The sequence below is a fragment of the Cryobacterium sp. TMT1-3 genome (assembly GCF_004402315.1).
GTDB lineage: Bacteria > Actinomycetota > Actinomycetes > Actinomycetales > Microbacteriaceae > Cryobacterium > Cryobacterium luteum.
The window spans coordinates 1-55,295 of sequence record NZ_SOFW01000007.1 but is presented as its reverse complement, the minus strand read 5'-3'; the positions used below and the strand labels follow the sequence as shown (position 1 = coordinate 55,295).

55 protein-coding genes and 2 tRNA genes (1 of these 57 running past the window's edge) are annotated in these 55,295 nt (G+C 64.7%); 31 read left to right on the top strand and 26 right to left on the bottom strand.

Annotation, left to right across the window (positions count from 1 at the left end; genetic code table 11):
- Nucleotides 1–45, top strand: the 3' portion of a protein-coding gene (locus E3O25_RS03215) for a pyrimidine reductase family protein (RefSeq protein ID WP_134360438.1). The gene continues 678 nt to the left of window position 1, outside the view; only the last 45 of its 723 coding nucleotides appear in the window; its start codon lies off the left edge, out of view; the stop codon is at nt 43–45.
- A gap of 149 nt (nt 46–194) precedes the next feature.
- Here the strand turns inward: E3O25_RS03215 and E3O25_RS03210 are convergent, their stop codons facing one another.
- The 3 genes from E3O25_RS03210 to E3O25_RS03200 all read right to left on the bottom strand — a co-directional run bounded on the left by E3O25_RS03210 (nt 195) and on the right by E3O25_RS03200 (nt 4,261).
- Entirely contained in the window at nt 195–1,850 is a 1,656-nt protein-coding gene (locus E3O25_RS03210; protein WP_134360437.1) for a DNA repair helicase XPB, read from the bottom strand.
- Nucleotides 1,851–2,078: 228 nt separating this feature from the next.
- Nucleotides 2,079–3,941, bottom strand: coding sequence for a helicase-associated domain-containing protein (locus E3O25_RS03205; protein ID WP_241984072.1), 1,863 nt, complete (start codon nt 3,939–3,941; stop codon nt 2,079–2,081).
- Nucleotides 3,942–3,970: 29 nt separating this feature from the next.
- Complete coding sequence (locus E3O25_RS03200) at nt 3,971–4,261, bottom strand: hypothetical protein (protein ID WP_134360436.1); 291 nt, start codon at nt 4,259–4,261, stop codon at nt 3,971–3,973.
- Between the two features lie 93 nt (nt 4,262–4,354).
- Here E3O25_RS03200 and E3O25_RS03195 point away from each other — a divergent pair, with 93 nt between their 5' ends.
- Together E3O25_RS03195 and E3O25_RS03190 are read left to right on the top strand one after the other, a co-directional pair.
- Entirely contained in the window at nt 4,355–4,735 is a 381-nt protein-coding gene (locus E3O25_RS03195) for a cold-shock protein (protein WP_092112494.1), read from the top strand.
- Nucleotides 4,728–5,429, top strand: coding sequence for a DUF3027 domain-containing protein (locus E3O25_RS03190; protein WP_092112496.1), 702 nt, complete (start codon nt 4,728–4,730; stop codon nt 5,427–5,429). Before E3O25_RS03195 ends, E3O25_RS03190 begins: the two co-directional genes overlap by 8 nt.
- Here the strand turns inward: E3O25_RS03190 and E3O25_RS03185 are convergent.
- Together E3O25_RS03185 and serC are read right to left on the bottom strand one after the other, a co-directional pair.
- Complete coding sequence (locus E3O25_RS03185; RefSeq protein ID WP_092112498.1) at nt 5,322–5,576, bottom strand: DUF2530 domain-containing protein; 255 nt, start codon at nt 5,574–5,576, stop codon at nt 5,322–5,324. The genes E3O25_RS03190 and E3O25_RS03185 overlap by 108 nt on opposite strands.
- A gap of 18 nt (nt 5,577–5,594) precedes the next feature.
- Nucleotides 5,595–6,713 carry a phosphoserine transaminase gene (gene serC / locus E3O25_RS03180; protein WP_092112500.1) on the bottom strand — a complete coding sequence of 373 codons (1,119 nt, stop codon included), beginning with the start codon at nt 6,711–6,713 and terminating at the stop codon, nt 5,595–5,597.
- Between the two features lie 131 nt (nt 6,714–6,844).
- Here serC and E3O25_RS03175 point away from each other — a divergent pair, with 131 nt between their 5' ends.
- From E3O25_RS03175 to E3O25_RS03155, 5 genes are all read left to right on the top strand, one after another.
- Entirely contained in the window at nt 6,845–7,564 is a 720-nt protein-coding gene (locus E3O25_RS03175) for a metal-dependent transcriptional regulator (RefSeq protein ID WP_092112502.1), read from the top strand.
- 334 nt (nt 7,565–7,898) lie between these two features.
- Nucleotides 7,899–8,651: a C40 family peptidase gene (locus E3O25_RS03170; RefSeq protein ID WP_241984071.1), complete on the top strand. Its 753-nt coding sequence runs from the start codon at nt 7,899–7,901 to the stop codon at nt 8,649–8,651.
- Nucleotides 8,652–8,996: 345 nt separating this feature from the next.
- Entirely contained in the window at nt 8,997–9,494 is a 498-nt protein-coding gene (locus E3O25_RS03165) for an HNH endonuclease (protein WP_092112504.1), read from the top strand.
- A 132-nt stretch (nt 9,495–9,626) separates the two neighbouring features.
- On the top strand, nt 9,627–10,043 hold the full coding sequence (locus E3O25_RS03160; protein ID WP_134360435.1) for a VOC family protein: 417 nt from the start codon (nt 9,627–9,629) through the stop codon (nt 10,041–10,043).
- A 40-nt stretch (nt 10,044–10,083) separates the two neighbouring features.
- Nucleotides 10,084–10,158, top strand: a tRNA-Arg gene (locus E3O25_RS03155).
- A 227-nt stretch (nt 10,159–10,385) separates the two neighbouring features.
- Here E3O25_RS03155 and E3O25_RS03150 read toward each other — a convergent pair.
- Nucleotides 10,386–11,483, bottom strand: coding sequence for a site-specific integrase (locus E3O25_RS03150; protein WP_092112507.1), 1,098 nt, complete (start codon nt 11,481–11,483; stop codon nt 10,386–10,388).
- Between the two features lie 1,170 nt (nt 11,484–12,653).
- Here E3O25_RS03150 and E3O25_RS03145 point away from each other — a divergent pair.
- Together E3O25_RS03145 and E3O25_RS03140 are read left to right on the top strand one after the other, a co-directional pair.
- Complete coding sequence (locus E3O25_RS03145; protein ID WP_134360434.1) at nt 12,654–13,352, top strand: hypothetical protein; 699 nt, start codon at nt 12,654–12,656, stop codon at nt 13,350–13,352.
- Nucleotides 13,353–13,972: 620 nt separating this feature from the next.
- The gene (locus E3O25_RS03140; RefSeq protein WP_134360433.1) at nt 13,973–14,476 is read left to right on the top strand and encodes a flavodoxin family protein; all 504 of its coding nucleotides are present in this window, start codon (nt 13,973–13,975) and stop codon (nt 14,474–14,476) included.
- An 8-nt stretch (nt 14,477–14,484) separates the two neighbouring features.
- Here E3O25_RS03140 and E3O25_RS03135 read toward each other — a convergent pair whose 3' ends face one another.
- Together E3O25_RS03135 and E3O25_RS03130 are read right to left on the bottom strand one after the other, a co-directional pair.
- The gene (locus tag E3O25_RS03135) at nt 14,485–15,351 is read right to left on the bottom strand and encodes a hypothetical protein (protein ID WP_134360432.1); all 867 of its coding nucleotides are present in this window, start codon (nt 15,349–15,351) and stop codon (nt 14,485–14,487) included.
- A 144-nt stretch (nt 15,352–15,495) separates the two neighbouring features.
- Complete coding sequence (locus E3O25_RS03130; RefSeq protein ID WP_134360431.1) at nt 15,496–15,744, bottom strand: hypothetical protein; 249 nt, start codon at nt 15,742–15,744, stop codon at nt 15,496–15,498.
- An 809-nt stretch (nt 15,745–16,553) separates the two neighbouring features.
- Here E3O25_RS03130 and E3O25_RS03125 point away from each other — a divergent pair.
- The 4 genes from E3O25_RS03125 to E3O25_RS03110 all read left to right on the top strand — a co-directional run bounded on the left by E3O25_RS03125 (nt 16,554) and on the right by E3O25_RS03110 (nt 21,167).
- Nucleotides 16,554–17,732, top strand: a complete 1,179-nt coding sequence (locus E3O25_RS03125) for an MFS transporter (protein WP_051973715.1) — start codon at nt 16,554–16,556, stop codon at nt 17,730–17,732.
- A gap of 623 nt (nt 17,733–18,355) precedes the next feature.
- Complete coding sequence (locus tag E3O25_RS03120) at nt 18,356–19,066, top strand: hypothetical protein (protein WP_198410940.1); 711 nt, start codon at nt 18,356–18,358, stop codon at nt 19,064–19,066.
- Entirely contained in the window at nt 19,063–20,280 is a 1,218-nt protein-coding gene (locus E3O25_RS03115) for an HAD hydrolase family protein (protein WP_081882460.1), read from the top strand. The genes E3O25_RS03120 and E3O25_RS03115 overlap by 4 nt, the downstream gene beginning before the upstream one ends.
- Nucleotides 20,280–21,167, top strand: a complete 888-nt coding sequence (locus E3O25_RS03110) for a DUF6024 family protein (RefSeq protein WP_035879775.1) — start codon at nt 20,280–20,282, stop codon at nt 21,165–21,167. The genes E3O25_RS03115 and E3O25_RS03110 overlap by 1 nt, the downstream gene beginning before the upstream one ends.
- 547 nt (nt 21,168–21,714) lie before the next feature.
- On the opposite strand, the gene E3O25_RS03105 is transcribed toward E3O25_RS03110, so the two are convergent.
- Together E3O25_RS03105 and E3O25_RS03100 are read right to left on the bottom strand one after the other, a co-directional pair.
- A complete protein-coding gene (locus tag E3O25_RS03105; RefSeq protein ID WP_035880386.1) occupies nt 21,715–22,182 on the bottom strand; it encodes a GNAT family N-acetyltransferase in 468 nt (155 codons plus the stop codon).
- 193 nt (nt 22,183–22,375) lie between these two features.
- The gene (locus E3O25_RS03100; protein WP_233206048.1) at nt 22,376–22,531 is read right to left on the bottom strand and encodes a PLDc N-terminal domain-containing protein; all 156 of its coding nucleotides are present in this window, start codon (nt 22,529–22,531) and stop codon (nt 22,376–22,378) included.
- Between the two features lie 342 nt (nt 22,532–22,873).
- Between E3O25_RS03100 and E3O25_RS03095 the strand changes: the two genes are divergently transcribed.
- The gene (locus tag E3O25_RS03095) at nt 22,874–23,095 is read left to right on the top strand and encodes a hypothetical protein (RefSeq protein ID WP_134360430.1); all 222 of its coding nucleotides are present in this window, start codon (nt 22,874–22,876) and stop codon (nt 23,093–23,095) included.
- A gap of 89 nt (nt 23,096–23,184) precedes the next feature.
- On the opposite strand, the gene E3O25_RS03090 is transcribed toward E3O25_RS03095, so the two are convergent.
- Nucleotides 23,185–24,180: a DMT family transporter gene (locus tag E3O25_RS03090; RefSeq protein WP_134360429.1), complete on the bottom strand. Its 996-nt coding sequence runs from the start codon at nt 24,178–24,180 to the stop codon at nt 23,185–23,187.
- Here E3O25_RS03090 and E3O25_RS03085 point away from each other — a divergent pair.
- The gene (locus E3O25_RS03085; protein WP_134360428.1) at nt 24,179–25,588 is read left to right on the top strand and encodes a PLP-dependent aminotransferase family protein; all 1,410 of its coding nucleotides are present in this window, start codon (nt 24,179–24,181) and stop codon (nt 25,586–25,588) included. The genes E3O25_RS03090 and E3O25_RS03085 overlap by 2 nt on opposite strands.
- 181 nt (nt 25,589–25,769) lie before the next feature.
- Here E3O25_RS03085 and E3O25_RS03080 read toward each other — a convergent pair whose 3' ends face one another.
- The 3 genes from E3O25_RS03080 to E3O25_RS03070 all read right to left on the bottom strand — a co-directional run bounded on the left by E3O25_RS03080 (nt 25,770) and on the right by E3O25_RS03070 (nt 27,290).
- Nucleotides 25,770–26,363, bottom strand: coding sequence for a TIGR00730 family Rossman fold protein (locus tag E3O25_RS03080; protein WP_134360427.1), 594 nt, complete (start codon nt 26,361–26,363; stop codon nt 25,770–25,772).
- Nucleotides 26,363–26,767: an NUDIX domain-containing protein gene (locus tag E3O25_RS03075; protein WP_092113072.1), complete on the bottom strand. Its 405-nt coding sequence runs from the start codon at nt 26,765–26,767 to the stop codon at nt 26,363–26,365. The genes E3O25_RS03080 and E3O25_RS03075 overlap by 1 nt, the downstream gene beginning before the upstream one ends.
- 145 nt (nt 26,768–26,912) lie before the next feature.
- On the bottom strand, nt 26,913–27,290 hold the full coding sequence (locus E3O25_RS03070) for a helix-turn-helix transcriptional regulator (RefSeq protein ID WP_134360426.1): 378 nt from the start codon (nt 27,288–27,290) through the stop codon (nt 26,913–26,915).
- A gap of 83 nt (nt 27,291–27,373) precedes the next feature.
- Here E3O25_RS03070 and E3O25_RS03065 point away from each other — a divergent pair, with 83 nt between their 5' ends.
- The gene (locus E3O25_RS03065) at nt 27,374–28,606 is read left to right on the top strand and encodes an MFS transporter (protein WP_134360425.1); all 1,233 of its coding nucleotides are present in this window, start codon (nt 27,374–27,376) and stop codon (nt 28,604–28,606) included.
- A gap of 123 nt (nt 28,607–28,729) precedes the next feature.
- On the opposite strand, the gene E3O25_RS03060 is transcribed toward E3O25_RS03065, so the two are convergent.
- The gene (locus tag E3O25_RS03060; RefSeq protein ID WP_134360424.1) at nt 28,730–29,521 is read right to left on the bottom strand and encodes a nucleotidyl transferase AbiEii/AbiGii toxin family protein; all 792 of its coding nucleotides are present in this window, start codon (nt 29,519–29,521) and stop codon (nt 28,730–28,732) included.
- 86 nt (nt 29,522–29,607) lie between these two features.
- The gene (locus E3O25_RS03055) at nt 29,608–30,192 is read right to left on the bottom strand and encodes a type IV toxin-antitoxin system AbiEi family antitoxin domain-containing protein (RefSeq protein WP_134360423.1); all 585 of its coding nucleotides are present in this window, start codon (nt 30,190–30,192) and stop codon (nt 29,608–29,610) included.
- 702 nt (nt 30,193–30,894) lie between these two features.
- On the opposite strand from E3O25_RS03055, the gene E3O25_RS03050 reads away from it, so the two are divergent.
- From E3O25_RS03050 to E3O25_RS03040, 3 genes are all read left to right on the top strand, one after another.
- Nucleotides 30,895–31,269: a hypothetical protein gene (locus E3O25_RS03050; RefSeq protein WP_134360422.1), complete on the top strand. Its 375-nt coding sequence runs from the start codon at nt 30,895–30,897 to the stop codon at nt 31,267–31,269.
- A 182-nt stretch (nt 31,270–31,451) separates the two neighbouring features.
- A complete protein-coding gene (locus E3O25_RS03045; protein ID WP_134360421.1) occupies nt 31,452–35,393 on the top strand; it encodes a Pls/PosA family non-ribosomal peptide synthetase in 3,942 nt (1,313 codons plus the stop codon).
- Nucleotides 35,394–35,411: 18 nt separating this feature from the next.
- Entirely contained in the window at nt 35,412–36,740 is a 1,329-nt protein-coding gene (locus tag E3O25_RS03040; protein WP_092109666.1) for a M1 family metallopeptidase, read from the top strand.
- Between the two features lie 167 nt (nt 36,741–36,907).
- Here the strand turns inward: E3O25_RS03040 and E3O25_RS03035 are convergent, their stop codons facing one another.
- Nucleotides 36,908–37,630, bottom strand: coding sequence for a 4'-phosphopantetheinyl transferase superfamily protein (locus E3O25_RS03035; protein WP_241988478.1), 723 nt, complete (start codon nt 37,628–37,630; stop codon nt 36,908–36,910).
- Nucleotides 37,631–37,694: 64 nt separating this feature from the next.
- On the opposite strand from E3O25_RS03035, the gene E3O25_RS03030 reads away from it, so the two are divergent.
- The 3 genes from E3O25_RS03030 to E3O25_RS03020 all read left to right on the top strand — a co-directional run bounded on the left by E3O25_RS03030 (nt 37,695) and on the right by E3O25_RS03020 (nt 42,788).
- A complete protein-coding gene (locus E3O25_RS03030; protein ID WP_092109672.1) occupies nt 37,695–38,711 on the top strand; it encodes a magnesium and cobalt transport protein CorA in 1,017 nt (338 codons plus the stop codon).
- A gap of 79 nt (nt 38,712–38,790) precedes the next feature.
- The gene (locus tag E3O25_RS03025; protein WP_134360419.1) at nt 38,791–42,576 is read left to right on the top strand and encodes an ATP-binding protein; all 3,786 of its coding nucleotides are present in this window, start codon (nt 38,791–38,793) and stop codon (nt 42,574–42,576) included.
- On the top strand, nt 42,573–42,788 hold the full coding sequence (locus E3O25_RS03020; protein WP_092109675.1) for a hypothetical protein: 216 nt from the start codon (nt 42,573–42,575) through the stop codon (nt 42,786–42,788). Before E3O25_RS03025 ends, E3O25_RS03020 begins: the two co-directional genes overlap by 4 nt.
- 3 nt (nt 42,789–42,791) lie before the next feature.
- On the opposite strand, the gene mscL is transcribed toward E3O25_RS03020, so the two are convergent.
- From mscL to E3O25_RS03005, 3 genes are all read right to left on the bottom strand, one after another.
- Nucleotides 42,792–43,268, bottom strand: coding sequence for a large conductance mechanosensitive channel protein MscL (gene mscL, locus E3O25_RS03015; RefSeq protein ID WP_241983789.1), 477 nt, complete (start codon nt 43,266–43,268; stop codon nt 42,792–42,794).
- Nucleotides 43,269–43,272: 4 nt separating this feature from the next.
- Complete coding sequence (locus tag E3O25_RS03010; protein WP_092109680.1) at nt 43,273–43,617, bottom strand: FmdB family zinc ribbon protein; 345 nt, start codon at nt 43,615–43,617, stop codon at nt 43,273–43,275.
- 107 nt (nt 43,618–43,724) lie between these two features.
- Nucleotides 43,725–44,303 carry a 5-formyltetrahydrofolate cyclo-ligase gene (locus E3O25_RS03005; RefSeq protein WP_134360418.1) on the bottom strand — a complete coding sequence of 193 codons (579 nt, stop codon included), beginning with the start codon at nt 44,301–44,303 and terminating at the stop codon, nt 43,725–43,727.
- 34 nt (nt 44,304–44,337) lie between these two features.
- Between E3O25_RS03005 and galU the strand changes: the two genes are divergently transcribed.
- The 4 genes from galU to E3O25_RS02985 all read left to right on the top strand — a co-directional run bounded on the left by galU (nt 44,338) and on the right by E3O25_RS02985 (nt 47,134).
- Nucleotides 44,338–45,231 carry a UTP--glucose-1-phosphate uridylyltransferase GalU gene (gene galU, locus E3O25_RS03000; protein ID WP_092109686.1) on the top strand — a complete coding sequence of 298 codons (894 nt, stop codon included), beginning with the start codon at nt 44,338–44,340 and terminating at the stop codon, nt 45,229–45,231.
- Between the two features lie 67 nt (nt 45,232–45,298).
- Nucleotides 45,299–45,958: a GNAT family N-acetyltransferase gene (locus tag E3O25_RS02995; RefSeq protein WP_134360417.1), complete on the top strand. Its 660-nt coding sequence runs from the start codon at nt 45,299–45,301 to the stop codon at nt 45,956–45,958.
- Between the two features lie 105 nt (nt 45,959–46,063).
- Entirely contained in the window at nt 46,064–46,996 is a 933-nt protein-coding gene (locus tag E3O25_RS02990; RefSeq protein ID WP_134360416.1) for a hypothetical protein, read from the top strand.
- Between the two features lie 65 nt (nt 46,997–47,061).
- Nucleotides 47,062–47,134 (top strand) — tRNA-Ala (locus E3O25_RS02985).
- Between the two features lie 69 nt (nt 47,135–47,203).
- Here E3O25_RS02985 and E3O25_RS02980 read toward each other — a convergent pair.
- Nucleotides 47,204–48,064, bottom strand: coding sequence for an IclR family transcriptional regulator (locus E3O25_RS02980; RefSeq protein ID WP_134360415.1), 861 nt, complete (start codon nt 48,062–48,064; stop codon nt 47,204–47,206).
- Nucleotides 48,065–48,226: 162 nt separating this feature from the next.
- On the opposite strand from E3O25_RS02980, the gene E3O25_RS02975 reads away from it, so the two are divergent.
- Both E3O25_RS02975 and E3O25_RS02970 read left to right on the top strand, forming a co-directional pair.
- Nucleotides 48,227–48,943 carry a CoA transferase subunit A gene (locus E3O25_RS02975; RefSeq protein WP_092109702.1) on the top strand — a complete coding sequence of 239 codons (717 nt, stop codon included), beginning with the start codon at nt 48,227–48,229 and terminating at the stop codon, nt 48,941–48,943.
- A gap of 11 nt (nt 48,944–48,954) precedes the next feature.
- Nucleotides 48,955–49,605, top strand: coding sequence for a CoA transferase subunit B (locus E3O25_RS02970; protein ID WP_134360414.1), 651 nt, complete (start codon nt 48,955–48,957; stop codon nt 49,603–49,605).
- A gap of 88 nt (nt 49,606–49,693) precedes the next feature.
- Here E3O25_RS02970 and E3O25_RS02965 read toward each other — a convergent pair whose 3' ends face one another.
- Nucleotides 49,694–49,891: a hypothetical protein gene (locus E3O25_RS02965; protein ID WP_134360413.1), complete on the bottom strand. Its 198-nt coding sequence runs from the start codon at nt 49,889–49,891 to the stop codon at nt 49,694–49,696.
- Nucleotides 49,872–50,846: a serine protease gene (locus E3O25_RS02960; protein WP_134360412.1), complete on the bottom strand. Its 975-nt coding sequence runs from the start codon at nt 50,844–50,846 to the stop codon at nt 49,872–49,874. Before E3O25_RS02960 ends, E3O25_RS02965 begins: the two co-directional genes overlap by 20 nt.
- Before the next feature lie 184 nt (nt 50,847–51,030).
- On the opposite strand from E3O25_RS02960, the gene E3O25_RS02955 reads away from it, so the two are divergent.
- Together E3O25_RS02955 and E3O25_RS02950 are read left to right on the top strand one after the other, a co-directional pair.
- Nucleotides 51,031–52,491 (top strand): HAMP domain-containing sensor histidine kinase, encoded by a 1,461-nt coding sequence (locus E3O25_RS02955; protein WP_134360411.1) that lies wholly within the window; start codon nt 51,031–51,033, stop codon nt 52,489–52,491.
- Nucleotides 52,488–53,144 (top strand): response regulator transcription factor, encoded by a 657-nt coding sequence (locus tag E3O25_RS02950; protein WP_134360410.1) that lies wholly within the window; start codon nt 52,488–52,490, stop codon nt 53,142–53,144. Before E3O25_RS02955 ends, E3O25_RS02950 begins: the two co-directional genes overlap by 4 nt.
- 30 nt (nt 53,145–53,174) lie before the next feature.
- Here the strand turns inward: E3O25_RS02950 and E3O25_RS02945 are convergent, their stop codons facing one another.
- From E3O25_RS02945 to E3O25_RS02935, 3 genes are all read right to left on the bottom strand, one after another.
- Nucleotides 53,175–53,645, bottom strand: coding sequence for a hypothetical protein (locus E3O25_RS02945; RefSeq protein WP_134360409.1), 471 nt, complete (start codon nt 53,643–53,645; stop codon nt 53,175–53,177).
- Nucleotides 53,646–53,771: 126 nt separating this feature from the next.
- The gene (locus tag E3O25_RS02940) at nt 53,772–54,152 is read right to left on the bottom strand and encodes a hypothetical protein (RefSeq protein ID WP_092109715.1); all 381 of its coding nucleotides are present in this window, start codon (nt 54,150–54,152) and stop codon (nt 53,772–53,774) included.
- Nucleotides 54,153–54,738: 586 nt separating this feature from the next.
- The gene (locus E3O25_RS02935; RefSeq protein ID WP_174721703.1) at nt 54,739–55,155 is read right to left on the bottom strand and encodes a DUF6855 family protein; all 417 of its coding nucleotides are present in this window, start codon (nt 55,153–55,155) and stop codon (nt 54,739–54,741) included.
- Nucleotides 55,156–55,295 lie beyond the last annotated feature (140 nt).

Below are 55,295 nucleotides of genomic sequence, written 5' to 3'. Positions count from 1 at the left end.
GCCGGCGACATGCTGTTTCTGCGGTACGCCCGCCAAGAATCCTGACGCGGGCTGGCGGCATCCGCTGGGCCCACCTTTCGAAAGTGGGCCCATGATCTAGCGTGGTCCCGCTTTCCGGGCCCGGGCCCGGAAAACACTCGGGCGGCATTCGCTGGGCCGGGTACGGGGCCCGGGCCCCGCACCCGGCGAAGGGGTTAGACGGGCAGGGACTGGGCTTCGAGGCTTTGGGAATCGAGGATCGTGTAGCTGTAGCCCTGTTCGGCGAGAAAGCGCTGGCGGTTCTGGGCGAAGTCCTGGTCGACGGTGTCGCGGGCGACGAGGGTGTAGAAGTTCGCCGACAGGCCGGACTCCTTGGGGCGCAGCAGACGGCCGAGACGCTGGGCCTCTTCCTGGCGGGAGCCGAACGAGCCCGACACCTGGATGGCCACGGTGGCCTCGGGCAGGTCGACGGAGAAGTTCGCGACCTTCGACACGACGAGCACCTTCACCTCGCCCACCCGGAACGCCTGGTACAGCCGTTCGCGTTCATCGATCGGCGTGGCACCGGTGAGCTGCGGCGCGTTCAACACGTCGGCGAGTTCGTCGATCTGGTCGAGGTACTGCCCGATCACGAGGATGCGTTCGCCCTCATGCTTCTTGATCAGCGCCTGCACCACGCCGAGTTTGGCCGGAGCGGTCGCAGCCAGGCGATACCGCTCATCGTCAGCCGCTGCGGCATAGCTGAGCCGCTCGGACTGCGGCAGGTCGATGCGCACCTCGTAGCAGTTGGCGGGGGAGATGAAGCCCTGGGCCTCGATCTCCTTCCACGGGGCGTCGAAGCGCTTCGGACCGATCAGGCTGAACACGTCGCCCTCGCGGCCGTCCTCGCGCACGAGGGTGGCGGTGAGACCGAGGCGGCGGCGGGCCTGCAGCTCGGCAGTGAGCTTGAAAACGGGAGCGGGCAGCAGATGCACCTCGTCGTAGATCACCAGGCCCCAGTCCATAGCGTCGAGCAGTTCGAGGTGAGCGTACTCGCCCTTGCGCTTCGCCGTGAGAATTTGGTAGGTCGCGATGGTGACCGGCTTGACCTCTTTCACCTGACCGGAGTACTCGCCGATCTCCTCCGGCGTCAGTGTCGTGCGCTTGAGCAGCTCGTCGCGCCATTGCCGGGCCGAGACGGTGTTGGTCACCAGAATGAGCGTGTTGGTCTTGGCGGTGGCCATGGCGCCGGCACCGACGAGAGTCTTGCCGGCGCCGCAGGGCAGCACGACCACGCCGCTGCCGCCGTCGAAAAAGCTCGCGACGGCCTTGTTCTGGTAGTCGCGCAGCGCCCAGCCGTCTTCCTTCAGGGCGATCTCGTGCGGAGTGCCGGGTGTGTATCCGGCGAGGTCTTCGGCCGGCCAGCCGAGCTTCACGAGCTCCTGCTTGAGCTGGCCGCGGGCCCACGGCCCGACCAGGTAGGACTCCGGCGATGGATGCCCGATCAGCAGCGGCGCGATGCGCTTGGTTCCCGCTATTTCGGTGAGTACGGCCTGGTCGCTGCTGTGCAGCACGAGGGCGCCCTCGGCATCGCGTTCGATGACGAGTCGGCCGTAGCGACCGACGGTTTCGGTGATGTCGACGCTGACCGTCTGCGGTATGGCGAACTTGGAATACTTCTCGAGCGTCGCGAGCATGTCGGACGCGCCGTGGCCGGCCGCCCGGGCATTCCACAGGCCCAGCCGCGTGATGCGGTAGGTGTGGATATGCTCGGGCGCGCGTTCCAACTCAGCGAAGACAGCGAGATCGTGGCGAGCATCCTCGGCGAGAGGGTGGGCGACTTCGAGCAACACCGTGCGGTCACTTTGCACAATCAGGGGGCCATCAGACATAGCGCCCAATCCTACTCTCGTCAATCACCGGTCCCGTTCAGCCGGTGGCCATCGCGCGCGCATTGTGACTCTCGTCAGCCAGCGGTCCCGTTCAGCCGGTGGCCATCGCGCGCGCATTGATGACTCTCGTCAGCCAGCGGTCCCGTTCAGCCGGTGGCCCCCTCGCGCGCATTCACGGCTCCCGCCCGCACTCTCCGCCCGCACTCTCCGCCCGCACCGGGCAGCGGGTCAGGGTGCCGGGGTGATGCTGAGGATGCTCTTCAATGGCAGGGTGCGCTCGATATCCGCACGCCGGTCCCGAGCCCGAAACCGTCCGTTGCTGACGCTGGCCGGCTCGAGCAGGTAATCCACCACCGCGCCACCGGGCATGGCGATGCTGACCAGAATGGCCTGCTTGGCCTTGATGGCGGTGTCCAGCTGGCGCGCGAGCCAGGCATCCGCTACCGACACGCCACTTTCGGCGCCAAGCCGCAGCTTCTCGACCAGGTTGCGCGCGGTGTCGACTGTTGGAGTGACGACGACCCGGGCGATCTGGTGACGGCGCAGGTGAACGATTTCACCGAGGTCGTCCTCGGCGGCGACCGGATAGCGCGCGTCACTAAGCGCCCAGAACACGGCGTCCCCGGCGAAACGGCTGAGCAGATGCTCGCCATCGCCGGCCCGCACCAGCCCGATGGGCGCGAGCGTCTGGTCGACGGCGATGGTGCCGAGGAGCGCGGCATCGGCCGAGGAGACGTAGCTCAAAAAGACCGTATCGCCGTCGGGAGGGCGGACCGACACATTGGCCCCGCTCGCAAGGCTGCCGACCCGCACCCGACCGTACCGCGAGGCCGACTCGTTGATGAGGTAGTCGACCGGCTGCGGAATTCCGGTGAGCGAGATCGACGCGAGAAAAGCGAGCAGTGTCGCGGCGTTCTCGCCCGCGGCAAGGGCACGATTGACGGATGCCGCGGTGATGCGATAAGTCGTCGCCAGTTCCCGACTTTCCACGTCGGCGAGACCGCGCAGCCGGGCGTCGATCGACGGCGCGAGCGGACCGGGCGCGACGATCGACAGGTCGTGCTGCAGGTAGACGGCACCGACTTCGGCCGGCAGGGCGGTCGCTATGGTGGCGACGGCCGCCTCGAGGTCGCCGCGCAGCACGCTGGCGCCGGCCGTGCTCGTGGTGTCGTGGGCCGTGATGCCGAGCAATTCGGCGTCGCGGGCAAACTCGGTCAGCTGGGACAGCATCCACTCACCGCCGGCGGGGTAGAGCCAAGCGATGAACGCGGCGAGATCGTCGCCCCAGTGCAGCCCGGCCTGCTGCGGCAGAGTGTCGGCCACAATGGGCGGCAGGGCCGTCTGCCACGCGGCGGCCAGCGCAGCCCAGCGCATGGTCGTGCGCTCGAGTAGCCAGGTTTCGCCGGTTTCCGTTTCCATCCAGTACCCGTCGGAGCGGGCCAGCAGATCGGCGCGGGCCGCGAGGTCGACGATGGGGGCGACGAGGTCCAGTTCGACCGACATGACGGCGGCGAGGCGTTTGGTGTCGGGCAGGCCCAGCCCGCCGCGGCTGAGCTGTCTGGCGGGTTCCCGGCTCAGTTCGTTGACCAGTTCGGCGATCGACGACACGACCGCGAAGGCGCGCTCGGCGGCCAACTGGTCGATGAAGGTGATCTCCGTGTCGGGCACGGCGGCCAGGCTCGCCGGGGGGAGCGCGGTCGCGAGGTCGGCGGCACCCGGCAGGCCCTGGGCCGGCCAGGTCGCGAGGTGGGCCGAGACGGCGTCGTACGGGATGCAGCATCCGTCGGTGTGGTCGGCGAGCAGTAGCGCGTGCAGGGCGTCGACCCGCCGGGCCACCTCGGTGGGGGAGATCTCGGCCGACCCCAACTGGGAGAGTCGGCTGGTCACAGCGTTCAGGGACGGAACGGAATTGGTGCTCGTGAGCTGCCCGGCCACGGCCAGGACGGCGAGCGTGGAGCGGTCCAGATGGCTCAGGGCGACCTGCACACTGCTCGGGTCAAGCAACGCCTCGGCGAGGTCGAAGAAGTCGTGGATGCCGCTCGCCGTCACGCCGCGCACCTCGATGACACGCCGCAGCTCGGCGTCGGGCAAGGCCCGAAGTCTTGATGCGAGGCCGAGCATTACTCGCGGTTTCGTCGAGCTTCGCGACTGCGGCGAGCTCCCACAGAAACCATCAGCGCGATGATAAGAACGAACCCGACGGGCAGGCCGTAGAGCGGAAGGATGAAGATCGGCGGCCAGATACCGCGGCTGAACCCGTCGTTGTCGCCCACGCCCATGGCCGTCGCGATGATCACCGCGAGGAAAGCGAGAATCGACAATCCCACCACGCTCGCCACCATGTAAGCGAGAACACGTTCCGTTCGACTAACAGCGAGGCGGCTGACGGGTTCTGGAGTTTGATTGGTCACCCGCTAAGGATACGGGCACGTCGGCGCTGCAACCGAATATGCTGGGTTCACACCATGCGCACTTCTGTGCGCCCAAAACTCAGTGAGGTTCAGATGCCCACCGGCAAGGTCAAGTTCTACGACGAGGAGAAAGGCTTTGGCTTCATCACATCCGATGATGGTCAAGAGGTCTTCCTCCACGCTTCCGCCCTGCCCTCCGGCGTAACCGTCAAGGCCGGCGCGAAGCTCGAATTCGGTATCGCCGACGGCAAACGCGGTGCGCAGGCGCTCTCGGTGCGCGTGATCGAAGCACCGCCGAGCCTGAGCAAGTTCAACCGCAAGCCGGCCGACGACATGGCCATCATCGTGGAAGATCTGGTGAAGCTGCTCGACGGGATCGGCACCAACCTCAAACGCGGTCGCTACCCCGAGTCGAGCCACAGCAAGAAGATCGCGGCGATGCTGCGCAAGGTCGCCGAGGAACTGGATGCCTGACCTGACCGACGCTCAGCCGACGAATGGCCTGACGACCGACGCTCCGGCCGCCAAACCAACCGACGCCACCCTGCTCGCAGCCGTCGACCTGGCCCGCGCAGCGCTGCTGGAGATCACGACCGACGACACGATCGGTGACGTCATCGGCCACATCGACGAGGGCGACCTCGTCGTGTCCTTCCTCTTCGACTGCCTGCTGACCGGCTACCCGGGCTGGCGCTGGACGGTCAGTCTCGCGCGGGTCGATGAGAACTCCGAGCCGAAGGTTCTCGAAACCGAGCTCACGCCCGGCGACGACTCGCTGCTCGCGCCCGAGTGGGTGCCGTGGTCGGATCGACTGCTCGAGGACGACACTGCAACGGATGCCGACGATACCGACTACGACGACGACGCGGATGACGATGAGTCAGACGACGACGCGGATGACGACTCGGACGACGACTCGGACGACGACTCGGATGATGACTCGGGCGATTCCGACGACGACGCTGATGAGGACGACGACGCTGATGACGACGCTGAGTCGGTCGAGGACGACGCGGATGACTCGCTCGACGCCCTCGACGGCATCGACTTTGATGAAGCGCTAGCGGCGGCGGAACTGAACCCAGGCGAGCCCAACGAGGCCGAGTCCGACACCGATGACGGTGCACCACAGCCACCAACCCGCTCCCGGCGCGCTCGCCGCCCCTGACCCTGCCGACCCCGTCCCCTGGGTGAAGAGGGCGGCGCCCAGAGCGACCAGCCAGAGCAGGGTGCCCACGAGCAGCGCCTTGCGGGCATCCGTTCTCGCGGGCAGCGGATCGGGCCTACGTTCGCTGTCTTTCAACCAGAGACGCATGACCCAATCCTGTTCCTGCTAGTTGCCGAGGTGTGCGACGACGTGCTCAATCGAGGCCACGAGCTTCTTGACGTCCTCGGGGTCGATCGCGGTGAAGGTCGCGATGCGAAGCTGGTTGCGACCGAGCTTGCGGTACGGCTCGGTGTCGACGATGCCGTTGGCGCGCAGGGTCTTGCTGATCGCGGAGGCATCGATGGCGTCGTTGAAGTCGATCGTCACGACGACCTGCGAGCGGTGGGTCGGGTCGGCCACAAACGGAGTTGCATAGTCGACGCCGGCCGCCCAATCGTAGAGAACGGATGACGATGCCTGCGTTCGCGCAGACGCCCACTCCAGTCCGCCGCTCTGGTTGATCCAGTCGATCTGGTTCTCCATCAACAGCAGGGTGCTGAGGGCCGGCGTGTTCAGCGTCTGGTTCAGGCGCGAATTGTCGACGGCGTTCTTGAGGCTGAGGAATTCCGGAATGTACCGGCCGCTCGCCGCGATTCGTTCGACCCGCTCGATGGCGGCCGGGGAGAACAGCGCTATCCACAGGCCGCCGTCGGAGGCGAGGTTTTTCTGCGGGGCGAAGTAGTAGACATCTGCTTGGCTCGCGTCGAAATCAATGCCGGCGGCGGCGCTCGTCGCGTCGATGACGGTGAGGGCGCCCGCATCGCCAGCGACCCGGGTGACCGGAGCCATGACGCCGGTCGAGGTCTCATTTTGGGGCCAGGCGTAGACGTCGATGCCGTCCCGCACGACGAAGTCGCTGCGTGATCCGGTGTCGGCCTTGATCACGTCGGGGGCTTCGAGCCACGGGGCGGCGGCGGCCTTGGCGAACTTGCCGCCAAACTCGCCGAAGACCAGGTTCTGGGCGCGCTTTTCGATGAGAGAGAAGGCTGCGGCGTCCCAGAAGGCGGTCGAGCCGCCGTTGCCGAGCACAACTTCGTAGCCGTCCGGGATGCGGAAAAGCTCGCCCAGGCCGGCGCGCACGCGACCGACGAGGTCTTTCACGGGTGCCTGGCGGTGCGAGGTGCCGAGCACTCCGGTGCCGAATCCGAGCAGGTGGTCGAGCTGTTCGCGCCGGATTTTTGATGGGCCGCAGCCGAATCGTCCGTCAAGGGGGAGCAGATCGGTGGGTATTAGTAGGTCGGCCATAGGGCGATTCTAGTTGCCCAGCCGGGGGCGGGTAGGCTTGAGACGCTGTGCGGGCCCGGCCGGGGCCGCCAACAAAGCACCGTTCAGTCATTACCGAACGGTGCGCGCACGAGCCGAATGAAGGGCTGCGGATGAGCGATCTGATCGACACCACCGAAATGTATCTCCGCACGATCCTCGACCTGGAGGAAGAACAGATCGTGCCGCTGCGGGCGCGGATCTCCGAACGCCTGGGGCACTCCGGCCCGACGGTTTCGCAGACCGTTGCACGCATGGAGCGTGACGGCCTCGTCGTCGTTTCCGGAGATCGACACCTGGAACTAACCCCGGCCGGGCGCAGCAAGGCTGTGCATGTGATGCGCAAGCATCGCCTGGCCGAACGACTGCTCAGCGACGTGATCGGCCTCGAGTGGGAGTTCGTGCACGACGAAGCCTGCCGTTGGGAACACGTGATGAGCGAGCAGGTCGAACGTAAAATTTTGGAGATACTCGGACACCCGACGGAATCTCCGTACGGCAACCCGATCCCCGGCCTCGACGAGCTCGGCGATTCGCCGGCGGTCGCGTTCATGGCCGGAGTGATCAACGTGCTCTCGGTGGTGGCGAGTTCGACCGTGCCGGTGACCGCGGTCATCCGTCGTCTCGGTGAACCGGTGCAGTTCGACCCCGAGCTGCTGCTGCAACTCAAGCAGAGCGGGGTCATGCCGGGCGCGACCGGCGTGTTCTCGGCTGCGGGATCCTACGTTCTAGTACAGGTCGAGGGTTTCGGTGCTGGTCTGGAATTGCCGAACGAGGTCGCGAGCCACATTTTTGTCACTACGCCGACCGGCTACATCCCGGTCGCTCGCTGACATCAAGCCCGGTTCGGCGTTCGCTGAATCGCACTAGTCGGCTCGGCCGTTCACCCGGGCCGTTACCAATCCGTTAGAAAAGTGCCCTTTCAGGGTGACAAATGGGCGGGCTTCTTGTAACCTCGGGGATGTCCCACAGACCAGAAACGGTCGAAGGACTCTAGTCAAGACGCCTTCTTGCCCCGTCTCTTGATTTACGATCACACCCGCGATTAGCGAAGTGACGGGACAACGACCTAGTGTTGTCGAGGCGCCGGAGGTTAAAACTTTGGCTGCATTAGGAACGAGAACGTCCAGGCGTCGGCTGAGCCGAACTTCTGATTCCCTCGAAAAAGTGGAATCGTCGGCACACGCCCACCGAGCCCTGCCGCGGGCGGCTCCGAAGAAACGCCGTGGCGGAATCGCCAACATCGTCGTCATGACCCTCGCCACCGGACTGGTGGCCACCATGGCTCTCCCCGCCTATGCGTTCGCTCCTGGTTCGAAGGAAGCAGCATTCAAGGCCAGCGAGTCCACGGAGATGGCCAAGGCCCAGGCGCAGGCCGTTGAAGTTGATGCGCAGGCAGCGACCGTCAGCGTCGCTCGCGAAGGTTTCACCGCCACCACACCCGAAGAGCTTGCCGCCGCCGTTGCCGCAGCCGCTGCGGAAACCCGCCGCGTCGAGGTTGCCGCGCAGATGACCTCCTACGCCGCAAGCTACTCAGGACCGAGCGTGGCCGACTACCTGGCCAACCCGGCCTACCCGAATTTTGATCTCGCATCCGTTTTCAATGTGGCCTCGCAGTATCAGGGCACACCGTATGTCTTTGGCGGTGCCACTCCGGCCGGCTTCGACTGCTCCGGCTTCATCATGTACGTCTACGCGCAGTTCGGTATCAGCCTGCCGCACTCCTCGGTCGGTCAGGGGGCAGCCGGAACCAAGATCGCGATCGAGGACGCCGTGCCCGGCGACCTCGTGATCATGGACGGCCACGACGGCTTCTATGCCGGCAACGGAAACATCCTGCACGCGCCATATACCGGCCAGTCCGTGCGGATCCAACCGATCTGGACCAGCGACTACTACATCGTGCGAATCGGCATCTAATTCATCGCCTCCGGTGAACACTCGGTAACAGCTCGCACAAATGGCGCATACAGGTTTCCCTGATGCGCCATTTGTGGGTTAACCTAGTGCCCTGATGTAGTTGTAGGCCCGTGAGGAGAGCCCATGCATGAGCGACGCACAATCCACACCACGGATGTGCGCGGTCGCGAGTGCTTTCGGCATAGTTGTCGGAGCGAAAAGTGCTGTGTGAGCAGCCAGAAGGCGTTGTCATTGTGACGGCGCCTTTTTTTGTACTCTTTTTCGTTTCGCCATGCTTCTGTTCTGTACGCATCGGATGTAGTTCGAATGGCTGGAAGCCGTCCAGCCTCCTTCGAAAGGGAGAGCATGCGCACACTGGTACTCAACGCGGGGTATGAGCCCCTCGCGGTCGTTTCGTTCAAACGGGCGCTCATTCTGGTGATGAACCAGAAGGCGACGATTGTGCAGTCCGATCAGAACCACCCCGTATTCGCGGCATCGGGCTCGTGGGATCGCCCGAGCGTCATTCTGCTCACCCGGTATGTGCGCATCCCCATGTCGCGCCTCGTACCGGTGAGCCGCCGGGGGGTGCTGCGCCGCGATGAGCATCGCTGCTGCTATTGCGGTAAGTCGGCCGCCACGATCGACCACGTGCTGCCCCGTTCGCGCGGTGGTCGCGACACCTGGGACAATCTCGCTGCCTGCTGCCTGCGCTGCAACAACCTCAAAAGCGACCACACACCGGCCGAGATGGGCTGGGAATTGCGCTTCACCCCGAGGATGCCGCAGGGCACGACCTGGATCGTGCGCGGAGTTGAGCGGCCAGAGCAGGAGTGGGACGCCTATCTGGCTCCGGCCGCCTAGCTGGGCGCAGGTTCGGTGGCGGGTCGACGGGCTGGGCGCAGGTTCAGCGACCGGGCAGTTGATTGATGCTGCGCCCAGCGAGCAAACCTGCGCCCAACCGCCGGTGGGTAAGCCCACAGAAGGAGGAACAAGATGCGAATCAACATCACAAGCGTGTTCGTCGATGACCAGGAGAGGGCCCTGCGGTTCTACACCGAGGTGCTTGGTTTCGTGAAAAAGCAGGACGTTCCCCTGAGCGGTGAGGACCGCTGGCTGACCGTGGTCTCCCCGGAGAACCCGAACGGCACAGAGTTGCTGCTCGAGCCCAGCGGCCACCGCGCCGTGAAGCCGTTTAAGGAGGCCCTGGTTGCCGACGGGATCCCGTTCACCCAGTTCACCGTCGACGACGTGGCAGCGGAATATGAGCGGCTTCGCGGCCTCGGCGTGAGGTTCACTCGGGAGCCTGCGGCGATGGGGCCGGTGACCACCGCGGTCCTCGACGACACCTGCGGCAACCTGATCCAGATTCTGCAGTTGGGCAGCCAGCCACGCCATGGGGCAGTTCGATAGAGCGGGTTGACCGGCGCGACCGACTAAACTTGCCGGACCAGCCTCTGTAGCTCAGTGGAAGAGCAATTCCGTCCTAAGGAAATGGCCGGGGGTTCGAATCCCTCCAGGGGCACCACGCATTGAGGCCCTGCATCCCTTATAAACACTGGGCTGTAGGGTTTTCGTCATTCTCAGGAATGGCCGTTTGCCCACATTTTGCCCACACTTCAAAAAATTTCGATGTGATTTGGAGCACCTGAAACGGCCCAATTCTGGCCTTTCCGCTTGCCACGGGGACGCCGGGTCAGTGGTTTTTTCGGCCGCGTCGCGAGGTGGAAAATCCACCCAGCGGGCGGTGAATCGTCACGGCAGCGCGTCCGACCTGGTCTTTGCAATATCCAGCGCGACCGCTACGGCGTCAAGATCATCGTCGAACAGGTCCGCATAGGTATCCAGGGTCATCGCCGCTGAGGCGTGCCCCAGCATGCGCTGCACCGCCTTCACGTTCGCGCCGGCCGAGATCGCCAGGGATGCTGCGGTGTGCCGCAAATCATGCAGTGTCAGCCCGACTGGAATGGACGAATCGGTGAGTCGTGCGCGTTTTCGGGCTCCCGCGAACCAGCCATCGCCGTGGGTCGGCGTGGCCAGGTAGATGTTGCCATCGCCAAACACGAGCTGGTTGCGTTGTTTGCCCGCGATCTGTTCGGTCAGCAGCGCTTCGAGAAAGGCCGGGAAGGGCACGCTGCGCATTTCGTAGCCCTTGGGAGAGCCGATAACGATGTGTCCGCCCACGCGCACGGCGTTCGATTGCACGAGCACGCGCCGCCGCGCCAGATCGAGGTTGTTCACACGGAGGCCGACGGCTTCGCCCCAGCGCAGGCCGGTGTAAGCGAGCAGCAGTACCAGCGTTGCGTTGTGGCGGGATTCGTCGGCCAGAATCTGAACCTGCCCGTGAGTGAGGTAGTGCCGCTGTTTGCCGACCTTGCGGGGGAGGTTCACGCCCCGGGCCGGGTTGGAAGGTAGCCGGCGGTCGCGCACGGCGACATCGATCATGGCAGCGAGAATGCCGTAGGCGCGCAGCACGACCGTGGGGCTCTTCTTGGCCGACAACTCGCTCACCCATGCTTGCACATCGGTGTGCCGAATCTCACCCAGCTGTCGCGGCCCCCACACGGGCTGAACGTGCACTCGCCAGGCGGTCTCCACGACGTTGTACGAGCTGGCCTTCAAATGGGTTTGGGTGCGCAGCCATTCGGCGCCGAAGGTGCTGATCGTGACTTTGGCGGCCTGAGCGTCGATGTACTCGCCAGTGGCCTTGCGCACTTCCGTGGACGCGAGGAACAGCTCGGCGGAGCGCTTGGTCTTGAACCCGCGCTTGTCGGTCTGGCTGTGATCCGGCTTGCGGTAGCGAACCCGGTACCGTTTGCCAGCGGCGGTCTCATACGCTGAAATCGTTCCCATGACCTCACCTCGTAGGTCTCGCCGTCATCGGTAGCGAGGAGCCGATATTGCTGTCGACTGACATCACCATGCACCCTGCCACCGACAGTGAGACTTGACCAGCGCGATGACCGACGGCTCTCCTGGCGAACCGAATTGCACTGTCTCGCGCTGTGGCGTCACAGGCCCAGTGCGTCGGACCGCCATGCGTTCGCGAGTGGCTCAGAATGCCAATCTCGTTCCGTTAGGTCGCGCTTGTACAGCCCCGTGGACGCCGCGACATCTGCCGGCGACGCGTTCTCGCAGAGAACCTAGAAGGGCGGCGCGAGCCTGTGGAATACGACGTAGACGCAAGGAAGAATCTTGATAGTCAGGGGGCCGCTTACCGGCCCCCGTAGGGGGCCGATTTCTTACCCCATAGGGGGCCAGATCTGGCCGTATAGGGGGCCGGTGAACGGCCCCCCTAACAGTACTAACAGGACAAACAAAACATTAACAGTACGCGCGCGCGAGAAAAGCCTGTGGATAACCTCGCTCTGGCGGGCTGTTCTGTGCGGCGGTTAGGGGTCGCTGAAACGGCCTTAGCGTTGACGCTTTTCTCGATTTCGGCGTCACCGAAAGCGGACTTCGGATGCTGCAATCAAGCGACTGGTTGGAGGTCGATGTAGCGGGCTGGGCGAGTGCCGCCGGCCACGATTTGGCGCTGTCCCGGACTCGGCCCAGGGGCAGTGCGGCGCCGTCCGCGATGCCCACGGGCACGTGGTCGCGGCTGCCCGCCTATTCGTTTGCCTAGTCACCGACGGCGAATAGGTTAACGACGGGGTGCGGGGCCTCTTTCCCTGTCCCACCGCCACCCCCTCGCTGCGCTCGCTTCCCAACCTCCCACACCCATCGTTCCTCAGTGTGTCGGAGGTTGGGAAGTAAAGGGGTGGCGGTGGGACAGGGAAAGAGAAAGGAAAGTTGAAGAAGAAGAGAAGACAAGAGCAAGAACAAAAACAAGAACTGAGCAGAAAAATGGAGCAAGAAATGAGAGGCAAGGAGGCGCGATAGCTAGCGATGTAGAGCAAGAACCAGGAGAAGTAGACGTCGGCCAAAGCAGATGTCAGTGGTCGCCTGCAGAATCATGCTCATAAAGCTGCGTCAGAGTGAAAGGCAGAATTATGGTGCAGATCACCGAGCGTGATGAAAGCGATGGTGCAATGGCTCGATGTTGTCCGGTTGGCCGACGTGGAGGCGGTGCGCTGGGCGCTGGGCGTGTTTGCGGGAGCCAGCGAGCCGTTGAGCTTGCGGCGGGCGCAGCTGTGGGTGGCGCGCATGACCGCCGTCGGCTGGCTGGATCGGTCCCGGCCAACGTATCGGGACGGATCCATTGTGTGGGCGACCCGCTTGGCGATCGGCAAGCCGCCGCCGAGCCTGTTTCGGCAGACCACCCGGCATGAGGTTGCCGTTGCAACGGTCTCAGCACGGTACTTGGCGCAGGGCTTCACCTGGCGGCGGGATCGCCAACCGGCAGGACACCGTGAGCATCAAGCTGACGGTGTCGCCACTCGGGACGGCATCGTGGAACTCGTCGAGGTGGAGCTGACGCCGAAGTCGTGGCAGCGGTACCAGAAAATCGTGACGAACCACGGCTACCGTCTTGTGCACGAGAACGTGGACCGGGTCGCGTACTTCTGCACGGCCGACGCCCATCGCGCCATCACCCGCGAAGCGGACCGACGGCTCGTGCGCACCGAACGCCCACGGTTAGTCTCGTACCCGTGTCTCGACGCCCCCGGTATCTGGATCGGCCCCAACTTCGACCCCGGCGACCACGCCGTCCAGCTCGCGGTCGCGCCGCACCTCGACGGACGCGCTGACTGGAACAGATCTGATGGGACCCGCGTCTGACTTATCGGGGAAGTATCGATCAAAATTCCTCGAGGTACGCGTGGCCGCTCCCGATGGCCGTCATCCAAGCGGCACAGATCGAAGCCCCAGGCAACGAATTAGGAGCGATACTTTCTACCCCGGTTGGCCCCCCTGCACCGGGCATTTTCTCGGGCGGGTCTTACGGGAATGAAGGTCCTAGCCTGCACATGGCCCTCCGCGGAACACGACCGCGGGTTGTATCGTCCCGGTCGAGGTCCCGCTTACGGGCATCGACTGCACCATCGCTCCTAAACCCGATCGAGCACGTGGTGTGGCTCTTGCGGCAGGATGACCGTGATCTTGTCGCCTGATCGGCCAACCCCGGAATTCAGAACAATCCACATGATCCCGGCTTTGCGAACAACGCGTCCCTTGTCGTCGTGTCCAGCCATCGTCTCGATAAGTCCGAGTTCGAACGCATTGATCTGAGCGCACGGATTCGACCACGGGGCTTGAGAAAACGGAGCTCACCTGTGCGGCCAGATCATCTACATTGACGGCGGATTGGACGCCGTGCTTCGAGGCGACTCGGCCTGTAACGTGGTCGGGCATAGTCTGTGCGTGACCCGTCATTGCGGGTCGCGTATAGAGGAGCAACGATGCGTGCACTCGTGGTCTATGAGTCTCTTTGGGGTAACACTAAGCAGGTCGCGCGCGCAGTCGCTGACAGATTAGGCGGCGTTGGCACGGTCGACATCGTGGACTCGGATGCTGCGCCCACCACCGTCGATGGCTACGACCTCCTGGTTGTCGGCGGACCCACCCACGCGTTCTCGATGACACGCGCCGCGACGCGAGCCGAAGCCGTCAAGTCGCACTCGGCCCCGCATGCGCCGGCCCGAGGCATCCGTGAGTGGCTCAACGAACTCACTAGGCCTGCTGCTGCCATCCCCGCCGTCACGTTCGATACTCGCGTGGACAAGCCGCGGATGCCCGGCTCCGCAGCTAAAGCGGCGAGGCATGAACTGCGGTCGCTGGGATTCGAAACGGTTGTGAAGCAGGAAACCTTCCGTGTCCATGGCTACGAAGGTCCACTTCTCGAGGCGGAGCTAGAACGCGCTAGCGCGTGGGCGGGTGAGGCAATCGCAGCCCTCGGCTTGTGAGCTGACCGCTAAGACCTTTGGTGCCCGGCTTCCACTGCCACGGGTCGTGCAACGTGCATTTTGCGTGCATACAGGATCGCCGCCACCATGCTGGCCACCACCACAATGGTGACCATCACCATCGGGATCAATCCACCCATTTCGCCGGTCGCGACAGCCAGCAGCATCGCGGCGATGATGCTGGACCCCATCAACACCGAAAAAACTAGAGCGGGCACGGTCAACAAAACCCCTGCCGTGTTCCCCCTCAGACCGAGCACTCCGATGGAGATCATGCCTGGCAGAACTACCGAAAGGTCAATGACATGGATGGGGCTCACTATCAATCCGGCTGCTGCAAGGCTAGGGGGTACCTGACCGGTCACAGTAGCTGGAACTAGCTCGCTCAACCACAAGAGGGCGAAAAGTGCCCCGGTTCCGATGAGCACCCATGCTGCGAACAACCGGACCGGGCCACTCGGGTGGGCGGGTACCCGCTCTCTGGCCGAGAGCGCAATAACCAGGGTGAAGAAAACGAGACCCAAGATCGCGATGTACACGAGAAACAATCGGCCGAAGTGCACGGCGAAGGCATAGACGATGTAGGCATACAGGAGATAGAGCAGGGTGCCCATCCACCACTGTGCTGCCCCAAACGAGCCAGCACGCATTCGGACCGCGCTTATGAGGAGAACGACGACCGCTAAGAGGTTGCCAATGTCTTGCCCTCGCGCCTGCAGGACCCAATTCTCGGTTTCTTCCTGGTACGGCCAAGAAGTGACCAAGCCCAGCGCACTTGCAACCGTGACGAGGACAGCGATGGCCAGGGACATGCCGATGAGTAACCTGCTGTGCCGTTGAGCAGATGCGTCGAAGCCGAACGTGTTGGGGTCCATGACGCAAAGCCTACTTAAGGGGATCCGTTTGCACTGACGCCGACACTCTGCCCAAAGGCTGTGCACGTCGAAAAAACGTCGGCCAATGCGATTAGCGAAGCTCGGGAGCGCTCGCCACTGAACGTGTTCCGGTAAGGGTTCGGCTTACGGGCGGTTGGTGCTCGGCATCGCCTCGACTGTTTCTGGTCCAACTTCACGGTCCTCGGCGGAGGGTGAGCCTGACGCGATAGAGGTGTTTCGCACGGTGATGACGGCGCAGAGAATGACGGCGATGCCGCCAATGATGGTCCGCCAGTTGAGCTCTTCGCGGAGGAGTAGCGCTGTCCAGAGGATGTGCAGGGTAGGTCGGGTGCGTTGCACCTGGCTGACCTGGGCCATAGCCCCGATGGCCACTCGCGGTACGAAAAGCGGCAGCCCGGGTGAAGATGCTCACCACTCCGAGGTAGGCGAACGCCGCCCAATGAGCCAATGCGTTATCGAGGGCTGGTCGATGACGGTAATTATTTAAGTGAGAATAACTCAGCTGAGACGAGTGATCACGACTGAGGACACGCCTGATTCAGGTCCTCCCAAGTATCACGTCCGACTTCTGACGGAGAAACGAAGCTGTACGCATACCAGCCATCCCCGGACGGGTACTCCTCGATGAAAACAGTCTTCGACGGCGCACCCGGGATCTCAACCCCTTCCGCTCGCAAGCAAGCAGCCCGGGCAACCTCGCCCTTGTACAACTGATCCCAATCAGCTTGAGAAAAATCTTCAAACGAGCTCGGGCCGGTCACGGGAAACCGCTCTCCACATTCGACGGCCGACGCGTCATACTGATCTGCCTGATCCGTCGACGTCTCGCCACCGTACGAGTCATCTGACGGGTAGTACGTGACGTCCCACCCTTCCGCCTGCATACATCGAGCTATCTTGGCCGATCGAGTCTCGGTCCTATCGGTCCCCTCGTTCGCGGACGCGCCTGTGTCAGATTCTGGAGACACGCGGTCGGCCGTGCACCCGAGTAAACAAGCGGCGACCACCGTACCCAGGAGATCAGGTCGACCGCGCAACAAGAAAATGTTGGCCCCATTGCTGATCGCAACACCGCCCTTGGCGCTTAGGAGTTGGAGTTGGAGTTAGGGTTACGGTTAGGGTTGTCCAACGTGAGCCCCAATCCCGCACCAACCCCACCGCCGGTGTGGCGCGCTGCAGGAATGCCGGCGCTCCTTGTTTTCACGGCCGCTGGATTCGCCGGTTTCTCTGCCCTCCTACCCGTCGTACCCCTTTGGGCGGTAACCGGCGGTGCGAATGAGGCCGGTGCCGGTCTCGTCAATGGAGTGTTGCTGCTGGCAACGGTTGTGACGCAGCCGTTCGTTCCCCGACTTCTCAGTCGTCTAGGAACCGGTCGCGTGTTGGCCGCTGGCCTGGTGCTTCTGGGGGTTCCGTCGTTGCTGTTTCTTTTCTCTGACCATCTGAATTGGATTTTGCTCCTCTCAATAGTGCGTGGCATAGGGTTTGGTGTGCTCACCGTGGCCGGATCGACCGTGGTGGCCAATCTCGTACCGCGTGCCCAACACGGTGCAGCCATCGGGGCCTGCGGTGCGGCAATCGCGGTGCCGCAAGTAGTTCTTTTCCCCCTCGGGCCATGGATGTCCGAGTCAGTGGGATTCTGGGCAGTTTTTGCAATCGGCACCCTGCCGATTCTGGGCATCAGTTCTGCGCCACAACTGGCCCGTGTTCTGCGGGAACAGACAGCCGAACGCGCTCTTCAGCCGCCGACCGAACCCACGACAACGGTGAACAACACGGGGACTGGGGGGCGGCTTCTGCTGGGCAGCCTCCTTGGCCCCATGCTTCTCCTTGGTGGCGTCACACTGGCCGGCGGTGCGCTCATCACCTTCGCGCCACAGATGAGTTCAGCGCCAGCCGCGACGGCCGGCGGACTCGCGCTGCTCACCTTCAGCGCGGCAGTGACTCGGTGGGGCGTTGGCGGACTAGCTGATCATTATGGCGCCCAGCGCTTTTTGTGGCCGCTGGTGCTGATATCAGTCATCGGTCTTATTCTCACCGCCACCGCGGTCGAGAATCCTGACGCGACGAGCATCCTGCTCTTCCTTGCAGGGCTGATCTTAGTCGGCATCGCTTTTGGTGGACTCCAGAACCTGACCCTGCTGCTGTCCCTCGCCGCGGTGAAACGGGGGCAGTACGGCACCGCCAGCGCTGTGTGGAACATAGGATTCGATTTGGGCACGGCAGTGGGCTCAGTGCTGATCGGTACACTCGCTGCCGGGCTGTCATTTTCCACGGCACTGCTCGTCGCGGCCGGCATCTGCCTCGCTACGCTTCCGCTCGCGCTCCGTGGCAAACCGCGCTACCCGCGTGCAGACATATAGCGGGTTGCGGATATCTCTCTCGACACGAGGCTCTAGCCAGGTCTCGACCCATAACAGGAAGAAGAATGCCCCGGACTTCGGCGGAAGTTCTGGGCAATTTTAGTGAATGCTGTCTAGCGGAAAGGGGACTTGAACCCGCGACACCATGATGATCTTGAACTGCATCTTCCCCACTTATCGAGCCTTCATTCACCCGTCGATCCCAGGAAATAAACTTGATCAGCGATCACCATGTTCACCCAGGGCCGACTGTCCGAGATATCCGCGGCAGGCCATTGCAACCTGTTATATCGGTTGGTGTCACGGAAGGTTTTGTCGGTCTTACAGGGTGAACGAAAATGATACTTTCAACCGTCTACAGGGTGCGTCCATACACTGAATGTTACGACAATTCATTATGAAACATGATCCTCCTACCGACTGTCTCAAGTCACGGTACGGGCGCACCACTCATCACATCAGCATTCACCAGTAACACGCAGAAATCGAACATCCACGCCGGCAGGCTGACCAGTCATAATTCTAGGCGCGCTAACGGTCTGCTAGGCTGCGCGAAGCATTGGTAGTCATTAGCAGTCATTAGCAGTCATTAGCAGTCATTGACAATGAATTACGGAGAATAAATGCTTATTGAAAAAGAGAATGCCCAGTTGGTTATGTTCAGTGGCGGACGAGACAGCACTCTGGTTGCTGCCCGCCTCATGCTCCAGGGGATCCCCGTCCACCTCTTCAGTGGAAATAGCGGATGCTCGCTCCACCGCGGACTGCTCACCCTTCGAGTTAAGGAGCTGCAGGCCCGCTTCGGTGACCTCGTCGTGACTCACGTAGTCAGTGACGTGAGCGGCGCCTTCCGGTCCATCGCAATAGCGAATATCGAGCACGATATCTTGACCCACCGCAAGAATCTCATCCTTCTCGGCGAGAAAATCGCCATCCACGCACACGCCGTCGACTACTGTCGTCGCAACGGCCTCGCCATTATGAACGATGGCATCGCTCGCTATCAGCAGGACTTCCCCGAGCAGCGCATGGTCGCCCGAGAGTACTTCGAGGGGTTCCTCGCTGAATATGGAATCGACTACCGCAGTCCTATCTACGAGTTCGCCACATCGGGCGACGACGTCAAATATCGCCTCCTTCAGCTCGGCCTCTCCACAAAGTCTTTGGAGGGTGTCTCTATCTTCGGCGACAGCTTCTCCACACCAACGGATGAGACCATCCTGGCCTACCTCCAGGAGAAGGAGGCCCTAAGTCACGACATCATCAACTTTCTCAGCGGGCGTTCGTTGGCCATTGGTCACGAGACGCGCGATCGGGCTGAGATTACTGGATGAGGAGAATCGACAAGGCGGCCGCTGTGATCCTCCGTGGCGGCTTACTCCTTGTGGTTCGAAAGCGTGGCTCGACGACTTTTATTTCCCCGGGAGGAAAACCGGAACCTGGGGAAAGAATGGACCAGGCCTTGGCACGTGAGCTCACAGAAGAGACCGGGCTGCATCTACGGTCTTGGCAACGGTTTGGGACCTACTCTGACCGCGCTGCCTTTGAGCCGTCTTCGACGGTGCGGATCGAGGTGTTTCTCGCTGAGGCGGACGGGACCGCAACCCCGGGTCAGGAAATCGAGGAGGTCGCCTGGATCGACGGCGGATTCCGAGAGGCAGGTATCGAGCTGGGCTCGATTTTCGATCATTTCGTGGTGCCCGCGCTCCTCGCCCAGGGGCTGCTGCGTCCGGGGTCGATGCCGAGTCTCGGTCGGCCTGCCGAGCGCACCATCATCGTCGACCTGGACGGCACCATCGCCTTCGACGGAGGCCACCCGGGACCCAAGGTGAGCGCGGCCCTGGACCATCTGGGCGAGCGAAGCGATATCCATCTGGTGGTGGCTACGTCACGCGCTCCTCGCGGAGCCCGCAAAATCATGGGTGCGTTGGCCGATCGAGTGGATGAGTGGTGGTGCTGCAACGGTGCCTTCCGGACTGGCCACGGAAGGGAGACCGAGACCACAGCGCTGCCGTGTGAACCCTTGAGGGCGATGATCGCGTGCCTTCGCGCAGAGGCCGTTCCCTTCTACCTTGAGTATGGCGACCGGTTTGTCGTCAGCGGCGGCGGCTTCTCGTGGATGGCCTATCCCGATCGGGCCGAGTACAGCCCCGACGCTGACCCTGACCTGGCGACTGTCATCAAGCTGGTTGTGGACTCGCAGGATTCTGCCTTGTGGATATGCCGACTCCGGGACTCGGCCGGCGACGACGTGGAGATATGTCTGCACGCCGGCGGGGTTATCGATATCACAGCCGCCGGCGTCACAAAAGCGAAGCCACTTGACCTCCGGATGAACGCTAACGGGTCAGTGGTTGTGGCGTTCGGCAACGACCTGAATGACCAAGAGTTGCTAGCCCGGGCCGACGTTGCGTTCGTGGTCGGCATCGGGTTACCCGGCCTGGAACGAGCCAGACATGTGCGCCGGGTATCAGCTGATGATGCCGCAGTGGCCACGGCTTTGTGGCACGTGGTGAGTATTCCAGCCTCCGATGAGCTCGAGGCCTGATGTGCGCACTGGACGCTGCGGCGTTACATCCAGATCTGCAGGTGTCTACCGGGCACGGACACTACTACGCTCAGGCAGCGGAGCTGCGGTCCACCATCACCTGCGCACTAGTCCGTGACCTGGGCGCGGGAGACTTCCGGCCCTATCTGCTTCATAATTCCACCTCCGCCTTGATGGCGGTGTTGTTCGCCGCGACCAACGCAGGCCGCAGCATCAATACCGAGGGCCCCATCGAACAGCACTACTCGCCTTATAATTTTCTGCTGCCGCGAGCCGGGCCATTAGCCGACTGGGAGCTGCGAACCCACGTCTCGCCGGTCACCGCAGTGGTCGATGAACTTGGTGGACGAAGCATCCGTATCGTCGACGCTGCACAGTCACTCGGTACTGTGCTCACCCCCGCGCTCCTGACAGGCAGCGACGTCGCGATCGCGCCTTTGCACAAGCACCTTGGCCTGGTGGTCGGCCTGGGACTGGTGCTGGTCCGCCGCGATGTCCCCGACCTGGAACCGGTTCATCGCGTCCTAAGGGTGGCCGAGTCAGGTGCCCAGTCTATCGAACTTCTTCGCCGCGCCGCTTCGGCGATCAAGAACCTTGACGGGAGGATAGCCAACCTGGCCCAAGTGAACGTCAGTCCGGAGCTGAGCGCGTGGTGTCTCGATCGCGGGCTTCGACCACTGGCGTCAGGGCCGGGTGCGCCGTATGTGTGCCTGACCACCACCGACGGCATTCCTGTCGCGGATCGACTGGCGCCGACGGGTTGGCGTCATTTCCGGGAGTTCAACACAGCCCGCTTCTCCTTCGTACGAAGAGGCAGGCCGGGCGAAGCGGCAGTCGATCACGTCCTCGAGTTCCGGATGGCCGTCAATCGGGCTCTGGGGCGCTGACAACGCATTTGCGTGATACGTGCAACGCCAACTACGACATGATTCCCGCCTGGATCAATCCGACCCGCGTATCTTTTGCGGTCCTCACGGTCCTACTCCTCGGTGCATTTATCACTTCAACAGTCACGCACCACAGACGTAAATTTCGAAGAACCTGAGGAATGGGAAACCTCTGAAATTTCCCGCTGCAGTTTTCTCCGAGAATCGATCGCACCCTGACGGTCCAACACGTCTCATCGCCGCAGGACCGTGTAAAGCATCCGGCGCAGACGACTTCCCAGATGCCCGAAGTGGTGTTCACCAGCTCCCTTCCGACATCTCACTAAAGGTTCCGCTTGCGAGCTCCTCTGGACAAGAATTCTCATTTGGACAAACTCTGCACGCTCCTGCATTTCGATCGTTTGACAGCCGTTCTTCGTGCGCTCCTCGGCGGCACGGGCGCTCTCGTCAACGACGCGGTGCGGCGCAACACGGACGGAACGACCAGCATCCCGACTGAGCACCCTCGCGACCGGCTAACGCTCGACTCCCAGAGCGTCGCAACCCGTCAACGACCGGCGAAATCGGCGAACAAGACGCGCGGTGAGGCGGTGAACCCGGTGCGTTCGTAGAGGTGGATTGCCTCGGGGCTGGAGTGCACCGTGACGTGTTCGAGGCCCAGCTGTCGAGCTTTGTCCAGAACGGCCGTCATCATCGTGTCGCCGATGCCGACGTTTCGTTCCTCGGGGACGACGTACACGCACTGCACGTCTCCGGAAGCACGATCGGTGGCGCGCGGGCTGGGCACGCGGGGTAGCACCGCCAGCCAGGCCATGCCGACGACCACTCCGCTGCGCATCGCCACGACCCGGTGATGTGTCTGCTCATGCGCGGACGCGAAAGCCACTACGGACGCCACGAAGTCCTCCCGGCTCACGACCGGAACTCCGCCCCGCTCCACCACCCACCGCCAGCGCAATCCCGCGATTGCCTCCGTCTCGAGTGCTTTGGCTTCACGCACCACGATCTTCGTCATCTCGCCAGTCTGCCCGATCGCACAACAGATGGTTCACGATGTGGTTCGCAGGGATCGCTTCCGCGCGGCAATTTAGATAGCGACGAAGGCATCCCTTCTTCTGCGTCCCGCAGGGGGTTCCTCTCAAGGTGCAGTCCACGCAAGGCATCGTCGACATTTCCAAGAATCGATAGTCAGCACCACAAGGCCGGCGCTACTCGGGCTGAGGTCGTCTGCCGACAAGGAACCAGATCACAGGACCTGCGATGGGAGCGAAAAGCACAATGAGCACCCAAATGGCCCGAGCGGTCGAACTCAACGAAGGTGCGCGCCGAATTTGCACCAGGGCCACCACGAGAGCCACGAGCATCACCACTACAACGCCGCTCCACGCGATGTCGTAGAAAGCTGGAATAAGCGGATTGTTCATCGTCGTCCCCCGGTTCGACAGGCATCCTGTCTGCCAAGCTGATCAGCAGGGAGGAGCACTGTCAAATTTCCACTCCGCGAGGCCGTGGAACCCCGACTTCTCAAGTTCGTCCGCACGAGGTTCGACTCCCGGGACGCGTTGCACCGGATGATTCGGCGGGCACGGGCCGTCGCGGAGCCGACAATACGCATTGGATCGCAGCAGCACTTGGGACGAGGGGCTAGCGCCCGACCAACATCTTGTATTCGGCGTCGTCTGGTTCGTAGCCGATACTATGAAGGCATGGCGAAAATCGATGATGATGGACACTCAGCCAAGGAACCTATCCGCTCAGCACCGCAAGATCCACCGTTTCAGGCCCTTCTTCCCAACCTAGAACGAATGTCACCATCGACATTCCGAAAGGGAACGGTTAGCCGCCGTCGTGTTAATCGGGCGCTGCTCGTGCTCCTTGCCGTCACCGGCCTCGCCGGAGCGATGATCGTCTCCTCCTTCATCCTCTGACTTCAGCCCAGAAAGCAGACGAGAGCGGACGGCACCACTATTCGTTCCGTTGATACCCGACAGCCGCAGTGTCCCGTGAGACGTTCCCCTTACGGAAGGTTGGTGCTGGGCATCGCCCCGACTGGTGATGATTCAACTGCACGGTCCTCGGCGGAGCGTGTAAGCCTGACGCGATTGAGGCGCGTTCGCACGGCGATGCCGGCGCAGAGGATGACCGCGGTGCCCCCGATGATCGTCTGCCAGGTGAGGTGTTCGTGGAGGATGAGGGCGGCCCAGACGATGCTGAGGACGGGTTGGGCGAGTTGCACCTGGCTGACCTGGGCCATGGGCCCGATGGCGAGTCCGCGATACCAAGCGAAAAAACCCAGGAACATACTCACCACTCCGAGATAGGCAAACGCCGCCCATTGCGTTGGCGTGCCGGTAGGTGGCTGGTCGACGATAGCAATTGTCGTCAGGGCGACCATGAGGGGCGCGGCCAGAACGAGGGCCCACGATACGGTTTGCCAGGATCCGATCTCACGCGCGAGCAAGCCTCCTTCGGCGTAACCGATGGCAGCGGCCACGACGGCGCCGAATAGGAGCAGGTCCGACCACTGCAGGCGGATGCTTTCGCCACCCTGCAGGGACGCGAAGGCCACGGCCACCAGGGCCCCGACGGATGCCATGATCCAGAACGGCAGGGGTGGTCGCTCCTGGCCGCGCATGACGGCCGCGACTGCTGTCGCGGCCGGAAGAAGAGCAATGACCACAGCTCCATGGCTGGCCGACACCGTGGTGAGGGCGAATGAGGTGAGGAGGGGGAACCCAACGACGACGCCGCCCGCGACGACGGCGAGGCGAAGCCACTGGTTGCCGCGCGGAAGGTGTTGCCGGGTGATAATCAGGGCGGCCGCGGCAAGCACGGCAGCGATGACAGCGCGGCCGGAGCCGATGAACAGCGGGGACATGCTCTCGACGGCCACGCGGGTGAAGGGAACGGTGAAGGAAAACGCGGCGACGCCGAGCAGCCCCCAAGCGAGGCCGGACCGGGACGGTGATAGCGGTGCGGGCATTCGCTTGATAGCGCTATTATGATCTGACATGGATAACGATAGCAGTTTTCGGATCGTGGCCGCACTGCGCGAGTGGATCGCTGGCCGCGCGCCGGGCGCCCGGCTGCCCACCAGTCGGGTGCTCGTCGCCGAGTACGGGGCGAGCCCGGTGACGGTGCAGAAAGCCCTGCGCACTCTCGCGGCGCAGGGCTTGATCGAAACCAGGCCCGGCGCCGGCACGTTCGTTCGCGCGGTGCGTACCGCTCGTCCGCTCGACTTCAGCTGGCAGACCACGGCTATGCGTTCCCCGAACAGTCACCTCGGCGGGTTGAGTCCCGCGCTACGTGCCGCTCCGCAGGGAAGTATCGCTCTGCATTCCGGGTATCCCGACCGAGAGCTGTTGCCGGAGCGGTTGGTGCGGTCAGCGCTGGCTCGCGCGGCCCGAAGCGAGGCGGCGCTGACGCGTTCACCCGTCGCGGGCCTTCCGGAGCTGCAGTCCTGGTTCGCTCAAGAGCTTGGCTCCGCGACACCGGTCGGCGTCACTCCGCCGCTATCCAGCGATGTCATCGTGCTGCCCGGAAGTCAAAGTGGCCTGGCCACGATCTTCCGTGCCCTGGTCACCGCTGGAGCGCCTCTTCTGATGGAATCGCCCACGTACTGGGGCGCGATCCAGGCTGCGGCTCAAGCCGGGGTCGACGTGGTCCCGGTTCCATCGGGATCCGAGGGGCCCGATCCCGGCGAGCTCGCTCGGGCGTTCCAGGAAACTGGTTCGCGCGTCTTCTACGCGCAGCCGACTTATGCGAACCCGACCGGCGCACAGTGGTCAGAGTCCACCACGACGCAGATCCTCGACGTCGTTCGGGCGCACGGCGCCTTTCTGGTCGAGGATGACTGGGCCCATGATTTTGGCATCGATACCTATCCGCATCCTGTCGCCGCGCGCGATGACGCCGGCCATGTCGTCTATGTGCGATCCCTCACGAAGAGCGTCTCGCCGTCCCTTCGCGTGGCGGCAATTATTGCCCGCGGTCCCGCCAAGGAACGCATTCTCGCTGACCGCGGGGCCGAATCGATGTACGTCAGCGGGATCCTTCAAGCCGCAGTGCTCGACGTCGTCACCCAGCCCGGTTGGCAGACCCACCTCCGCAACCTTCGCCCGCAACTGCGGGCCCGGCGAGATCTGTTACTGACGAGTCTGCGCGAGCATGCACCCGACGCCCACATAACCACGGTTCCGGCTGGTGGTCTCAATTTGTGGGCTCGCCTGCCCGATGGGACAAACCTCGAGCGGCTGGTCGCAGACTGCGAAGCCGCCGGGGTCCTGATCGCTGCCGGCTCGAGTTGGTTCCCGGCCGAGGCCACCGGCCCCTTCATCAGGCTCAACTACTCCGGGCCGAACCCGGGGGCATTTCCCGACGGAGCCCGCATCATCGGCCAAGCACTTTTGTCCAACCACTGACGCCCGCGGCCCGCGAGCGTTGTCAGCTCGAGCGCACCGCGCATAATTGGTGCCACCGCGGGACTACTGTCTCAGCTGTCCCGTCCCGAAACGGGGTTGGCGACACAGTCGCCGAACGCCTGCATGGGCGTCACGCTCGCCGTCCAGCTAACGGGTGACCTTTCGGCGCATGGGTGCGAATTTACGCGAGAGGAACCACCCGCGCTGTGCCTGGTTCATGCCATTTCTGCGGTGCCGGTTTCCAAATCTTGAGCTGATCAAGTAGGTCTTGAGCGTTGTCGGAAATGATCAGTGCGGCCCGGTAGGCCGGTCGGAGGAATCCTGCATCCACGCTGGCATCGATCGCAGCTATGAGCGGACCCCAGAAACCATCGATGTTATACAGCGCCACGGGTTTCGCGTGGATACCCAGTTGCTGCCATGTCCAGACTTCGAAGAATTCTTCCAGGGTTCCGGTCCCGCCGGGAAGAGCGATGAAAGCCTCGGACAACTCAGCCATGCGCGCCTTGCGCTCGTGCATAGACTCAACGATTTCCAGCCGTGTGAGGCCCGGATGGGCCAATTCACGGTCGACGAGAGATCCCGGCATTACACCGATGACGGCGCCGCCGCGGCTGAGAGCCTCGGTCGCGACGACACCCATCAAGCCAACATCGCCACCACCATAAACGATCCCGATTCCTTGATCAGCCAACGCCCGAGCGAGCGCTGCTGCACCTTCAGCGAACACTGGGCTGTAACCGAATGCGGATCCTGTGAAGATTGCGACGTGCATTAAGCGGCCAATGCAGGAAACACGAATTCGAGTAGTAATGGCGCGAGCGGAAACTCAGGTTCGGTCGCGGCTGTCGGATCTACCCAACGCAGCTCAACGATTTCCGCCGACGCGATCGGCGCGATCAAAACACTGCTGAGATAAACGGTCGCGTCGATGATTGTGTCCAGCTCGTTTGCGGCGGCGGCAGACCAGCTGCCAAGCAGTGAGAGATCTTCTTTCGCCACCCTTACCCCCAACTCTTCATAGACTTCCCGGAGAGCGGCCGCACCAGGAGCTTCCCCGGGTTCTGATTTTCCGCCCGGCAGCATGAAAAAGTCAGTACCGCCCTTACGGACCGTGAGTATCCTGTCGGCACCGTCACGAAAACACACAGCAGCGACAACGAGCGTCTGAGTAGTCATCCCGTCACGCTACCAATCCTCCGCCCCCGAGACGCGTCCCGCAGAACGTTCCCTATTTGGGGCGGCGAGTGTGTTCCAGTGAGGCGTCCGCTACAGGAACTGTCCATGCAGCTACGTGGGCGTCTGACCCGCGGGGCACGTGTCGTCAGTCTTGATGCCAGCGGGCGACAAGGTCGAGGAGTCCGGGGAAGCACTGGTTGATGTCTTCGGTGCGTACGCGGCTGCGTCGTTCGAGCCCGTATTGACGCTGCCGGATTAATCCCGCCTCGCGAAGTGCCTTGAAATGATGGGTAAGGGAGGATTTGGGGCGGTCGAATCCGAACCAGCCGCAGGAATGGTCGTAGTCCTCGGATTCAAGCATCAGTTTGCGCACGATCGTCAGTCGGAGCGGATCGGCCAGAGCCCCCATGAGCGCCTCCAATTGAAGCTTGTCGATCGACGGCTCTGGCAGCGGTTCCGGCAGGTTCTCGGGAGTCCCCGAGACAGCGTTCCCTCCTGTGACGGTTTTCGAGGTGTCGGTCATACGTTCAGCCTAGAGCATGTACGAGTTTTCTCGAACTAGTGATAAGTTCGAGAAAACTCGTACTGAAGGATAGAGGTGGGACGATGGCACAGACCACAACTCGGCAGCCCGACGCGGCATTGCTCCGCAGGCCCGGCGCACGGCCGATGCTGTTGGCGGCCTTGATCGTGACTGCGGTGTTTGTTTTGTCGAACTCGCCGACACCGCTCTACGTATATTGGCAGCGGGAACTTGGCTTCTCCGCGGGAATGCTGACGGTGATCTTCGCCGCCTACATGGTCGGACTTCTGCTCACCTTGACCGTTGCCGGACAATTCGCCGACCGGTTCGGGCGCAAGTCGGTGCTCATTCCAGGGCTAGTGCTCGCGCTAGTGGCATGTTCCCTGTTCGGAGTTGCTTCTTCTGTCCTCGTGCTGGTGATCGCACGGTTCCTCACCGGCGTCGCGGTGGGCGTGATCGTCTCGGCAGGCATGGCGGCGGTCGTTGACCTCGGCGGCCCTGCCCGCCGTCGGCAGGCCTCTCTTGCCGCCTCTGTTGCCATGGTCTTCGGCGCCGGACTTGGGCCGCTGCTGTCGGGACTATTCGCTCAACGGATGGCGACTCCGGCCCCAGTAATCTTTGCGGTCGAGTTCGTTCTACTCGCCACCGCGCTTGCCATCGCCATTTTCCTGCCGCTGCGTCGTCCTCCCGCGAGCCAAAGCGCCGACACGGCTGAGGCACGGTTCAGCTTGCACTTGCCGAGTGTCCCGAAGCGAAACCAACGCCACCTCGCCTACGGCATCGCGGTCTTCGCGCCAGGGATCACAGCTACCTCTTTCGTGCTCTCCCTCGGCCCATCTCTATTGTCAAACCTGCTCAACGCCTCCAGTCCGTTGGTCGCCGGAGGAATGGCGTGTGCCATGTTCCTCGCCGCCACAGGTGTTCAATTCGCGGTCCGTCGGGTACCGGTGCGCAGCATCCTCCTGCTCGGATCCGGCGCGACACTCGCAGCGATGGCCGCCCTCATCATCGCCGTCAACGCCGCGCTCTCTTCGATCCTCATACTCTCTGCCCTACTGGCCGGAATCGGCCAAGGACTCGGACAACTCGGAGGCCTCACCCTCATCGGGACCCATGTCCCGGACAGCCACCGCGCCGAAGCGAACGCCGTCCTCAACATCGGCGGATACATCCCCGCCGGTCTACTCTCAGTCGCCACCGGCTACCTCATCAATGCCATCGGACTGAGCGCAGGCACCACCCTCTTCGCCGCGGTTCTCGCCACGGCCGCGATCACCGGAGGAATCCTCGTGCGCCGCGACCTCAGCCCACGCTGAGCCACTCGCACGGTTCGCCGGCGTCAGCATCGTTCTCCTGCAATTCTGAATGCAGAAGATTTCCGCAGAGGGATTCTCGCTGGGTCGAATGTCCCGCAGAGGGTTCCCCTTGCGGATTTGGATTCAAGGTGTGGCCCAGCGCTGAGTTGACGAATCCCACGTGTCAACGTCGCCCACGGTGCCGGTGAAAACCGGATCTATGAAGTGGATCACGTCGGCCAGTTGGTTGTCGAATGATTCGAGGCAGATGTCGGTGAGGGCGAGCTTGCGACGCCAGGCTGCCCATTTTGTTTGAGCGACCACTGGCCAGCCTGTCGTGGCGACCGAGACTGAGGTCAGCGGCACTTGGCGGAAATCGGCCACGCGCTGAGCCGCACCGCGGAGCTCACTCGCGCTGAAGTCGTGGGTCAGCGAGAAATTTCGCAGGTCGACGATGTCGCGCCATCGAGTGCTTGTCGTTCCACGGGTCAGCATCGTGACCGCCTTTTCTGCAACAACCATCACCAGCGGATAGCCGAGCATCTCAAATTCGCCACCGAGGATGCGCGGGACAGCCACCGAACGTGGGGCCGGCCAGATCGGGTCGCCGGTGCTGATGTCCAGATGGAACGACAGCGCGCTCGTGTAGACGTGTGCAAATATCTTGACTCGGAGCCCGGAGTAGTCGTCGCCCTCGCGGATGGCGCGCACCTCGGTGCGTGCCGCGTCAATTGCCAGAGCATCGTCGACGGTGACGGCCGCAACAGCCTCCACGACAGCGAGCAAATGGGAGGCATCCACCTGAAAGTTGACTGCTTCCATATCGATGTCGCTCGTCGGACGTCGAAGGCGATACGCAGCCAGGAGCACGCCGCCCTTCAGAACGAAGTCATCCTTATAGATTGTCTGAGCGAGTCGGCTCAGGAAAGCCTCCATGGCGTAGAGGGTGACCGTCTCTGAGACTGCCCGGCCCGAAGCTCGGGCATACCGTGAGAGCGCGGCATAGAGTTGCGACGCCTGACTCACGAGAGCAACTCCAGGGCGTGACGCAACGGACCGCTCGCTCGGGGCAGCTGCCGGGCGATGTCCAGTAGTGCGGTCGGGTGAGACCCACGTCGGCGCAGCCAGTTCTTCAGCGCTTCCGGAGCGATCTCGTACCCCTCGGACCCGCGCAATCGATAGGCATCGACGATGGAACGTTCCGGCGAATACAGGCCAATCGTCGCGTCGGAACCGTCGATGGCCAGCTCGGTGCGCTCGAGCGCGAACGTTGCGACCTCGAAATGATGCCAGGAAACCGGAGTATCAGTGCGGGGAATTCGAGCACCACGCGGAAGGGCAATATCGATTCGGGCGGGGATAACGTCAACGAGGCCGTGGTGCGCCAAGGCACTCGACAGGCACATTGTTGCGTCGGGCCTGCGGGTCACGATCTCAATTAGGTCCAGGTTGGCTGGCGGCAGATCGGCACGGCGGTAAAGCCCTCGGGCAATTCGGTCGATCGTTCCGTTCTCGCTGAGCCGACGCAGGTCTCGTGCCCCCACCCCCGCATCGGTGGCCATGGCGGTGCTGAAGGCGGCCGCAGGCAGGCTGTCAATCGAATGCATCCCAACGCCCTTCTACGTGTATTGAAATGTACACACGTAACTTTAGCTGCAAACACTTTTGTACACCAAGGAATCAATGCGGCTCCGACACCCCTGCGTGCCCACATTTTGCCCACACTTGAAAAAAATCTGGGTGAATCTCGACGCCTCACTGTGACCCAAAAACGTTGAAATCACGCGGGTTTTGACCACATCGGCGACGCTGACCGGTCGATTATTGGAGTTCGAATCCCTCCAGGGGCACCAGGCACGTCGGAATCATGCTTGTCGGTTCAGTGCAGCCACCAGGGATACCGTGCGCCCGGCGAGGGCTCAAGAATCCCCGGGCAACTGCACCGCGATTGGAGCGGTCTCCGGATCGGAGACAGCCGCGGTGGACTCGTGCGTAAGGTGGTGCAGCTCACCGTAGAGGTGCAGGGCGGACTCTTGTTTCAAGCGCTCCCACGTGGCGTTCGATACGTGCTTCACAGTTCAGCGCTCCGTTCATTTCCCCCTGAGGGCGCACAGACAGCCTATCGTCGACCGGGACTGCAGATTCGTGGACCAGGTCGGTCGCTGCGTGATCGGCTGGTCTTGAGAACGACGGCGCAAGCCGCAGACGTGCCAGTGCCGTCGTGACGATAGTGAAATGAGAAGAAATCAACTAATCTGGAGGGGCCGTCCCGGACGCTGACTGCACACGACTCAACTTGGGGGTTCGCGATGCGCGCACGTAGTCAACCAACCCGAGCAGACCGCCCCGCGGACGTCGAAGTAAACACCGAAATCGGCGTCAGGACCAGCGAAATCAACGCTTGGACAGCCGCCGTTGAAACCCTTCTGCAATGTTCCGCCCGCGGCAATCGAACGGCGTTTGCACAGCTCTACGACATGATGGCCGTACCGGTTTACGCGGTCATCCTGACGCGGGCCACGAACGGCCCGCAGGCTGAACGGCTGCTGCTCGAAGTTTTCCTTGGCCTCTGGGAGCGTTGCCCCCTCTATCCGCAGGGCAGCCGGAGCGCCGTACCCTGGATCCTCGCCTATGCCGAACAAACGGCGGACTACGACGAACTTTTACCGCTGCGGCCAATGTGACCGCAGCGAACACGCCCGCGCACAGCAGCACGATCAGAGCAGCGGAGGCAGGAACGCGTTTCAGGAAGATTCCTCACGCAGATGTTACGCCCGGCGGCGGTGTTCACCAGCATGTAACCCGAGAGTTCTAGACTGGTCCTTTCGCGGCGTGTCAGGCGGCCACGACCTGAACGAGGAGTCGTGTGAGCGAGCACCAACACAGTCCAGTGGGCGCCCAGGCTGTACTCGCGGCGGGCCACCTGGCCAGGCCGGCCCGCACCCTGGCCGACATCCTTGCGGCAACCGCGGCGCAGCATCCGGATGCCTTGGCCTTGGAAGATGCGGTCGGCACGATCAGCTACCGCGGCCTGCTGCGGCGCGTGCAGGCGCAGGCGACCGCACTGAGCCTGGCTGGCGTGCGCCGCGGCGATACCGTGGGCATTCGCATTCCGTCTGGCACTCGCGACCTGTACGTATCGATTCTGGCCACCGTGTTCGTCGGGGCCGCCTACGTTCCGGTTGACGCCGACGACCCGGAGGAACGCGCCCGGCTGGTCTTCTCCGAGGCACACGTGGTCGGCATTATCGGCGAGAACGGCATTTTCGCACTGCGTGACGGGCTCGACGTGCAGTCTGTGCGCTCGCGCAGCATCGAACAATACGACGACCCGGCGCTCGTCTTTCCGCACGGCAACATTCCGACCCCCGACGACGACGCCTGGGTCATCTTCACCTCCGGATCGACCGGCGTCCCTAAGGGCGTCGCCGTAACCCACCGCTCAGCGGCCGCGTTCGTCGACGCCGAGGCCGGCCTGTTTCTGCGCGCCGAACCGATCGGCACCGGCGACCGGGTGCTCGCCGGCCTGTCGGTGGCCTTCGATGCGAGCTGTGAAGAGATGTGGCTGGCCTGGCGCAAGGGAGCCTGCCTCGTGCCGGCCCCGCGTTCCCTCGTGCGCAGCGGCGCCGATCTCGGCCCCTGGCTGATCGCGCACGGCATCACCGTGGTCTCGACCGTGCCGACCCTCGCCGCCCTGTGGCCGCAAGAATCGCTTGAAGCGGTGCGCCTGCTGATCTTCGGCGGCGAGGCCTGCCCGCCAGAACTGGTCGCCCGTATCGCGACTCGCGGCCGCGAAGTATGGAACACCTACGGACCGACCGAAGCCACCGTGGTGGCCTGCGGCGCCCTCGTCGACGGCGTCGGCGAGATGCGTATCGGCCTGCCGCTGGACGGCTGGGACCTCGCCGTCGTCGACACGGCCGGCGAGCGGGTCGCCGAGGGAGCGACCGGCGAACTCATCATCGGCGGCGTCGGCCTGGCCCGCTACCTCGATGCCGCCAAGAACGCCGAAAAATATGCGCCGCATCCGCAGCTCGGCTGGGACCGGGCCTACCGCAGCGGCGACCTCGTGCGGTTCGACCGGGCCGGCCTGGTCTTCGCCGGCCGCGCCGACGACCAGGTGAAGCTCGGCGGCCGACGCATCGAGCTCGGTGAAGTGGATGCCGCTCTCAACACCCTTCCCGGGGTGGCCGGCGGCGCCGCCGTGGTGCAGACTACCTCGGCCGGCAACCAGATTCTGGTCGGCTACATTGCCCTCACCACCGCGCCATTCGACCGGAAGGCCGCGATCGCCCGGCTGCGCGAGGAGCTGCCGGCCGCGCTCGTTCCGTTGCTCGCCATCGTCGACGCCCTGCCGACTCGAACCTCTGGCAAAGTCGACCGGGCGGCGCTGCCGTGGCCGCTTCCCGCGTCAGCGCCCGGTGCAGGCGACGACGCCGCGCCGCTGTCACCGACGGCGGCGTGGCTGGCCGAGGCGTGGGCATCCATTTTGGGGGTGCCGGTCACCGGGCCCGACGACGACTTCTTCGCCCAGGGCGGCGGCTCGCTCTCAGCGGCGCAGTTCGTGTCGGCCGTGCGCGCCCGCCACCCGGAAACGACCGTCGCCGACCTCTACGACCACCCGCGCATCGGGTCGCTCGCCGAGGAACTCGACGCCCGCACCCCCGTCACACCGCCCGTGGTGCGACAGGTGCTGCCGACCCCGGCTCGCAGCCAGTTCGCACAGACCGTGCTCGGCATTCCGCTGCACGTGCTGAGCGGCGCGCGCTGGCTGGTGTATCTCGCCATTGCCAACAACCTGCTGAGCCTGGCCGGCGCGAGCTTCGCCCCGACGCTGTCGTGGTGGTGGGTAGCGCTTGGGTTTGCCCTGTTCGTGACGCCGCCCGGCAAGATGCTCATCGCCGTGATCGCGGCCCGGCTGCTGCTGCACGACGTGCTTCCCGGAAACTACCCGCGCGGCGGATCCGTGCACCTGCGGTTGTGGCTGGCCGAGCAGATCGCGCTGCTCGTCGACGCCGCGAGCCTGGCCGGCGCGCCCTGGATCAGCTACTACGCCAGAGCCCTCGGCGCCCAGATCGGCCCCGACGTCGACCTGCACTCGCTGCCGCCGGTGACCGGCCTGCTCACCATCGGCGCCCAGGCTTCGATCGAACCGGAGGTCGACCTGGCCGGTCACTGGATCGACGGTGATGTGCTGCGCATCGGTCACCTGCACGTTGGAGCGGATGCCCGTATCGGCTCCCGCAGCACCCTGCTCGGCGGCACCCACGTGGGCAACGGCGCTGAGGTTGAACCCGGTGCCGCTGTCTCCTCGCGCGTGCCGGCGGGGGAGCGGTGGGCCGGTTCCCCGGCGCGCCGGGTGGGTTCAGCCCGTCGCCCATGGCCGGCCGAACGGCCTGCACGGGCCAGCCGCTGGCTCGGCGCTTTCGCCGCTGGCTCGGTCGCGATGACGGCCATCCCCACGATCGCCCTCGTGCTCGGCGCGGTGATCGTCGGCGCGGTCGTCGGCGATGCCGACAGCCTCGGGGTCGCCGTGTTGCGCGCCGCCCTGATCATGCCGGTCGCCGTGATCGCCGGCGGGCTCGCTTACGCCTTGCTCGTGATCGCTTTCGTGCGCGCCCTCAGCGTGGGTCTGCGCGAGGGCTTCTACCCGGTGCGCAGCCGCATCGGCTGGCAGGTGTGGATGACCGAACGCATTCTCGACGGCGCACGCACGGTGCTGTTTCCGGTGTACGCGAGCCTGCTCACGCCCACCTGGCTGCGGTTGCTCGGCGCCAAGGTCGGTGCCGACGTGGAGGCGTCGACCGTGCTGCTGCTGCCCTCGCTCACCACTATCGCGCCCGCCGCGTTTCTTGCCGATGACACCATGGTCGCCTGCTACGAACTCGGCGGCGGCTGGATGCACATCGGCCCGGCCAAGGTGGGCCGCCGGGCTTTTCTCGGCAACAGCGGCATGGCCGGACCCGGCCGCACGGTTCCCCGCAACGGTCTCGTCGCGGTGCTCTCGTCGACGCCGCGCAAAGCGAAGCGCGGGTCGAGCTGGCTCGGCAACCCGCCCGCGCGACTGCGCCGCAAAGAAACGGATGCCGACGACTCCCGCACGTTCCACCCTCCCGTGCGTCTGAAAGTAGCGCGGTCGTTGTGGGAGCTGCTGCGCATCGTGGCCGGCTTCACCACCGCCTGGATCGCGCTGCTCGTGCTCGCGGTGCTTGACCTGCTCTGGTTGCAGCTCGGCCTCGGCGCAGCGATCGCGCTGTCGGGCGTGGTCATGCTCGCTGCCGGCGCGGTCGCTGCCGGGGTCACGACGGTGGTCAAGTGGACGCTGGTCGGGCGCATCGACGCGTCGGAGCATCCGCTCTGGTCGTCGTTCATCTGGCGCAACGAGGTCTCGGACAGTTTCGTCGAAATGGTAGCCCGCCCCTGGTTCGCCGAGAAAGCATCGGGCACGCCGGCGCTCGCCGTCTGGCTGCGCACCCTCGGCGCCAGGGTGGGAAAGGGCGTCTGGTGCGAAACGTACTGGCTGCCCGAAGCCGACCTGGTGCGGCTCGGCGCAGGCAGCACGGTGAACCGCGGCTGCGTGGTGCAAACGCACCTGTTTCACGATCGCATCATGCAGCTCGACGCGGTCGAGCTCGCCGAGGGAGCGACGCTCGGGCCGAACGGCGTCATTCTGCCGGCGGCGTCGATCGATGCGGGAGCGACCGTCGGCCCGGGCTCGCTTGTGATGCGCGGCGAACGGGTACCGACCGGGTCGCTCTGGTCGGGTAACCCGATCACGCCGTGGCACCAGCCGCCGTGGACCCGCTAGGCGTGGAATAGTAAAGCAATGGCCCAGACTGTGCAGACGACCTTCGGTTCGGCCAGCGCCGGCGACCCCTACATTCCCACCGGTGGAAACGGTGGCTACCTCGCCGAACACTACGACCTGAGCCTGGACTATCGGGTGGCCACCAACCGGTTGAACGCGACCGCGACCATCACCGCGCGGGCCTTGATGCGTCTCGACCGGTTCAGCCTTGATTTCGCCGGGCTGAGCATGGAGAAGGTGACGGTGAACGGCGCGCGCCCCAGCAAGGTCACCCACAACGCCCGCAAACTCGTGATTTCGCTCGGCATTCCGGTGGAAGCCGGGGCGACGTTCAAGGTGGTGGTGCGCTATCGCGGGGCGCCGCATCCGGTGCATAGTGCCTGGGGCGACGTCGGCTGGGAAGAACTCGACGACGGCGTGCTCGTCTCCGGGCAGCCGTGCGGTGCGGCCTCGTGGTTTCCGTGTAACGATCACCCCAGCAACAAAGCCAGCTACCGCATCACGATCGCCTGCGAATCGGGGTACACCGTGGTGTCGAACGGGGTGTTGTCGAACCGATCGAGCCGGTCGGGCCGCACCAGTTGGACCTTCGACGTGCGCGAGCCGATGGCGACCTACCTCGCCACCGTGCTGATCGGTCGCTACCGCCGCCGCGACCTGGCCGCCGTTCCCGTGGCCCACAGCCTGTACTTTCCGGCCCGGCTGGCGACCCGCGTCGGCACCGACTTCGCCCGCCTGACCGAGATGATCACGTTTTTCGCCGACCGGTTCGGGCCGTATCCGTTCCCCTCGTACTCGGTCGTGGTCACCGACGACGAGCTGGAGATTCCGCTCGAGGCGCACGGCCTCGCTGTGTTCGGCAGCAACCACGTGGACGGCAACCACGGCGAAGACCGGCTGATCGCCCACGAACTGGCCCATCAGTGGTACGGCAACAGCCTCACCGTGGCCCGGTGGCAGGATATCTGGCTGCAGGAGGGCTTCGCCTGCTACGCCGAATGGCTATGGGAGGAGCAGCGCGGCGGGCGCACCGTCGACCAGCTCGCCGCCCTGCACCGGGGCAAGATCCAGGCGCTGCCCCGTGACATCGTGGTCGGCGACCCCGGCCCGCACGACCTCTTCGACGACCGGGTCTACAAGCGCGGTGCGCTCGCCCTGCACGCTATCCGCCGCTCGCTCGGTGACGAGGCGTTTTTCGCTGCCTTGCGCGCCTACACCGCTGCCCGGCGGCACGGGCACGTGTCGACCGACGACTTCGTGCAGTTCTTCGCCGAACACACCGGCAGCCGCGCAATCGGTGGTTTCGTCGCCCGCTGGGTGCAGCAGAGCGCGCTGCCGAGCCTCTGAGCGCTCAGCACGAGAGGTGCGCTGCGCCCGGGGCGCTCTGGGGTGCCGAGATGCGCTACGCGGGAGTTGGCGACTTGGGATAGCCTCTGGCCTCCACAAAACCCGGGACTTGACACCTCACACGCAGCGGCGCACCTCCCGCGCGGCGTGAAACGGATGGCCCGGCTTCACGGTTCGCGGCGCAGCTTGACCGTGGGCGCCGTCGAGCTGAGTACGGCCACCGTGCCGACCAGGCCGGGGCCCGCATCGAAGTTCGCCAGGTACACCTGGCCGAGATCGAGGGTCGCACCCGGCCAGCCCAGCAGAACGGATGCTCCGGCCCCAACCCCGGCTCCGCCCCCAACCCTTGTTTCGGCTCCGCCCCCAGTCCCCACTCCGGCGTCGGCTCCGGCTTCAGTCCCAACCCCGGCTCCGGAGCCTGTCGCACCCGAGTCGAACCCCACGGTCAGCTCCCGCGGATCCACCGTCAACCCCTCACCCGAGAGTTTGAGCAGCGCTTCCTTCGCTGTCCAATGGATCGCGCGGGCGTGGTCGCGGTTGGCGGCGGGCAACGACGCCAGGGTTGCGCGTTCGGCGTCGTTGAACGCGACGTCGTCGAACCCGGCGCGGCTGACCGCGCTGACCGTCTCAATGTCGACGCCGATCGGCCCGACCAGCGACACCGCCACGACCGCTATTGGGCCGGCGCGGCTCAGGCTCACGAAGGTGCCCGGCGGCGTCAGCACCCGGGGTCGGCCGTGCGGGCCGCCGCATCGTTCACAGCGTTGTTCGATGGTGATCGTGGCGAGGTCAACGGCGCAGGCCCGGGCGACCGCGGCGGCGAGCCGTAGGCGGTCGCTCTGGGGGAGCGGCGCTCGCGGTGCCAGACCGAGGAAGACATCCGTTTGCATCACCCTTGAACGTTACCGGGCACCCCGCGCGGGTGACACACTGGAATATCGAGTAAGGAGAGCCATGGCGCTGGTGGACAACGCGGTCTATGTAGACGGGCACCGGGTGGCGACGCCGCCGAGCCTCGACGAGACCTTCGAAGTGATGAAACAGAAGAAGGGCTTCGGCTGGATCGGCCTGTACCGGCCGAGCGAGGAGGAAGTGCGGGCGGTCGCCACCGAATTCAGCCTGCACCATTTGGCCGTGGAAGACGCGCTGGCGGGTCACCAGAGGTCGAAAATCGAGCGGTACGGCGACATTCTGTTTGTGGTGCTGCGCCCGGCCCGTTATATGGACGACGAGGAACGCGTCGAGTTCGGTGAGCTCCACGTGTTCGTCGGTCCGGATTTCGTCGTGACCATTCGCCATGCAGAATCGCCTAACCTCGCGCTGGTGCGGGAGCGCATGGAACAGACGCCGCACCTGCTCGCCCTCGGCCCGGAAGCCGTGCTGTACGCGATTCTCGACCAGGTCGTCGACGAGTACGGACCGGTCGTCGCCGGCCTGGAGAACGACATCGACGAAATCGAAGACCAGTTGTTCGACGGCGACCCGGAGGTCTCCCGTCGCATCTACGCCCTGTCGCGCGAGGTGATCGAGTTTCAGCGGGCTACGCAGCCGCTCGTGAACATGTTCGAGGCCATGCAGCGCGGCTTCGACAAGTACAACGTGGATCTGGAACTGCACCGGCACCTGCGTGACGTGCTCGACCACACCCTGCGGGTCGTGGAGCGAGGCGACGCGTTTCGGCAGCTGCTGCAGAACGCCCTCACCGTGCACAGCACCCTGGTCGGCCAGCGGCAGAACGACGAGATGCGGCACCTGTCGGAGACCAGCCTGGCGCAGAGTGAAGAGGTCAAGAAGATCTCAAGCTGGGCCGCCATTCTGTTCGCTCCGACGCTGGTCGGCACCATTTACGGCATGAATTTTGACCACATGCCCGAGCTGCACTGGACCCTGGGCTACCCCTTTGCCCTCAGCCTGATGATCGCGATGGGTGTCAGCCTGTACGTGGTGTTCAAACGAAGGGACTGGCTGTGAACCGCGAGATTGGAGCGCAAACGCGCGAAACCCCGACCGCCTCAGCGGAAACCGGTGGTTTGCCAATTAGGGTATCCCTGTGTGGCACCTCGATAGAAAACAAGACGACGACGACGTGCTTTCCAAGTACCTGGACGTCACTCCCGTCGACCCGCAAAACGTGACCAGTCCCCACAACCTCAGTCTGGGCGACCCGACGTTCACCGCCGGCAACATCGCCGAGCCGGTCTGGCAGCGCTGGCGCGACGAACTCGTCGCGCTCGGCGGTCGCTCCCCGCTGCTGCACTTCACCGACGAAGCCCGCACCCGCATCGAGCTCAGCGCCACCCATCCCGGCGGCCTGCCGCAGTTCATCATCGGCAAGACCACGCTGCTGTCCAACCTCATTCGCGACGAACTCGCTCTGCGCAACGCCCGCCTGGCGGCGAACGAGATCACCCAGAAGGGCATCGAACTGCGCTCCATGCGCGGCATCGAATCGGTCAACCTCGCCATCGGCCTCGCCGAGTGGCGCTATCAAGACGTTGACTACAGCGCCCCGGTGCTGCTGCGCCCCCTCGCGATCCGTCGCTACGGCCGCGACTACGAACTCAAGCTCAAGGGCCAGCCGTTCCTCAACCCGGAACTTGCCCGCGCCCTGAAAGACCAGTTTCAGATCGTGCTCGACGCCGATGCCTTCGTGGCGCTCGCCGTCACCAACGGCGCGTTCAAGCCGCAGCCGGTTATCGACCGCCTGCGTGGCCTGACCTCGCACCTGCCGTGGTTCAACGTCGTTCCCCGCCTCGTCGTCTCGTCGTTCGCCTCCTGCGGCCCGGCGCTCGCCGCCGACGCGTCGAACCTCGACCACCCGGTGCTGGACGCCGTCGCCGGCAACATGACCGCCAAGCGCAACATCGAGACCGCCTACAACCCCGTGGTTCCGATCGGGCAGGACGCCCGCCCACCGGCCACCGACACGCTGCTCGGCGATGCTGACCCCGAACAGGAGAACGTCGTCGCGCAGATCGCGGCAGGCAACTCCCTCGTCGTGAAGACGCTGCCCGGAACCGGCGGCACCCAGACCATCGTCAACGCGATCGGCTCGCTCGTCGCCCAGCACAAGCGGGTGCTCGTGGTGAGCGCCCGCCGATCAAGCCTGGACGGCATCCACGGCCGGCTCGTGCAGGTGGGCCTGCCCGGCATCGCCGTGACCCCGCGCACCCTGCGCCGCGACCTGATCCAGTCGATCACCCGCAACGAGAAAGCGGCCCAGCCGCGGGTCGGCGACGTCGACGACGCCCTCGTGCGGCTGCGCAAGGTGCTGCTCGACTACCGGTCTGCGCTCACCCGCCGCGACTCGGCGCTCGGAGTCTCGGTGCTCGACGCGCTGGGCGAACTCGCCCGGCTCGCCCAGCTGCCCGAGCCGCCGTCGACGACCGCCCGCCTCGACCGGCACGCCCTCGAACTGCTCGCTCATTCCCGTTCGGCCGCCGCCAACACCCTGATCAAGGCCGCCATTCTCGGCGAATTCCGCTACGGCCCCGGCGACTCGCCCTGGTATGGCGCATCGTTCACCTCCACAGCGGATGCCTCCAACTCGCACCAGCTCGCCAAACGCATCAACCAGATCGAACTGCCGAGGCTGCTCGAACGCGCCAACGGCCTGATCGGCCAGACCCGGCTGCGCCCGTTCGAGACGATCAATGAACTCGGCATCTACCTGCGTCTGCTGCTGGACATTCGCGAAACCCTCGACAAATTCCAGCCCGGCGTCTACGACCGGTCACTCACCGAGCTGATCGCTGCCACCTCGTCGCGCCGCGAATCGTCCGAGATGAGCTCGGCCAGTCGCCGGAGGCTGCGGAAGCTCGCCGAGGAATATCAGCGCCCCGGCGTGCGCGTCACCGACATGAACGAGAGCCTGCGCCGCATTCAGAGCCAGCGCACGCTCTGGCAGCGCTACGCGGCCGCCGGCGTTACTCCCGAGGTGCCGGTCGGCATCAACGATGTGCACGTCGCCTTCCAGCGCGTCTCGGAAGACCTCGGCCTGCTCGACATCCCGCTCGGCACCACCGGAACGCCGCGCGTGCTGGCTGGGCGCCAGATCGGCGAGCTCGCCTCGATGATCTCCGGCCTCGCCGCCGAGAGCGAGGTGCTCGCCAACCTGCACGAGCGCACCGCGCTGCTGGCGACGCTGCGCGAGCACAACCTCGACCCGCTCATGACCGACCTGTCCCAGCGCCACGTGTCGGAGGAGAACGTCGCCGCCGAGCTCGAACTCGCCTGGTGGCAGTCTGTGCTCGAAATCATGCTCGCGAGCGACCGGGCCCTGCTGGGCGCCAACACCCAGGTACTGGACCGCCTCGAGGCCGATTTCAAACTCGTTGACGAGGCGCACGCATCCGCTAGCGGCAAGCTGCTGGCCTGGCTGCTCGCTGAAACCTGGAAGATCGGTGTCGTAGATTTTCCCGAGGAAGCCGACCAGCTGCGCCGCCTGCTGCGGGCCGACCGGGCCACCCCGGCCCGGCTCAACGAGGTTGCCCCGCACCTGGGCCGTGTGCTCGCGCCGGTCTGGCTCGCTTCGCCCTACGAAATCGCCGGGATCAGCGACCAGATCACCTTCGACACCGTGCTGCTCGTCGACGCCGGCGCGACCACCCTCGCCGAAAACGTCGGCGCGATTCGTCGCGGCCGTCAGATCGTGGCGTTCGGCGATCCGGTCACCCAGACCCCGTCAGCGTTCGAAACCGGAATCGCCGCCTCAGGGGAGGCCGCGGTTGCGCCCGATGTGTCGGTCGATGCCCTGCACGCTGACTCCGCTCTGGCCCGACTGGGCGAGCTGCTGCCCACGCTCACGCTCACCCGCAGCTACCGGGCCGGCGGCGAAGACCTCGCCGAACTCGTCAATCATCGTTTCTACGGCGGACGCATCGACTCCCTGCCCTGGGCCGGAAGCTTTCTTGGCCATGGCAGCCTCACCATCAACTATGTGGCCGGCGGTCGCGGCATGCCCGACGCCGACAGCGGTGCCATCGAGAGCGTTGACGCTGAGGTCGTCAAGGTCGTCGACCTCGTGCTCGACCACGCCTCCAAACGCCCGCGGGAATCGCTCATGGTGATCACCGCGAGCACCCGGCACGCCGTGCGCGTGCAGCAGGCCGTGCTCGTCGCGTTCGCCAAGCGCACAGACCTCTCGGACTTCATCCTGAAAGACCGCAGCGAACCGTTCACCGTGCTCACCCTCGAGCAGGCCGTGGCGCAGAGCCGCGACCGGGTCATCTTCTCGATCGGCTACGGCCGCACCCCGCACGGACGCCTGCTGTCGAACTTCGGTTCACTCGGCGAGCCGGGCGGCGAACGCCTGCTCGCGATCGGCATGACCCGGGCCCGACGTGCCCTCGACATCGTCTCCTGCTTTCGTCCAGCCGACATCGACGAGGACCGCCAGCGTCACGGCATCCTCGCGCTCTCGCAGGTGCTCAGCGAGACCGAAGCTCGCCGTGACGAAGTGCAGGTTCCCGACGCGAGCGAGGCAATGCTGGTCGACCTTGGTGGTCGCCTCGAAAAGCTCGGCCTCACCGTGCGCCTCGGCCACCGCGGCAAGCTCGCCCTCGCCGCCTCCTACGGCACCCGCGCCATCGTCGTCGAAACGGATGCCGTCATCAATCGTGCGAGCCTGCGCGAGTCGCTGCGACTGCGGCCCGAAGTGCTGCGCCGTTTGGGCTGGCACTACCTGCGCGTGCACAGCTTCGAACTGTTCAGCAACCCCGACGCCGTCGCGGCACGCGTGGCCGCGATCGCCGGCGTTCCCCAAGCGGATGCCGCCCCCCGCGCCTTCGCCAGCCGTGACGCTCCCACGATCGCCCCGAAACGACCCGGAGCGTGAGCGCCGACGACACACCGCGCCTCGGTACGGAGCGTCAGCCGATCGTGAAAGCTGCGGGTAGGGCGCGGCGCGCCAGGCTGCTGCCGGCACCGGATACCGATCCGAATCCGCACCCGCCGGTGCTGCGCGAAGACGGCGGAGTGGCCCACACCGGCAGCGCGCCGAGCGCGAACGACGCCCAACTGCGGCAGGATCGCCCGCCGCACTGGTAGTTGCTAGTGCTTGGGACCCTGCTCGGCAGTGGCAGACTTGGCGAGCAGGTCCCGGATCTCGGTGAGCAGATCGAGTTCGGTCGTGGGATCGGGCACCACGGCGGAGGAGACGCCAGCGGAGCGGCGACGATCCTGGGCTTCCTTAAGTTTGTTCAGCGGCAGCACGATCACGAAATAGACGACGGCCGCGATCAGCAGAAAGTTGATCAGCGCGCCGATGACCACTCCGAACGCGATGTAGCCATCACCGGGCAGGGGCACGCGCAGGGCGCCAGCCAGCGAATCGGCGCTGAAGATAGCGGCGATGAGCGGGTTGAAGATGCTCGTGACGATGGCGGTGACCAGCGCGGTGAACGCCGTGCCGATGACGACGGCGACGGCGAGGTCGATGACGTTGCCGCGCATGATGAATTCTTTGAAACCGTTGATCACAGGGTGCTCCAATCGAATGACTTGAGAGACCGTCTTGGTCAGCGCCATGCGTCTAAGACGCCTTTGCGGCCGGAACCGAAGACGAGGAGGACGAGGTCTCCTTCTTGGCGGGGGTGCTCTCGGACTTCTTCTCGGCGGGTTTGCTCGCCGCCGAGGTGGTCTTGTCGGCAGGCTTTTCGCTCGCCTTACGGTCGAGGTTGGGGTTGGAACGCTTCGACTCCGACTTGGAGTCGTTGCTGTAGAAACCGGAGCCGCTGAAGGTCACGCCGATCGACGAGAAGACCTTGCGCAGCTTTCCCTGGCAGGTGGGGCACACCGTGAGCGAATGGTCGGTGAAGGCCTGCTGGATGTCGAAGGCGGTGTCGCACTCGGTGCAACGATAAGAGTAGGTAGGCACTGCATCTCCAGCTGGTTGAGCCGACAGGCAAACGCCTGCCAAGACTAAGGTTAGGCGCGCTCAGGCCTCCGCAGGTTCAGAACCGGGGTCGCCGGCAGTGAAAACGGTCAGAAAGCGATGATTCGGGTCGGCGTGACGAGGCCGTTGACCGGCTGGTCGTGCACCTCGCGCGGAACTTCCTCGAGGAATTCGCTGTCGTAGACGACGGCGTACACCGGCGGGCATTTTTCCATCGAGCCGAGGGTCTTGTCGAAGTAGCCGCGACCCCAGCCCATGCGCAGGCCTGATTCGTCGACGGCCGCCGCCGGAACAATGATGAGGTCGACGTCGTTGATGGCGATGGGCCCGAGTAGTGTTCCCACCGCTTCCGGCATGCCGGAGATCCCGGTGAATTCCTCATCTCCCGTGCCGACGGTCCAATCGAGCAGGCCGTCCTCGCGCGAAATAGGAAACAGAATACGGATGCCCTCTGCCGTAGCCCAGTTGAGAAAGGGTCGGGTATCGGGTTCGTGGCGGGCCGACAGGTAGCAGGAGATCGACCGCGCTGACAGGTCAAGAACAAGGCTTTGCAGGTTTTGCGTGAATCCCGCTGTGGCCGATTCGCGTTCCGACGAGGTCAGGTTCTGGCGGCGTTCGCGTAATTCCGCTCTCAGCGCACGCTTTCGATGAGCTATGTCGGAGTCCATATAAGGCATCCTACTTGCCACTAACCTAGTGCCCATGGGTACCCCGATAACTAAAGCCGTCATTCCCGCAGCTGGACTCGGAACACGCTTCCTCCCAGCGACCAAGGCCATGCCGAAGGAGATGCTCCCCGTCGTTGACAAGCCGGCCATTCAGTACGTCGTCGAGGAAGCCGTCGCGGCCGGCCTCAGCGATGTCCTGATGGTTACCGGGCGCAACAAGAACGCCCTAGAGAACCACTTCGACCGCATGACCGAGCTCGAGGCGATGCTGGAACGCAAGGGCGACCAGACCCGGCTCGCCAAGGTACGCGAATCCAACGAGCTCGCCGACATCCACTATGTGCGCCAGGGCGACCCGCGCGGGCTCGGTCACGCTGTGCTGCGCGCGCGCATGCACGTGGGCAACGAGCCGTTCGCGGTGCTGCTCGGTGACGACATCATCGACGCCCGCGACCCCCTGCTGACCCGCATGCTCGAGGAGCAGGTCAAGCGCGGCGCCAGCATCGTGGCGCTGCTCGAGGTCGATCCCGCTCAGATTCACATGTACGGCGCGGCCGCGGTCGAAGCCACCGACGACCCTGACGTCGTGCGCATCACCGGCCTGGTCGAGAAGCCCAGCACCGAAGACGCCCCATCCAATCTTGCCATCATCGGCCGCTACGTGTTGCGGCCTGAAGTTTTCGATATTCTGGAACACACGGCGCCCGGCAAGGGCAACGAGATTCAGCTGACCGATGCACTGCAGGAGATGGCTGTAAACCCGGAGTCCACCGGCGGCGTGTTCGGCCTCATCTTTCGGGGGCGTCGCTACGACACCGGCGACCGGCTCGACTATATCAAGGCCATCGTCCAGCTCGCCGTCGATCGTGACGATCTCGGTGCCGACCTCAAACCGTGGCTGCACGAATTCGTCGCCACACTCGACTAACGCCGCACCAGTCCACAACGCAGCCCAGCCCCACCGGGCTTTTCAGACCACGACAGACAGGCGAACCGTGCCGATCGCAATTCCGACCCTCCGCGAGGGGGCAGTCACCCTGCGTCCCATCCGACTGCGCGATTCGCGCGCGCTCGAGGGCGAACTGCTGGCGAACCGCTCGTGGTTGCGCAAATGGGAGGCGACCAACCCCTACGCGCCGATGTCGTTCGATACCAGCGCGAGCATCCGTAGCCTGTTGACCCATTCGCGTTCGGGCAACGGCCTGCCATTCATCGTGGAACAGGACGGTGAGCTGGCCGGCCAGCTGAACGTGTCGTCGATCACCTGGGGGTCACTGTCGTCGGCCACTATCGGGTATTGGGTGAGCGAAAGGTTCGCGGGCCTGTCGGTCACGCCGACGGCCGTGGCGCTCGCGACCGACTACTGCTTCTACCAGCTCGGCTTGCATCGCATGGAGATCTGCATCCGCCCCGAGAACAAGGCGAGCCTGCGCGTCGTCGAAAAGCTCGGTTTTCGCTACGAGGGACTGCGCCGCCGCTACATCCATATCAACGGTGACTGGCGCGACCACTTCTGCTTCGGCCTCGTGGCTGAGGAACTCACTCAGGGCGTCCTGCGCCGCTGGCACGAGGGCCTGGTCCCAGCGGATGCCGCGAGCGTCACCGCGGCAGATCTGGAGTCGGCGGCGCATCCGGTGCGTGTCATCACCCGATGACCAAGGCGTTATTCCCTGTTCGGGGGCGGAATCAGCGTATTAACTTGGGTGACACACCGAGAGTAATCAGCCGTGGATGCACCAGCGCCTCTTACCGTTGTCAACATGAGTAGTGAGGCATTGGGTGGCGGGGTCATGGTGGCGGTGGCCGCTGTGCTCTGGGTTGCCTATCTGATGCCCACCTGGTCGCGCCGCAAGCAGTATCAGGCGACCGAAAGAAATGCGGTTCGATTGCAGCAGACACTGCGCATTCTGGCGGAAACCGCCGAGGTTCCGCAGCAGGTGCGTCTCGAGGCGACCGCCCGCACCGTGGCCGAGCAGCAGCGTGTTCTGGCCCGGGTCGAACAGGATGCCCGGGCTGAAGCGCAGGCGGTAGCGGATGCCGCCACGTCGGTGCGTCGCGCTGCCGCAGCGGTGGCCGCGGCAGCCGCGCCGCGCGTACCGGAATCGCCGATGACCAAGCTGCGCCGTCTGCGCCGTTTCCGCGGCCTGGTCTCGCTGATACTGCTGGCCGGTTTCGTTCTGGTCGTCGCCGGGATCGCTCCCGCCCTCGCCGGCTCGTTCACCGCGCTGGTCGGCGGCGGGGTCGTCATGGTCGCCGCCTTCGGAATTCTCGGACGACTGGCCACGGTCGCCCGGTCGGCCCGGATCGTTCGGGTGGATGCCCCGGTGGAGCTGCCCGTGCTCATGGGGCAGCCCTTCGAGCCCGTGCACTTGGAAGCGACTCCCGTCGCGCCGGCAACCTGGACGCCGCAGCCGGTGCCGCGCGCGCTGCACCTTTCGCGCGGATCCATTGCGCAGACGGCGATGGCCTCGGTCGAAGCGGCCAACCAGCTGCGCAAGGCCGCCGCCGAGGCGGAGGTCGCTCGTCGGGCCGCCGCGCTCGCCGAGGACGCCAATCGGGCGGTCACGCCGATCGCGCGCCCCGCAGCAGCGGCAGCAGCTCCGAACCGATTCGCGTCGATGGGCATCGTCGGGGAGACCAGCCCAGGCATGACCGACCTCGACGCCGTGCTGCGACGTCGTCGCGCCGTCTAATTCGGGCCTCGGGCGCGAAGCGTCGAAACTGGCGGCCGTGCCGTGATATTCTTCAAAGGCAGTTTGGGGCTTTGGCGCAGTTGGTAGCGCGTCTCGTTCGCAATGAGAAGGTCAGGAGTTCGAATCTCCTAAGCTCCACTCGCACTGGAAGAAAAGTCCCGGCCTCGGCCGGGACTTTTCTCGTTTCCGGGCTCCTCGCGGCCGAGGCTAGTTGATCGGGGGGCGCTGCAGCGTCTGGGTGATGCGACTGGCCTCGTCGAGCAGCAACTGGCCGAGCACCTTCTGCCGCTCCGGCTTGAACCGCGGTTCGATGCCGGTGAGCGAGAGCGCCCAGCCGGGGCGGCCGCTGCGGTCGAAGATCGCCGCCCCCATGCCCCAGCTGCCCTCCAGAATGAGCCCGGGGTTCACGGCATAACCGGTTTCCCGGGTGCGCTCGAGATTGGCGCGGATGCTGGCAGGGGAGTGCTGAGGACCCCAGCGCGCCGCGAATGCGTCCGCATCGGTGTCGGCCGACACGGTGTCGCCGAGCAGGGCATCCACTTCGGTGTCGGGCAGGTAGGCCAGAATGGCCAGTCCAGCGGATGCGACCCCCAGCGGAAATCGCACCCCCTCGTGCAGCACGAAGGAGCGGATGGGGAAGCTGCCCTCTTCACGGAGCAGGCACACGGTTTCGGCGCCGCGGCGGATGGAGAGGAACGCACTTTCGCCGGTCTCCTCGGCGAGGCGCACGAGGCTCGGCCGGGCGAGCTCCTCGATCGGGTAGCGGGCGGCGGCGACGGTTCCCATGACGAACACCTCGGGACCGTAGTGCCAGGTGCGGCGCACGGCATCGTGGTCGAGCAGGCCCTCGGCGGCGAGTGAGCTGAGCAGCCGGTGCACGGTGGGCCGGGTCAGGCCGGAGTCCCGCACGATCTCGGCGAGCGGTGTGCCGGCCGGGTTGCGCCCCACGAGGCGCAGCAGCAGGGCGATGCGGGCGACGACCTGGGCGCCCTGCACGTGCTGGGTCAGCGGCACCGGCTGGCTGCTGCGTGACTTACGGCTCCCCGCGGTGGCTGAACGATCATCCATTTTCTTGCCTTCTGTCCATATTGTGGATGATTTGCAGCCTAGTGTTCATGAGGTGGAATCACAAGAAAGTGGCAATTGACAGGGCTCTGACGGGCTGAATACGATGACGTAACGAGCCGATGTCCACAAGATGGACAGGCTTACACTCAGCGAGGAGATAACATGCCCAAGGTACAGACCAGCGCGAGAGAGGCGCTGCACGATGTTCTGCACGACGGGATGGTGCTCGCGGTCGGCGGATTCGGGCTCAGCGGAATTCCGGCCGATCTCATTGACGCGGTGCGGGCATCCGGTGTGAAAGATCTCACTGTCGTGTCCAACAATATGGGCGTCGACGGCAAGGGCCTGGGTGTGCTGCTCGAAGCCGGGCAGGTGCGCAAGGTCATCGCCTCGTACGTCGGCGAGAACAAGCTGTTCGCCGAGCAGTTTCTGGCCGGCGTGCTCGAGGTCGAGTTCAGCCCTCAGGGCACCCTCGCCGAGCGACTGCGCGCCGGCGGCGCCGGCATTCCCGCTTTTTACACCAAGACCGGCGTCGGCACGCTGATCGCCGACGGCAAACCGCTCGCCGACTTCGACGGCGAAACGTACCTGCAGGAGCGCGGCATCGTCGCCGACGTCGCGCTGGTCAAAGCCTGGCGGGCTGACACCCTTGGCAATCTCGAATACCGCTTCACCGCCCGCAACTTCAACCCGGTCGTGGCGACCGCCGGGCGCATAACGATCGCCGAGGCCGAGGTGATCGTCGAACCCGGGGATATCGATCCAAATCACGTGATCACCCCGGGGGTCTACGTGCAGCGCCTGATCCAGGCCTCGGCCCGGGTCAAGGACATCGAACAGCGCACCGTGCGCAGCCGGCCCGTGCTGGCCAGAGCTTAAGGAGACTCACCATGGCTTGGACCAGAGACGAAATGGCCGCGATCGCGGCGCAGGAACTGCACGACGGCGACTACGTGAACCTCGGCATTGGCATTCCGACGCTCGTTGCCAACAACTTGCCGGAGGATATTCGAGTGACCCTGCAGAGCGAGAACGGGCTGCTGGGCATGGGACCGTTCCCGTGGGAGGGCGAGGAAGACGCCGACCTGATCAACGCCGGCAAACAGACCGTCACCGTGCTGCCGGGGGGATCGATCTTCGATTCTGCGACCTCGTTCGGGATGATCCGCGGTGGCCACGTGAAGGTCGCCATTCTCGGTGCCATGCAGGTCTCCGGCCTCGGCGACCTCGCCAACTGGACCATCCCCGGCAAAATGGTCAAGGGCATGGGCGGCGCTATGGACCTCGTCGCGGGCACCCCGCGCGTGGTCGTGCTCACCGAGCACGTGGCCAAGGACGGCACCCCGAAGATCGTCACCGAGTGCACCCTGCCGCTGACCGGGGTGCGGGTCGTCGACCGCATCATCAGCGACATTGCCGTTTTCGACGTGACGCCGACCGGCTTGGTGCTGCGCCAGCGCGCCCCCGGCGTGAGCCTGCAAGATGTTGAGGACACTACAGAGGCCGCATTCACGGTCGCTGAGTTTGCTCCGAGCCGGTAGCTGCGATCAGCGCTGGGAGGGGGCGCAAATCGACCCGGAACAGACCCCGGACGTTCGATTTGCGCCCTCTCAGTGTGCAGGCTCGCTGTCAGGATGCCGGCTTCGCGTTGTCCGCGTCGGCTTCCGGTAGATCGTCGGCTGTTTCGCGTGACCCGTCGGGAGCCAAGTGGATGAGGCGCGGTCGGGCTGCGCGCATCCGCTTGTCATTCCACTGGTCGGAATCGGGGCGCAGCTGCTGGCGGGCAACGTCGGTTGCGTCGCTGGGATCAAGCGGATGCTGCGACATAGGCGTTCTCGATGACCGAGCCCCAGTACGGGCCAAACATCGCGTCCGCGATGTTGTTGTAGCCGAAGCTGTTCACCGAGTTCTGCAGGCCGTTTGAGCCGGTGCCGATCATCCACGGACCACCCGAGGAGCCGCCGGTCATGTCGCAGGGGATTCCCTGTGATTGGCTTTGTCCGTACGGGTCCGCGCTGGCGGTGCCGTAGCAGGACTGCAGGGTCTCGCCGGTGAAGGGCGCAGCCGCCGGGTAGCCGTAGGCGGTGTAGGTGAGGCCGCGGCTCTGGTTGAACGTGACGCCCGATGCTCCGACGCTGTCGCTCAGAGAGGTTCCCGTGGGAGAGGAGACGATGGCGAAGCCGGTGTCGTAGCTGATATCGCCGTTGTTGCTCCACTGGGTGGGGGCGTAGAGCTCGGTCGCGTTCCACTGGCCGAACGGTGCCGACCCGTTCTCGTAGGCGGGCACGAAGATCAGGCGCGAGGCGAAGTTGCCCGGGCCTTCGTTGACGCAGTGTCCGGCGGTGACGACGGTGTTCTCGTTCGCGGCCGAGATGGAGTTGCCGGAACAGACGTAGTCGGTGCCGCCGAGAGTGAAGAAGATCTTGCCGATGTGCGAGATGGGGGAGACCCGGCTGGCCCTGGGGGACCGATCGGGATCGGCCTTCTGCGGGGCCACGAGCGAGGTGGCGCCGACTGCCACGTCGCCGATCACGCCGGGCGCGATGCCGTCCTGTACCAAGAGCTCGCCGGGAATGGCGGATTGCATGCGCTCTGGGGTCCAATAGTCGCCGCCCTGCTGGGTCTGCGGAACGATCCAGCGGTCGACATCCGCTGACGCGGACGCCGTGAGTGGCCCCGGCGCGATGGCGGCGGCTGCACCGGCCGACAGGAATCCGCCGACACCGACTAACGTGCCGATCAGAAGCGCCGAGAGGGCGCCGGTCTTAACTTTGCTTCGCATCATATGCTTCACTCCAGTTATCGATCGCATCCAGCGGACGGAATTGCCGCGTGTGTTAATACAATATTTGGCGTCGCACCAGCTGTCGACCCCAAATGGGGATCACCCATAAGAGGGGGGCGTTGGAGTGGCCCGGCATCCGGCTGCGTGTTCCTGTGTCGGCGGCACCCGCCATACTGGGTGCATGTCGGACCCGATCGGTGTGCGCGCGTGGCGGCGAAGCCCGGTGCTGTCGGTGCGCGTGCGCATCCTGGCCGCGATCCTGCTCGTGACGGCGGCCGGGCTGGCCATTGCGGGAACGACCGCCTACGCGGTGCAGCGTGAACGCACGCTGAGCGAGATCGATTCGGTGCTCACCGACACCGTCGACGACGTGCGCATCGTGGCCGCCGACTCCCCAGCCACCGACCTGCGCGGCGTGTTGCGCGCCGTCATCGCCGGGGTACGCCCGGCAACCAATGAGAGCACGCTGGCCGTCATCGACGGTGTGGCGGCATTGGAACCGCGCGCGGTCGACTTTCGGCTGGTTGATGACGCGCTCGTGCAGCGCAGCGAGGCCGAAACGGCCGCGGACGACGTCGTGCTCGGCACTGGCACAGCCTCGGGCCGGCTGCTGCGCTACGTTTTCGTGCCGGTTTCCGTCGACGGCGACCCGGCGCAGGGCACGTTCATTGCCGCCTTCGACCTCAACGCCGAACTGAAGTCCGTTTCCGACGCCTCCCGCACCTATCTGCTCGTGGGGCTGGTGACCCTGATCGTCGTCGGGCTGGTCGGCTGGGTCGTGGCCGGTCGACTATTGCGCCCCATTCGCGCGCTGCGCGAGGCCGCCGCGCGCATCACCGCGTCGGATGTGAGCGAACGCATCCCGGTTGTCGGTCACGACGACGTCTCGGCGTTGACGTCGACCGTGAACGATATGCTCGATCGCCTGCAGGGCGCGCTCACCGGGCAGCGCCGGCTGCTCGACGATGTCGGACACGAGTTGAAAACGCCCATCACCATCGTGCGCGGGCATCTTGAGCTGATGAACCCCGCCAGCACGGCCGATGTGGTGGCCACCCGCGATCTCGCGATCGATGAACTCGACCGGATGGGCGGGCTTGTGCGGGATATCTCGGCGCTCGCCCAGGTGGAACGGTCAGCCCTCGCGAACCGCGGCCCCACCGACATTCCCGCGCTCGTGGAGCGGGTGCGGCTGAAAGCGGCGGCGCTGTCGGCGCACCGCTGGGTCATCTCGGCGACGGCCGACGTGGTCGTGCCCGTGGACGCCGACAAACTCACCCAGGCGTTGCTGCAACTCGCGGCCAACGCGGTCAGCCACGGGGCCCCGACCGGAGTGATCGAGCTGGGTAGTGCCCTCACCACGGATGTCGCCGGCCGGCCCCGGCTGCAGCTCTGGGTGAGCGATCACGGGCCGGGTATCAGTGACGATCTGCTGCCGCGCGTCTTCGATCGGTTTCAGCGCGGAACCCGCGGACGCGGGCCGGCCGGCTCCGGCCTCGGCCTGGCGATCGTGGCGGCCATTGCCGCCGGGCACCATGGAGTGGCCGTGGTCAGCACGACTCCCGGCGGCGGCGCGACCTTCACGATCGACCTTCCCATCGATGCGACTGCGTCCCCCGACCCGAAGGACATCCGCTCGTGAGCCGCATTCTGATCGCCGAAGATGAAGACCGCATCGCCAGTTTCGTGGAGAAGGGGCTCGTCGCCGCCGGCTTCGCCACCGTCGTGGTGGGTACCGGAGCGGATGCCCTCGACTACGCGATAACCGGCGGGTTCGATCTGCTGATCCTGGACATCGGGCTGCCTGGGATCGACGGCTACGAGGTGCTGCGGCAGCTGCGGGCCGACGGGTCGGAACTACCCGTGATTGTGCTGACGGCCAGGGACTCGGCCGACGACACCCTCGCGAGCCTCGAGGGCGGCGCCAACGACTACATGTCGAAGCCGTTTCGATTCGACGAGCTGTTGGCGCGGGTGCGACTGCGTATGGTGGAGGCCCCCCGGGCGACGAACACCGTGCTCAGCGTCGACGGGCTGCAACTCGACCTGCGCACCCGCCGGGCCACGGTGGGGAGCCGGCAGGTCGACCTCTCGGCCCGAGAATTCGCGCTCGCCGAGGAATTTCTGCGCCACCCCGACCAGGTTCTGAGCCGCGAACAGCTGCTCAGCCGGGTCTGGGGCTACGATTTCGATCCCGGGTCGAACGTGGTCGACGTCTACGTGGGCTATCTGCGCGCCAAATTCGGTGCTGACCGCATCGAGACGGTACGCGGAATGGGCTACCGACTCAGCTGAGTCGATAGCCCCTTCGTGGCGGCGGCCTGGCTACTCGTGAGCGCTGCCGTGGCCGGAGTCGTCGCTGCCATCGTGGCCGCTGTCATCGCTGCCCGAGTTGTCGTCGCTCGACGTGTCGCTGCCCGAGTTGCTGGTGTCCGAGTCGTCGTGACCGGAGTTGCTTCCGCGGCCGGAGGTGCTGGAGTCGTCGATCGTGACCGCGTTCCCGGGGCCGGAGTTGCTGTCGACACGGCCGTCGCTGTCATCGGGGGCGTCGTTCACATCGTTGCTCATGGAGTCATCGGCCTGGTCGTCGATGCCATGGCCGGAGCCGACGCGGCCGTCGCTGTCGTCGGGAGTGTTGGGCAGATTGGTGGCAGCCGGGGTGCTGCTGGAGATGCTGGTCGGGGCCAGGAGGGTCGGGCCGGGGTTCGCCTGGGCGGCAATCACGCCGACCGACATCAAGCCGGCGAGGCCGAGGGTTGCGAGGGTGAGGGTGCGCTTCTTCGTCAGCTGAAACATGGGGTGCCCTTTCGTTGGCGCCGAGCGAGCGGCGGATGGATTCCGTGGCGTCTATCGCCACAGGATCAATCAACCGCACGCCGATAAGACCGGCAGGAGAAGTGCATGAGAGCACTCTCATGGGCTTCAGCCGCCGCTGCCCGAACTTCCGGACCCGCCGCTCGACCCGGAGCCGCCGGAATCGTCCGCGCCCGTGTCGTCGTCGTGACCGGGGGTGTCGCCGCCGTGATCGTCCACGATGACGGGGTCCGGGGCGGGAACGACTTCGGGGCTCGTGCTCGGCGCCGTGCCGGTCGGTTCAGGGCTCGGCGTGGGCGTCGCCGTCGCAGTGGATGCCCCGCCCGGCTGCTGCACCGACACGGCCGGCACCCCGATGGGTCGCCCCGGCTGCTCCGCGATAGCGAGCGATCCAGCGAGCGTCGAAGCGATGGCCACGAGCACAACGGCTCCGACGCCCGCGCCCACGATCCAGACCAGCGCCCGAGCCCAGCTGTTGCGCACGTTCATGATGCCTCCCGATCCACAAGCCGTGCCCCAGTGTGGGCCGCACGGGTGAGACCCAGGCAAGGCCCGCGTGAGAAGTCTCTTAGGTTTGAATCAGCTCTCGCGTACCCTACCTGGACCAACGGAACTGCTACGTTTCGTTGGGAATCGCTGTGCTCGGGTTTGACTTGCTTCGAGCAGCGAACTTTGGGAAGGCGCGGCTCAACATGCTCAACCAATTCGGCACGATTTCGAACCGTTCCAGAGCCCAGACCAGACGTGTGGCCACCCAGAACCAAATGAAGGCAACCGGCGCAGTGAGGAACGGTGCCACGGTCGGCCACCGCCAGATTTGACCGGCCAGAAAGCCCAACCAGACCCGTGCGCTGCAGGCTCCGAGCCATACAAAGAATGCGCCAAAGAGCCAGATGGGAGCACGAGCGGCCAGAGACAGCCGGGCTCGAATTAAGGCGGCATTTACCTCGAGAAGGCTTTCGACCTGAGCATCACGAAAGATCTCGGGGTGGAATTACCGAGTTGATTCGAGTCCGTCAACGATTGTCGCGATACGCATACAGATGACATTTCTTGTAGCGATGCAAAATTCTGGCTAAAGTGCGCGCATTCGGTTGTTGCGCGGGTTGTGTTCCACTTCGGCCAGGCCGAGAGCTTCGAGCAATGGTGGAACATACATGCCGAAGCGTCCGCGGAAGCCTTTCTTGAGGCCGTACCAGCCCCCGACCGGGTTGATCTCTGAGCGGCCCCAAGCCTCGACGGTGTCGGGTTTGGCCTCCTTCTTCTCGTCGGCAGCGCCCAACTCCACCCAGTCGCCGTTCTCTTTGAGCATGGCGTGCAGATCTTTTACAGAGCTCAGCCGGTAGGACAGCGTGGTCGACCCCACCTTGCAGATGAGCGCCGGGGGACTGGCTGCCTCATCGCGATACATGAGGTACTCCGACGATCCCGGCGGGGTGCACAGCACCCACGGGTCGTCCGTGGTGCCGGTTCCAATGCACGTGTTGGACATGTCCGTCTCCTCGTATTGGCGCCTGCGGCCCGCTGGGGCACGGCGGATTCAACCGGTCGTCGCAACACTCGATTTTTGTGAGGTGTTGTACGTGTGGTTGAAGAATGAGTTCGTTAAGAAACAGGCGCGGTTTTGGGTGT

What these genes read in the sequence shown, in the direction of transcription:
- E3O25_RS03210 (WP_134360437.1), bottom strand. Translation starts at nt 1,850, where the DNA reads ATGTCTGATGGCCCCCTGATTGTGCAAAGTGACCGCACGGTGTTGCTC.
- E3O25_RS03195 (WP_092112494.1), top strand. Translation starts at nt 4,355, where the DNA reads ATGCCCACCGGCAAGGTCAAGTTCTACGACGAGGAGAAAGGCTTTGGC.
- E3O25_RS03190 (WP_092112496.1), top strand. Translation starts at nt 4,728, where the DNA reads ATGCCTGACCTGACCGACGCTCAGCCGACGAATGGCCTGACGACCGAC.
- E3O25_RS03185 (WP_092112498.1), bottom strand. Translation starts at nt 5,576, where the DNA reads ATGCGTCTCTGGTTGAAAGACAGCGAACGTAGGCCCGATCCGCTGCCC.
- serC (WP_092112500.1), bottom strand. Translation starts at nt 6,713, where the DNA reads ATGGCCGACCTACTAATACCCACCGATCTGCTCCCCCTTGACGGACGA.
- E3O25_RS03175 (WP_092112502.1), top strand. Translation starts at nt 6,845, where the DNA reads ATGAGCGATCTGATCGACACCACCGAAATGTATCTCCGCACGATCCTC.
- E3O25_RS03165 (WP_092112504.1), top strand. Translation starts at nt 8,997, where the DNA reads ATGCGCACACTGGTACTCAACGCGGGGTATGAGCCCCTCGCGGTCGTT.
- E3O25_RS03160 (WP_134360435.1), top strand. Translation starts at nt 9,627, where the DNA reads ATGCGAATCAACATCACAAGCGTGTTCGTCGATGACCAGGAGAGGGCC.
- E3O25_RS03150 (WP_092112507.1), bottom strand. Translation starts at nt 11,483, where the DNA reads ATGGGAACGATTTCAGCGTATGAGACCGCCGCTGGCAAACGGTACCGG.
- E3O25_RS03145 (WP_134360434.1), top strand. Translation starts at nt 12,654, where the DNA reads ATGGTGCAATGGCTCGATGTTGTCCGGTTGGCCGACGTGGAGGCGGTG.
- E3O25_RS03140 (WP_134360433.1), top strand. Translation starts at nt 13,973, where the DNA reads ATGCGTGCACTCGTGGTCTATGAGTCTCTTTGGGGTAACACTAAGCAG.
- E3O25_RS03135 (WP_134360432.1), bottom strand. Translation starts at nt 15,351, where the DNA reads ATGGACCCCAACACGTTCGGCTTCGACGCATCTGCTCAACGGCACAGC.
- E3O25_RS03125 (WP_051973715.1), top strand. Translation starts at nt 16,554, where the DNA reads ATGCCGGCGCTCCTTGTTTTCACGGCCGCTGGATTCGCCGGTTTCTCT.
- E3O25_RS03120 (WP_198410940.1), top strand. Translation starts at nt 18,356, where the DNA reads ATGCTTATTGAAAAAGAGAATGCCCAGTTGGTTATGTTCAGTGGCGGA.
- E3O25_RS03115 (WP_081882460.1), top strand. Translation starts at nt 19,063, where the DNA reads ATGAGGAGAATCGACAAGGCGGCCGCTGTGATCCTCCGTGGCGGCTTA.
- E3O25_RS03110 (WP_035879775.1), top strand. Translation starts at nt 20,280, where the DNA reads ATGTGCGCACTGGACGCTGCGGCGTTACATCCAGATCTGCAGGTGTCT.
- E3O25_RS03105 (WP_035880386.1), bottom strand. Translation starts at nt 22,182, where the DNA reads ATGACGAAGATCGTGGTGCGTGAAGCCAAAGCACTCGAGACGGAGGCA.
- E3O25_RS03100 (WP_233206048.1), bottom strand. Translation starts at nt 22,531, where the DNA reads ATGCTCGTGGCTCTCGTGGTGGCCCTGGTGCAAATTCGGCGCGCACCT.
- E3O25_RS03095 (WP_134360430.1), top strand. Translation starts at nt 22,874, where the DNA reads ATGGCGAAAATCGATGATGATGGACACTCAGCCAAGGAACCTATCCGC.
- E3O25_RS03085 (WP_134360428.1), top strand. Translation starts at nt 24,179, where the DNA reads ATGGATAACGATAGCAGTTTTCGGATCGTGGCCGCACTGCGCGAGTGG.
- E3O25_RS03090 (WP_134360429.1), bottom strand. Translation starts at nt 24,180, where the DNA reads ATGTCAGATCATAATAGCGCTATCAAGCGAATGCCCGCACCGCTATCA.
- E3O25_RS03080 (WP_134360427.1), bottom strand. Translation starts at nt 26,363, where the DNA reads ATGCACGTCGCAATCTTCACAGGATCCGCATTCGGTTACAGCCCAGTG.
- E3O25_RS03075 (WP_092113072.1), bottom strand. Translation starts at nt 26,767, where the DNA reads ATGACTACTCAGACGCTCGTTGTCGCTGCTGTGTGTTTTCGTGACGGT.
- E3O25_RS03070 (WP_134360426.1), bottom strand. Translation starts at nt 27,290, where the DNA reads ATGACCGACACCTCGAAAACCGTCACAGGAGGGAACGCTGTCTCGGGG.
- E3O25_RS03065 (WP_134360425.1), top strand. Translation starts at nt 27,374, where the DNA reads ATGGCACAGACCACAACTCGGCAGCCCGACGCGGCATTGCTCCGCAGG.
- E3O25_RS03060 (WP_134360424.1), bottom strand. Translation starts at nt 29,521, where the DNA reads ATGGAGGCTTTCCTGAGCCGACTCGCTCAGACAATCTATAAGGATGAC.
- E3O25_RS03055 (WP_134360423.1), bottom strand. Translation starts at nt 30,192, where the DNA reads ATGCATTCGATTGACAGCCTGCCTGCGGCCGCCTTCAGCACCGCCATG.
- E3O25_RS03050 (WP_134360422.1), top strand. Translation starts at nt 30,895, where the DNA reads ATGCGCGCACGTAGTCAACCAACCCGAGCAGACCGCCCCGCGGACGTC.
- E3O25_RS03040 (WP_092109666.1), top strand. Translation starts at nt 35,412, where the DNA reads ATGGCCCAGACTGTGCAGACGACCTTCGGTTCGGCCAGCGCCGGCGAC.
- E3O25_RS03035 (WP_241988478.1), bottom strand. Translation starts at nt 37,630, where the DNA reads ATGCAAACGGATGTCTTCCTCGGTCTGGCACCGCGAGCGCCGCTCCCC.
- E3O25_RS03030 (WP_092109672.1), top strand. Translation starts at nt 37,695, where the DNA reads ATGGCGCTGGTGGACAACGCGGTCTATGTAGACGGGCACCGGGTGGCG.
- mscL (WP_241983789.1), bottom strand. Translation starts at nt 43,268, where the DNA reads ATGGCGCTGACCAAGACGGTCTCTCAAGTCATTCGATTGGAGCACCCT.
- E3O25_RS03005 (WP_134360418.1), bottom strand. Translation starts at nt 44,303, where the DNA reads ATGGACTCCGACATAGCTCATCGAAAGCGTGCGCTGAGAGCGGAATTA.
- galU (WP_092109686.1), top strand. Translation starts at nt 44,338, where the DNA reads ATGGGTACCCCGATAACTAAAGCCGTCATTCCCGCAGCTGGACTCGGA.
- E3O25_RS02990 (WP_134360416.1), top strand. Translation starts at nt 46,064, where the DNA reads ATGAGTAGTGAGGCATTGGGTGGCGGGGTCATGGTGGCGGTGGCCGCT.
- E3O25_RS02980 (WP_134360415.1), bottom strand. Translation starts at nt 48,064, where the DNA reads ATGGATGATCGTTCAGCCACCGCGGGGAGCCGTAAGTCACGCAGCAGC.
- E3O25_RS02975 (WP_092109702.1), top strand. Translation starts at nt 48,227, where the DNA reads ATGCCCAAGGTACAGACCAGCGCGAGAGAGGCGCTGCACGATGTTCTG.
- E3O25_RS02970 (WP_134360414.1), top strand. Translation starts at nt 48,955, where the DNA reads ATGGCTTGGACCAGAGACGAAATGGCCGCGATCGCGGCGCAGGAACTG.
- E3O25_RS02965 (WP_134360413.1), bottom strand. Translation starts at nt 49,891, where the DNA reads ATGTCGCAGCATCCGCTTGATCCCAGCGACGCAACCGACGTTGCCCGC.
- E3O25_RS02960 (WP_134360412.1), bottom strand. Translation starts at nt 50,846, where the DNA reads ATGCGAAGCAAAGTTAAGACCGGCGCCCTCTCGGCGCTTCTGATCGGC.
- E3O25_RS02955 (WP_134360411.1), top strand. Translation starts at nt 51,031, where the DNA reads ATGTCGGACCCGATCGGTGTGCGCGCGTGGCGGCGAAGCCCGGTGCTG.
- E3O25_RS02945 (WP_134360409.1), bottom strand. Translation starts at nt 53,645, where the DNA reads ATGTTTCAGCTGACGAAGAAGCGCACCCTCACCCTCGCAACCCTCGGC.
- E3O25_RS02940 (WP_092109715.1), bottom strand. Translation starts at nt 54,152, where the DNA reads ATGAACGTGCGCAACAGCTGGGCTCGGGCGCTGGTCTGGATCGTGGGC.
- E3O25_RS02935 (WP_174721703.1), bottom strand. Translation starts at nt 55,155, where the DNA reads ATGTCCAACACGTGCATTGGAACCGGCACCACGGACGACCCGTGGGTG.